The organism is Kocuria cellulosilytica (assembly GCF_040981245.1).
GTDB lineage: Bacteria > Actinomycetota > Actinomycetes > Actinomycetales > Micrococcaceae > Kocuria > Kocuria cellulosilytica.
The window spans coordinates 56,308-111,431 of sequence record NZ_JAVFWZ010000010.1; the positions used below are offsets into that span (position 1 = coordinate 56,308).

A 55,124-nucleotide genomic window follows, 5' to 3' on the forward strand; every position below is an offset into this window, starting at 1 on the left:
CCCATCCTCGTGGGCGTCCTGGGCGTCGCCGCTTTCGTCCTGCGGCAGCGGGCGCTCCAGCGCACCGACGACGCGTTGCTGGACGTGCGGATCTTCGCTGTCCGGGCGTTCACGGTGCCGCTGCTGGTGATGCTGGCCCTGACCATGACGGCCTTCGGCACGGGAGTCGTCTTCCCGCTGGTGCTGAGCAGTGTCAGCGGGTTGGGCACCTTGCAGATCGGGCTCTTCCTGGTGCCCGGCGGTGTCACGATCGCCGTGGTCTCGGCCATCGGCGGGCGACTCTACGACCGCCTCGGTCCCCGGCCCCTGGCGATCCCCGGAGCGCTCATCGTGGCCGCCTCCCTGTGGTTCCTCTCCCGGCTCGACTCCGGCACGGCCGTCTCGACGCTGCTCATCGCCTACATCACCATGATCGTCGGGCAGGCGCTGATGTGGAGCCCGCTGACCACGGCCGCGCTGTCGGCGCTGCCCGCTCACCTCTACCCCCACGGCAGCGCTGCCTTCGGCACCATCCAGCAACTGGGTGGCGCGGCAGGCACCGCGGTTCTCGTCTCCGCCTACACCCTCGGATCCACCGCACACGGCACCGGACCCCTGGATCTGGCCCAGTCCGTCGCCGCCGCACAAGCCGCCTTCACCGCCGCGGCCGTCATCGCCTCCGCCTCGGCCCTCGCCACCCTGTTCGTGCGCCGGCCCCGACCACTCGACCCGCACACCCCCGCAGAACCCACACCCGGTGCCTCGGCGGCAACGGCCTGACCCACAGCCCCTCGCTCCCATCGGGGCATCCACCTGCAGCACAAGGAGACAGACCATGAAGATCGGCATTCTGGGCACCGGGCACATCGGCACCACCCTGACCCAACGGTTGAGCGCAGCCGGACACGACGTCAAGGTCGCCAACTCGCGCGGCCCACAGACAATCGGGCCCGACGTGCTGGCCTCAGGCGGACGCGCGGTCCTGGCGGACGAAGCCGTGATCGATGTCGACGTCGTGATCCTCTCCGCTCCCCTGCACCGTCTTCCGCAGATCGCGCCGCTGCTCACCGGTGTGCCGTCCGGCACCGTGGTCATCGACACCTCGAACTACTATCCGCAGCGCGACGGCAGGATCGAGGCCATCGAGGCCGGCCAGGTCGAGAGCCTGTGGGTGGTTGAACAGCTGGGACGCCCGGTGGTCAAGGCGTGGAACGCGATCGGCTCCCATTCCTTCGCGGCCAAAAACAAGCCGGCGGATAGCCCGGACCGCATCGCCATCCCCGTGGCAGCCGATGACGACCAGGACCGGGCGGTGGGCATGGCCCTCGTCGAGGACACCGGCTTCGACGCCTTCGACGCGGGCCCACTGGCGCAATCGTGGCGCCAGCAGCCGGGCACCCCGTGCTACTGCACCGACCTCACCCTCGAAGAGATGCCGCAGCAGTGGGCGGCAGCAGACGCGAGGCGATCGCCGACGCGACGCGACCTGGCCGTCGCCGCCATCCAGGAACGAGTCGGGGACGCCACCACCAACCCCGACGCCGAATACGGCGTACGCCTCAACCGCGCCCTCTTCATCTGAACCCAGAGAACCCCTCGAGGCACTCCCTGGCAAACACGGCGAAAACCAACCCATACTGCAACGTCACCCTCGTAGGTCGTGACCGGTAGACGGCCATATGTAAAGCGACAGGGGCCGGAGCCCCCTCCTGACTTGGGACTGAGCTACCAGCACTGGCAGGCGAGGCGGCAGTGGTGACGGCTCCGGAGAGGCCCCGGCCGGTGGTGGTTTCTTCCGGAGGCATCCTTCAGGATGGATGAGTCAGCCCGTGGTGACCGTGATGAGTCATGGCGGCGGGGGATCAACGGAAGGAGTTTCCATGCCGGATCTTGGTGGAGCAGCCGATAAGGCCAAGGACTACGCCCAGGACAACCCTGAGAAGGTCGACCAGGGCAAGGACAAGGCCAAGGACGCCTTGGACGGGAAGAACGACGGCGACCAGCAGTAGTTTTATTCTTCGATCGACACGAGCCGGGCCGGCCCTATGGGGCCGGCCCGGCTTCGTCCTCTGCTGCCCGTACAGGGCACGTTAGAGAGGCCCTTGCCGGTCCGACTGTGGGTGATGGTGCGGGGGCGAGAAACCAGGCGTGGGTGATGCCCGTTCGCCCTGCTCGATGGGAATCCCATGCAGGTGTGCGACATACGCATCATGATGTCCACAGGAGATGACGGACTCAGATGATCGTCACCTGCGGCAGTTCCCGGATGCGCCGGTAGAGTGTGGCCCTGGACATGCCGAGGTCGCGGGCGACCTGGGTGGCAGGCTCCCCGGACTCGATTAGCCGCAGGGCGTTGCGGATCTGGGAGTCGGTGAAGGTCTGGCGCCGTCCACCGAGGTCCTTGCCGGCAGCCCGGCGTTTGGTCACCGAGTCGGTGATCCGCTCCCGCTTGATCTCCAGCTCCATCTGCGCCAGAGCAGCCATGACGGTGAACACCATCGAGCCCATCGGGGTCGCGGTGTCCACGTCTCCCCCACCGAGGTTGAGCACCCGCAGCCCGGCTCCTCTCCCCCGCAGTGCCTCAGCGAAGGCCAGCATGTTCTGCGTGGACCGCCCCAGACGGTCCAGCGTGGTGATGACCAACGTGTCGCCTTCCTCGAGGGCGGCCACGGCTTTGTCGAACTGCGGACGCGATGCACGCCCTCCAGACACTCCACTGTCCACATAGATGTCATCGCGCCGCACACCGGCATGCAGGAGGTCGGACACTTGACGGTCAGCGTCCTGTTGCCGCGTCGACACTCGGGCGTACCCGATCAGCTTCCCCACGTCCACCCCATCTGTCTCGCAACTAACGTTGAGTATCCAATTCTAGGGGTACGGATAAAGCACATAGCTGCGAGACAGGCCGAACCGCGGAAACATGCGGGCGCAAATTTCTCGGACGAGACGTCTCACATCCCCTGGCATGAGGAGCGGCCTGATGTCACATTGCTCAGCCTGCTTCTAGAATTATCGGCCCTGCGCCTACCCTGGTTAATCACCACAGGGCCCCCGGCCTGCCGGCACGGCCCTGCCCCAAGCCGGCGCCGCGAGACCCTCCCTCACCTGCGAACAGGAACAACACATGACGACCCCTGCCCCTGGAGCCCTGGCCGTCGAGCTGCACCCGGCCTCTCCCACCCAGTGGGTCGCCACCTACTACCCCATGGTGGTCACCCCCGCGGGCCGTTGGGCCGAGGTCACCTGGGACCTGCACCAGCGTCTGATGCCCACTACGTCCGCCCCACGGGAGCCAGCACGGTGGCTGGAGGCGTGCAGCTCCGATCCCGATCACCCCTGCTACGCCGGCCACCAGGAGTGGGCCACCGAACTGGCCGCCGGCTATGCAGCCGCACGCGCCGTCCACGACACCGAGCGCACCGAGGAACCCTTCTCGGACCAGGAGGCACAGTTGCTGCGCGAGGACACGCTCGTCGTCCCGGCCGGACAGCTCTCGGAGTGGGTGCTCGACGACCTCGAGGACGAGACCTCGAGCATCGGCGGCTGACCCTGCGCACGGGCCACTCCTTCCCGCCCCGCCCGGCCATCCCGACCCCTTCTATTCACAACCGCACATTGTTGTTTCAGGTTGTGAACGCGAACACACCGCCGACATTGCCGCACGGGGCGGGAGCGAGCATCCTGGCTTACCAGGGGGACAAGGGATCTGCATCAGACCATCCTCCAGCTTCGGCCGCGTCGACCGGGCGCACCGTGGTTCCGGGGGGATCCACGGAGCCAGCCAGATCATGGTCCGCGACGAAGCAGCGCAGGGGCGGGATGGCCGGGGGGCCACCCCGCCCCTGCCACACCTATCCACGATTTCGCAGCGGCGGTAGGCGGATCCGCCCTCGAGAAGACGTCGCTCAGCCCAGCCCTCGACTGAAGAGTCATCCCCTCGGTCGGGCGGCGCCCTTGTGAGCGACGTTGATCCCAGGGCAACCATCGTCATCGGCGCCGCCCCCTGGACTCAGTCGGTCATACGCGTCCACCACGGCACGAATCCTCTAGTCAGCGGCCCTCACGGTGTTTCACACTGGTGCTGTGGCGGAAGGCATCTCCCACACAGAAAGCCGGACACCATCCCATGTCCGGCTTTCTGCTTTCCCAGCACAGCGAGGGATTCTCCGCCCAGGAGCAGGACCCGGCTCTGCCCTTGGTCCATCAGCTCTCCCATCCGGTGGTCCTGCGTAGCACTGCCACCGCAGCACCGGCAGTCCAACGCGCTACTCACCCATGGTCCGAGGCGGTCGAGCAGCCAATGCAGAAGCTCGAGACGGACGTCGGGAACACCGGCGTCGGTGCGGAGGGGATCAGCGCCACTAACGCCCATGACCGTAGGCAGAGCCCAGCCAGCTGGGAATGCCCTTCCGGCTGAGCCCGGACAGTCAGGGGTGTGGTGAGGAGTCAGTCTGTCGGATCAGGGTCGGCTTCGGCGGCGGTGACCGGCCCGGCGGTCACCGACTCCGGAGGCCTCGGCGGCAGGTGACGGTAAAGGGTGGTGCGGGTGATCCCAGTCTTGGCCACGATCTCCGCCATGGTATGCCCGCTGGCGCGCAGATGGGCTGCGTAGGCCAGCTTGTCCGGATCCACCACCGAAGGCCGCCCGATCCGCCGCCCCTTGGCCGTGGCCACTGCCCGGGCATGGGCGGCGCGCTCGAGGGTGTAGGTGCGTTCCATCTGCCCGAACAGTGCCAGCAGCACCACCGCCAGTTGCGCCATCGGATCATTTGGGTTGGTGGAGTCCACCTTGATCGGGTCCGCCAGATTGCGCACCCCCACCCCTCGCTCGGCGAGGTCGTGGATCAGGTTCAGGGTGTCGCGCACGGTGCGTCCGAGCCGGTCCAGGGTGTGCACCACAATCACGTCACCCTGGCGGGCGTAGGCCAGAGCCGCGGTCAGTCCGGGGCGGTCAGTGGTGGCCCCGGACTTCTTGTCCACATAGATCCGCTCCGCCGCGATCCCGACCTGCCGGAGAGCATCGATCTGCCGGTCCAGGTCCTGTTTAGCCGTCGAGACCCGCGCGTAGCCCAATTCCATGCCGTTAGCGTACCGGAAGTCGTTACCGTACGTCTGAAACGGAACTTTTTTATGGGCCTAGCTTTTAGGACCTCACTGGCTATCCGTAATGCTCGTGGAGGGACCTCACCGCCGGCCGTCCCACTACCAAGGAAGTGGGACGGTCACTTTGAGCTCGACGAGACATCTTGCAACCCATGGGACACAGGACGCCGCTTCATCCGGACCCTTGGCGGACCAGGCACTGGCATCGCACCGTCGACCAGCTGTCCTGACGGGCCAGTTCCTCGACATGGTCCCCCAAGGAGCTCCTCAATCCTCGGATGCCCACCGCTCGGGCGCCGCGGCTCGTGGTCGAATGGTCGGGCGGCCCCGATCGGGGTTGTGGAGCCATCCTCGTCCCACGGAGTCATGATGACCACTGCACCCTCGGATCACGCCACTGACGTCCTCGTGATCGGCGGCGGCAATGCCGGGATCTCCCTGGCCGCACGACTGCGCCGCAGGGGCATCACGGACATCGTGATCGCGGAGCCGAAATCCACGCACCACTACCGGCCGATGCTCTCCTACGTGGGCGCCGGGCTGAAGACCGTGCGGCAGATGTCCCGGGCCCAGCACAGCGTGATGCCCCGCGGCGTGCGATGGATCCAGGACCGTGTCCAGGCACTGGATCCGGCGGCACGGACAGCCACGCTGTCCTCCGGCGAGCACATCGGCTACCGGGACGTCGTGATCTGCGCGGGCTCCTCCCCGGACTGGGACCGTGTCCCCGGCAGTGTCGAGGCGATGGCCGGCCCGCACGCCTCGACCAACTACACCGTGGAGCTGGCCCCCCGGACCTGGGAGCTGCTCCGCGGGCTGCGCCGCGGCCGGGCGCTGTTCACCATCCCGGACGGCCCGGCGCCCACTCCGCAGATCGGGCAGAAGATCCTCTACCTGGCCTGCGACTACTGGCAGCGCCAGGGTGTCCTGCAGGACATCGAGGTGACCCTGCTGACGCCCACCGCCACCGTGTTCGGCCAGCCGGACGTGGACCGGGTGCTGCAGCCCTGGGTCCGGCGCTACGGCATCACGGTCCTGACGAGCGCCCACGTGCAGTCGATCGACGCCGGCTCCCGCCGGCTGCGAGCCACGGTCGACGGGACGCCCCGGGACCTGCCCTACGACCTGCTGCACCACAGCCCCGTCCACCGGGCCCCGGCCTGGATCGCCGACGCGGGACTGGGCGTCGCGCCGGGCCCGGGCACCACTTGGGCCGGCTACGCGGACGTGGATGCACAGACCCTGCGGCACCGCCGCGTGCCCACCGTGTGGGCCTGCGGGGACGCGGCCGCGCTGGAGACCGCCTCGTCCGGCGGGGCACTGCGCCACCAGACGAAGATCCTCACCGAGAACCTCCTGGCCACCCGCGATGGTCGAGAGCCCACCGCCTTCTACGACGGGTACACCGTGACCCCCGTGACCGTGCAGCGGGGCCGGGCCGTGCTGGCCGAGTTCGACCGGGACAACGAACTGGCACCCAGCATCCCCGGCGTGCCGCTGCTGGCCCCGAACCGCGTCTCCTGGTTCTTCGACCTCGAGGTCCTCCCCCGGGACTACTGGAACGTGATCCTCCGGGGCTTCTAGTGGACCATGTGTGGACACATCCGTGGCGCCTCGTTCCCCTCTCCGATGGCACCTGATTGCCCGCGCCCCCAGTCGTCGCGGCACGAGCTGTGAGAAAGGAGGGTCGGAAATCGGGAGGCCCCGAGAAGCAAGACTCATGCATCTGCACAGGATTGTGCGCCGCGATATTACTGTCTGGTACTTCTCGGGCAGCACCGGCCCCCACGCCGGTGCAGCGACTCCCATGATCCGTTCCCCGGCGGTCGGGGGTCGCCTTCTGCGCCTCGGCGCGGCGAAGTGCTCCTGCCCTCTCCCGGGCAGGAGCACTTCGTGCCGAGGATCCGGGTCGGCGGCCGACCGCCGGACCGTCGAGCGGTGTGCCCCGACGGCTCGGCGGTCACCGGCGGTAGGAGGCCCCGCGGTGGTCATCGGCCAGCCGCGGACCGGCCCCGGTCAGCGCCTCGCGCAGCGTCCTGCCGGCGGGGAGGGCCCCGGGCTCCGGCAGCAGGCCCCGGCGCCGCAGCTCGGGCGACACCATCGTGGTGAACCGCTCCAGGTCCGCCGGCCGCACGGCCGCCGAGATGTTGAAGCCGTCGACTCCGGCCTCCTCGCGCCAGCGCTCCAGCTCGTCCGCCACGGTGCCGGGGGCGCCGGCGATGACGGGCCCGCGGCCGCCGATGGCCACGAACTCGGCCAGGTCCCGCACCGTCCAGGTCCGGTCGGGGGACAGCGAGGTGAACGCCGCGAGCGCGGACTGGTTGGCGTCGGTGGCCACGTACTCGAGCGGCGCCTCGGGGTCCGCCCCGGAGAGGTCGACCCCGGTCCAGCCGCCGAACAGGGACAGCGCCCCCTCGATGTCCACGTGCCGGCGGTACCCCGCCAGTCTGGCGTGGGCCTCCTCGTCGGTCTCGGCGACCACCACCGTGGCCATGGTGAAGGTCTTCACGGCGTCCTCGTCCCGCCCCCGCTCGGCGAGCTCGGCCCGGACGCCGTCGGTCCACCGGCGCACGAGCTGCGGGGTGTTGCCGATGAAGAAGATGGCCTCGGCGTGGTCGACGGCGAACTGCTGCCCGCGCTTCGAGGCGCCGGCCTGGAACAGCAGCGGAGTGCCCTGGGGCCCGGGGTGGGTCAGCGCGTGGCCGGGCACGGAGAACCAGGTGCCCTCGTGGCCGACGGGGTGCGAGAGGTCGGGGTCCACGAAGACCCCGGCGGCGGCGTCGGCCTTCACGGCCCCGGGCTCGAAGGATCCCTCGAGGAGCTTGTACATGACCTCCATGTACTCGTCGGCGCGGTCGTAGCGCTCGTCGTGCGGGATCTGCCGGTCCATGCCCAGGTTCCGGGCGGCGGAGTCCTGGTAGGAGGTGACCACGTTCCACGCCACCCGGCCGCGGGTGAAGTGGTCCAGGGTCGCGAAGGTGCGGGCCAGCAGGTAGGGGGCCTCGTAGGTGACCGAGGCGGTCACCCCGAAGCCGAGCCGCTCGGTCGCCGCGGCCATCGCCGGCACCGCGACGAGCGGGTCGAGCAGCGGGTACTGCACTCCCCCGCGGGCGGTGGCCTCGGTCCCGCCGCCGTACACGTCGTAGACGCCCGGGATGTCGGCCAGGAACAGCGAGGCGAAGCCGCCCTCCTCGAGGGTGCGGGCCAGGGACGTCCAGTACTCGAGCGTGTCGAACTGCGTGACCCCGGCCTCGGGGTGGCGCCACAGTCCCGGTGACTGGTGCACGGGCACCATCATGTCGAAGGCGTTCAGCAGCAGGGGGCGGGTCATACGGTGCTCCTCGCGGGGGTGGTCTCGGAGGTGGTCCCGGCGTCGGCGGATCGGATCGCGCCGAGCACGGTGCGGACGTCGTGCAGGTCGGTGAGCTCGGTGCCGCGCTGTTCGCGGGCGGGGTCCTTCGCGGCCAGGGCGGCGACGATCGAGAGCACGGCCAGCCCGGAGAGGTAGCCGGCGATCAGCCACGGGGTGCCCCCGCCGGCGGCGAACAGCAGGGCGGCGATCATCGGCATCAGCCCGCCGCCCAGGACGGTGCCGACCTGGTAGCCGAAGCTCACCCCCGAGTAGCGCACGTGCACCGGGAACTGCTCGGCGAACCAGGCCGCCTGCGGCCCGTAGATCGCGTCGTGGACGAGGTTGATGCCCAGGATCACCACGAGCGGCAGCAGGGCGAGCGGACCGGTGTCGAGGAAGGCGAACAGCACCCAGCCGAAGACGCCGATCGCCGCGTAGGCGGTCACCGAGACGACCTTGCGGCCCACCCGGTCGGAGAGCCAGCCCCAGAAAGGGGTGGAGAACAGGCCGATGGCCGAGGCGATCATCACCGCGGTCACGCCCGCGGCGCTGTCCCCGCGCACGTCCCGCAGGTAGGTCAGCATGTAGACCGTCACCAGGTAGTAGACGGCGTTCTGGGCCAGGCGCAGGCCGATCGTGACCAGCAGCGGGCGGCGGTGGTGGGTCAGCAGCTCCCGCAGGGGCGCGGTGGCCACGTTGCCGGAGGCCCGGTGCGCCAGGAACTCCGGGGCGTCGGCCACGCCGAGGCGGATCCACAGGCCGATCGCCACCAGCAGGGCCGAGAGCAGGAAGGGGATGCGCCAGCCGTAGGCGGCGAACTGCTCCTCGCTCATGACGTTCTGCACGATGAAGAACGCCCCGGTGGCCAGCAGCATGCCGGCCGAGGACCCGATCTGGGTGAAGGACCCGAAGAACCCGCGGTGCCGGGCCGGTGAGTGCTCCACGCTCAGCAGCGCGGAGCCGCCCCACTCGGCGCCGGCGGACAGGCCCTGGAGGATGCGCAGGACCACGAGCCCGACGACGGCCCACCAGCCGATCACCTCGTAGGTCGGCAGCAGCCCGATCAGGGTGGAGGCCACGCCCATGAGCATCAGGGAGGCCACCAGCAGGGCCTTGCGGCCGATCCGGTCGCCCAGGTGCCCGGCGACGATCCCGCCCAGGGGCCGGGCGATCACCCCGACCGCGAGCGTGGCGAAGGACGCGACGATGCCGCCGAGCTCGGTGGCCATGGGGAAGAACTGGACGTTGAAGACCAGCGCGGCGGCGGTGCCGTAGAGGTAGAAGTCGTACCACTCGATGGTGGTCCCGGCGAAGGCCGAGGCCAGGACGCGCTTCTTGCCGTGGACGATGCTGCTGCGTCCCGGGGCGGCCGTGGTCGTGGTGCTCATGGGTCAGGCTCCTGGGGTTCGGTCGGCGGGGGTCCTCGCGTCGCCGATGGCGTTCAGGCCCTCCGGCAGGGTGCCGTTGATGAGGTAGTCGCCGAGGGCGCGGGCACGGAAGGCGATCGGGTTGTGGGTGGCCACGGTCTGGGCGTTGCGCCAGTGCCGGTCCAGCCCCTTGGCCGTGGACGTGGCGGAGGCGCCCACGGTGAGGAACAGGTCCTGGGCCGCGCCGAGCGCCAGCTCCGGGACGGTGACCTGGGCGTGCTCCACGGCGATCTCGGACTCGTGCAGTGCCGCCGGGAGAGCCCCGGTGAACTCCGGCCGGTCGGCGCCGGCCGCTGCGGCGGCGGCGATCCCGGCGTCCAGGGCACGGGCGGCGTGCAGGACGGTGGCCTCGGCGGCGAAGGCCTTGGCGGAGATCCGGCCGGTGGCCTCCTGGATCAGCGGGTCGTCGCGGAACGGCAGGCCGAGCCCGGTGTTGAAGGTCCGCCGGCGGGCGGCGATGGTGTCCACGGCGTCCCGCCGGGCGGCCCGGGCGATGCCGGCCAGGACGGCCAGCAGCACGAGCTGGAAGAAGGCGGCCTCGTGGACGGCCTCCGCGCTGCCGGCGGTGCGGTCCAGCACGGCGTCGTCCGGGACGCGCACCCGGTCGAAGACCGCGGTGCCGGTGCCGGTGAGCTTCTGCCCGAAGCCGTCCCAGTCGTCCTCGAGCGTGACGCCCTCGGCGTCCGTGGGGACGACGGCGAAGCGGCGGCCGTCCCGGCCGTCCAGGGCGGCCGAGACGCGGGTGTAGTCGGAGAAGACCGAGCCGGTGGCGTAGTACTTCCGGCCGGTGAGCTCCCAGCCCGCGGCGCTCCGGCTCAGCACGGTGTTCAGGGTGCCGAGCGCGTTGCCGCCCTTCTCCGTGGAGGCGTTGCCCACGGTGGCCCCGGCCAGCACCCGCGGGTACCAGACCTCCTGGAGCTCAGAGGGCAGGAAGCGCAGGGACTCCACGAAGCCGGAGTGGGAGCGGTAGAGGTGGGCGATGTTGGAGTCGGCCTCGGCCAGGTCGACCAGCAGCCGGGTGAAGTCCTCGAGGCCGACCTCCGGACCGCCGTGGGCCGCCGGGACGCGCAGGGCGCCGAAGCCGGCCCGGTCCAGCCGGCGGACCTCCGCGTGGGGCAGCACGCGCTGGAGGTCCCGGTCCAGGGAGCCGGCGGCGATCTCCGCGAACAGGGGCCGGAAGTGCTCCTGGAGCCCGGCGTAGTCCCGGGGCAGGCCGGCGGCGGGGTTCGTGCCGGCGCGGGAACGGACAGCGGTCCTCTCGACCGTGGTGCGGGTCATGCGGTGGTCCTCTCGGTCGCACCGAGGAGGCCGGTCGCGCCAGGGCCGGCCCGGTGACGGCAGCGCCGGGCGCCGACGTCGGGGACCGGCTGCCGATCCGGGATCTCCATCGGTTCTGGCCTTAGCACCCTGACCCCGGAGGAGGGCGGGTTGCTGCGGCGTCGTCGAGCCAGATCTCTCAGCCGCTCTGAATGGGACGTCCGACATCGCACCAGACCAGCGGGGTCCGGGGCCAGCCGATGACCTGTGCGCGTCATCGGGTGTCACGACGACGTCACAGACGGTCATCTCGTCCGGAGTGGTGTACCGACCCGGTCGTTCGCCCAGGGAAGGAGGAGAGCGCGGCGGACCGCCTCAGTAGACCGGCTGGTCCGGGGCCACCTGCTCCACCCAGGCGAGCACCCCGCCCTCGAGGTGACGGACCCGCTCCTCCCGCCCGGCGTAGAAGGGCCGCAGCGCGGCGAGCGCGGTCGCGGAGCGGGCCCCGGCCTTGCAGTGCAGCACGAGGTCCGCGCCGCGGGCCTCCGAGGGCAGGGCGTCCGCGCCGCGGTCCAGGATCTCCTGCAGGGGCACGGGCACGGCGCCGTCGATGGCCACGAGCTCCCGCTCCCAGTCCTCGCGCACGTCCACCAGGGCGAAGGACGCCTCGCCGCGGGAGCGGCGCTCGAGCAGCCGGGCCAGCTCGGCCGCCCCGACGGTCTCGGCGGGGTCCGCCCCGGGCAGTGCGCAGCCGGCGGCGGGCCGGGCCACCGCGGTGACCGGGGCGGCGTCCGGGTCCGGGGCCAGCCGCATCTCGCGCCAGGTCATGGCGAGCGCGTCGTGCAGCAGCACCCGCCCGAGCAGGGGCTCCCCGGTGCCGGTGATCAGCTTGACGGCCTCGGTGACCATGACCGAGCCGATGGTCGCGGGGAGCATGCCGAAGACCCCGCCCTCGGCGCAGCTGGGCACCTCGCCGTCCGGCGGGGCCTCGGGGTAGAGGTCCCGGTAGGTGGGCCCGTGCCCGGCCCAGAAGACGCTGACCTGACCCTCGAAGCGCAGGATGGAGCCCCACACGCAGGGGGTGCCGGTCAGGGCGGCGGCGTCGCTGACCACGTAGCGGGTCGTGAAGTTGTCGGCGCCGTCAAGGACGAGGTCGTACCCGCGGACGATGTCCACGGCGTTGTCCGCGTCCAGCCGGACGGGATGGGTGCGGACCTCGACCAGCGGGTTGAGCGCTGTGACGGCCTCGGCGGCGGAGACGGCCTTGGGCCGGCCGACGTCGGCGGTGGTGTGCACCACCTGGCGCTGCAGGTTGGAGAGCGACACGACGTCGTCGTCGACGATCCCGATGGTCCCCACCCCCGCCGCCGCGAGGTACTGCAGGGCCGGGGCGCCCAGTCCCCCGGCGCCGACGACGAGCACGCGGGCGCGGCCCAGCCGCCGCTGGCCGAGCGGCCCGATCCCGGGCAGGGTCAGGTGCCGGGCGTAGCGCTCGAGCTCCTCGCGGGTCAGCTCGGGGCCGGGCGCCACGAGCGGGGGCAGCGGGCTCACGGCCGCTCCCCCACGGGCGCCCAGTCACCGCGCGGGACGTCGGCCGGGCCGGCGGCGGGCCCGTCGTCGGGGGCGTCCGTGCCGACCCGCCCGGCCATGGGCGAGGACGCGTGGGCGTGGCGGCGGGCGGGGATGCGCCCGGCCCCGGCGGCGAGCCGGCCGGCGAGCACGGCGTGGCGCATCGCGGTGGCCATCGCCACCGGGTCCTGGGCGCGGGTGACGGCGCTGGCGAGCAGCACGGCGTCGCAGCCCAGCTCCATGGCCAGGGCGGCCTCGGAGGCGGTGCCGATCCCGGCGTCGAGCACCACGGGCACCGATGCTCGGGAGGCGATGAGCTCGATGTTGTGCGGGTTGAGGATGCCCAGGCCCGTGCCGATGGGGGCGCCCAGGGGCATCACCGCCGCCGCGCCCAGGTCCTCGAGGCGCCGGGCCACGGCGGGGTCGTCCGAGGTGTAGGCGAAGACCTCGAAGCCGCGGGCCACGAGCTGCTCGGTGGCGTCGAGGAGTTCCACCACGTCGGGCAGCAGTGTGTCCTCGTCGGCGATGACCTCGAGCTTGACCCAGTCGGTCTCGAGCGCCTCCCGCCCGAGCTCCGCGGTCAGCAGCGCGTCCCGGGCGGTGTAGCAGCCGGCGGTGTTGGGCAGGATCCGGATGTCGTTGCGCTCGAGCATCGCGAACAGCGAGTCCCCCTGGCCGGGGGCGTAGCGGCGCAGGGCCACGGTGGTCAGCTCGGTGCCGGAGGCCAGCAGCGCCTGCTCGAGGGTGTGCAGCGAGCTGAGGCCTCCGGTGCCCATGATCAGCCGGGAGGACAGTTCCGTGCCGTCGAGCACCAGCGGGTCGTGCACGGGGTGGGGGTGCGGGTGGGTCACGTCAGCCTCCTTGGACGGCGGTGATGATCTCGACGGCCTGGCCCTCGGCCACGGGCGTGCGGGCCCAGCGGCTGCGGGGGACGACCGCGGCGTCCACGGCCACGGCGACGCCGAGGCGGCCGCCGTCCCGCGGGGCGCCGTCCGGGCCCAGGGCGCGGCCGACGGTCTCGGCGACGAGGTCGACGACGGTGGCGTCCTCCGCCGCCGTGTGCGGCCGGCCGTTGAGGGTGATGGCGGTCATCGGGTGCTCCTGTTCCCGGGGCCGGGCCCGGCGGCGGCCGGGGCGGGGTCCCCTCGACGGGCCTCGACGGGGCGGTCGAAGCGGTGCGGGTCGGTGGTGGCGAGGTGCTCGGCGTCGGCGCCGGGATCCGGTCCGGCGCCGCCGACGACGAGCTGCGCGGCGAGCCGGGCGGCCAGCGGGGCCAGCAGGACGCCGTGGCGGAAGTAGCCGGTGGAGACCACGAGCCCCGGCACGGGCGAGCCGTCCGGGTCGCGGACCCGCCCCAGGTACGGGATGTCGTCCGGGGTGCCGGGCCGCGCGCGGGCCAGCACCTCGACGAGCTCGAGGTCGGCGACACCGGGCACCAGCGCCTGGGCGTCGCGCAGCAGCCGGAACACGCCGCCGGCGCTGGGGCCGGCGAGGTCGTCCTCGCGGGAGGTCGCCCCGATCACCACGGTCCCGTCGGTGCGGGGCACCAGGTAGACGGGCGTCCCGTGCACCAGGCTGCGGACGGTGCGCTCGAGCAGCTCGGGCGCACCGGCGGGGACCCGGGCGCGCAGGATGTCCCCGTGCACCGGGCGCAGGGGAGGGTGCCAGCCCTCCGGCAGCTCCTCGAGGTCGCCGAGGCCGGTCCCCGGGGCGAGCACGGTCCAGGCCGCCGAGACCATCCCGCCGTCGGCCAGGCGGACGCCGGTCACGGCGCCCTCGGCGCTGCGGCGCAGCCCCGTGGCGCGGCCGTGGACGAGCCGGGCCGGCCCGCCGTCGCGCCCGCCCGGGAAGCCGGCGGGCCCGGCGCCCTCCGGGGACCGCGGGGACTCGGGGGGTTCCGCCGGGCCCGGGAACCGCGACCGCCCAGGGGATGCCGGGGGCTCCGGTGGCTGAGCGGACCCGGGAGGCTCCGAGGGCTCCGGGGCGGTGAGGGCGGCGAGCAGTCCGGCCACGAGGCCGCGCGGGTCCACCTGGTGGTCGTCGGGGATCCGGAACGCGGCGGACAGCCGGGGGCTCAGGGCCGGCTCGAGGGCCCGGGCGGCCCGCAGGCTCAGCTGCTCCACGGTCATGCCGTGCCGGGCCTGCAGCTCGCGGAGGTCCGCCAGGGCCTGCCGGTCGGCGGCGTCCACGCCGCAGACCAGGGTCTCGGTGGCCCGGTGGCCCACCGTCCCGCCGGCGGCCTGCTCGAGGGCGGCCACGAACGCCGGGTACTCGGCCGCCGAGGCGGTCATGAGGGGGTAGAGGGGCTCCTGCTGGTACTGCACCTCGCTCACCGGGGCCAGCATCCCGGCCGCGGCGCGGCTGGCGCCGGAGCCCGGCTCGGGGTCCACCACGGCGACGGAGCGGCCGCGGCGGCGCAGCTCCCAGGCGGTGGCCAGGCCGATCACCCCCGCGCCGACCACGACGACGTCGGCCCGGACGTGCACGGGCTGCTCGACCAGCGGATGGGGCGCGGTCGCCGGGACGGGGTGCGCAGACGTCACTCGGGCTGTCCTTTCCTACGGCGGCATGACCCGCATCAGGTGTGGCGGTCGGCGCTGGACGCCCTCTCAGCCCCCGGTGGGGCTCCCGCAGAACCGCTGACCTATCATCAGCGTGTGACCCAGCATACCCGTGCCGCCTCCGTCCCCGCCGACTCCGTCCCCACTGACTCCTCCCTGCACGATCCCCGGGCGGCCGCGCTCCACGCCGCCCGGCTGTACGTGTGCACGGACGCCCGCCGGGACCGGGGCGACCTCGAGGAGTTCCTGCACGCGGCGTACGCCGGGGGCGCGGACATCGTCCAGCTGCGGGACAAGAGCATCGACGCGGACGAGGAGATCGCCGCGCTGCGGCTGCTGGGCCGGGTCGCCGCCGAGTACGACGCCCTGTTCGCCGTCAACGACCGCGCCGACATCGCCGCCCTCGTGGGTGCCGACGTCTTCCACGTGGGCCAGCACGACCTCTCCCCCGCGCAGGCCCGGCAGCTGCTGGGCCCCGACGTGCTGATCGGGCGCTCCACCCACGACCTCGGCCAGGCCCGGGAGGCACTCGAGGACCCGGACGTCGACTACTTCTGCACGGGCCCCGTCTGGGCCACCCCCACCAAGCCGGGGCGCCCCGCCACCGGCCTGGAGTTCGTCCGCGCGGTCGCCGACCTCACGGAGGCCCGGCTCGCGGCGGGCCCAGAGGTCCTGCCCGTGCCGTGGTTCGCGATCGGCGGCATCGACGAGCCGCGGCTCCCGCAGGTGCTGGCGGCCGGGGCGCGCGGCGTCGTCGTCGTCCGCGCCGTCACCGAGGCCCCCGATCCCCGGGTCGCCGCGGGGCAGCTGCGCAGCCTGCTCCCCGCCTGATCCCTTCCCGGCTCCCCGCCTGCGCTCAGCACGTTCTGAGAGCATGGACCCACGGACGACGACGGAGGAGTGGCCCATGGACCCCGAGCTCGATCCCCAGGTGCGGCACGCGGTGGAGCGTCCCGCGGAGACCGCCCGCGGCCCGGAGGACGTGCAGCTGCGCGTCCGGCTGGCCGGTGAGCCCGCCCGCCGCGCGCTCGGCACCCACTGGGAGCAGGGCGCCCCGGAGGACGCCGCGCCGGGCGACGACCGGCTCGCCGCCGCCGTGCTGCTCGCCACCCTCTTCGGCGACACCTTCTGGCTGGAGCGCGCGGCCCGGCTGCCCAGCGACGTGCCGGGGTGCCCGTCCGCCCCGCCGAGCGGGCTGCTGGAGCTGACCCGGGTGCCGGGCGCCCGGGCGGCGCTGTCCTCCGTGCTCGAGCGCCCGCTGCTGACCGGGCTCCTGGAGTGGGGCACGAACCCCCTGCCGGAGCAGCCCCCGCTCGCCGTGGCGCGGGCCGCCCGGGACCTGGGCGTTCCCGACGACGGGCGCGTCTACAAGGTGGTCCGCCGCCGCGCCGAGCGCTTCCTGGCGCGGGAGCACGACGGCTCGGAGCCGCTCGAGCAGTTCGTGACCCTGCTGACCGAGGCGGAGAAGGGCCACCGCGAGGACGGCCCCGTGCTCTCGGGCGAGGCCCTGCCGGCGCCGGGCCCGGTCGCGGGACCGCCGCCCGCCCCGGCACCGCCCGCGACCGGCGGTCCCGGCGCAGGGTCGCCGCCGCCGGAGGCCCCGCCCGCGGACCCGCCCGAGGCGCCGCGGTGGGGCGTGAGCCCCGCGACGCCGGCTCCCCCGCCGCCCGGGCAGTACCCCGGCCAGGGGGCTCCCGGTCCGGGCGCACCGGGATACGGCGGACCCGGCTACGGCGCCCCTCAGTACGGCACTCCCGGGCACGGCGCCGAGCAGGGGGCGCCCGCAGGACCGGGAGCGGGTGGGCAGGGACCCTCCGGACCGGTGTTCGGCCCCGGTCCGGGCGGCTGGCCGCCGCGCCCGGCCGAGCCCGAGGAGGACGACTCCGACAACCTCAAGGCCTGGGGCATTGTCTTCCTGGTGATCCTGGGCGTCATCGCCGCCCTGATCTTCGTCCTCTGACCGGCCCTCCGGCCACGGGTCCGCCACGCGGGTCTGCCACGGCTCGGGCCGCGGCGAGCGCGGGCGGCGCGGCGGCCCGGTCACGGCGCCCGCGCCCGTGACCGGGGGCCGCCGGGAGTCCCACCGACCATTTACTTGCTTCGGAAAGCTTCTCGGGCTAGTATTGGGGACACATCAACCAATGCGCCGCCCACGCCGACGGAGAACCCCGAGATGCCGATCTTTCCCCAGAACCCCGCCCCCGAGAGCCTGACGAGGCGCCCCGCCGAGGACCTGCTGTCCGCCGGCACCCGCATGGGCGCCGTGGAGCTGCTGGTCTCCGACCTGGACACGATGGTCGCCTACTACTCGGATGCCATCACCCTCGACGTGCTCGCCCACTCCGGGGACACCGCGGTGCTGGGCCGGGACGGCCGGACGGTGGTGCGGCTGCGCCAGGTCAGGGAGCTCCCGCCGGCCCGCCGCGGGCAGGCCGGGCTGTTCCACACCGCGGTCGTCTTCGAGGACGAGCCCGCCCTGGCCGCGGCACTGGCGTCCGTGGCGACCGTGGCGCCCCGCTCCTTCACCGGCAGCGCCGACCACCTCTACAGCCAGGCCTTCTACTTCGACGACCCCGAGGGCAACGGCGTGGAGCTCTACACCGACCGCCCCCGCGACACGTGGCGGCGGGAGGCCAACGGTCTCCTGACACTGGCCTCCAACCCGCTGGACCCGAACGGCTTCCTGCAGGAGCACCTGGTCCCGCAGGACGGGCAGCGCCCGGCGGCGCCGCCCGCCACCCTGGGCCACGTCCACCTGCAGGTGGGCGACATCCCGCTGGGCCGGCAGTTCTACGTGGACGTCCTCGGCTTCGAGGTGATGAGCGACATCGGCTCCGCGCTGTTCATCGCCGCCGGCGGCTACCACCACCACATCGCGCTCAACACCTGGCAGAGCGCCGGGGCGGGCCCGCGCGCGGCCTCGCTCGGGCTGGGCCAGGTCAACATCGACCTGCCGGGCGCGGACGACGTCGCGGCCCTCGAGGCCCGGCTCGCGGACCACCGGGTCCCCACCCGGCACGACGGCGCCGTGCTGCGCTTCGAGGACCCCTGGAACACCCTGATCCAGGTGGGCGTCGCCGCCTGAGCCCTCTCCGCGTACGGATGTGCCCCCGGTCCTGGCAGGACCGGGGGCACATCCGTACGCGGAGGCCGGTGGCTCAGCCGCCGGTGAGGAGCACCAGGGCGAAGTAGAAGACCGAGGGCACCAGCAGCACGCCCATCCCCGTGAAGAACGTCGCGGTCATGGCGCCGTACGGCACGAGCCGCTCGTCCGTGGCGGCCAGCCCGCCGGCCACTCCGGAGGTGGTGCCCATCAGCCCGCCGAACGCCATGGCCGACTTGTAGTTGTCGAGCTTGATCAGCGGGGCGATGAACGGCGTGCCGATCATCACGACCACGGACTTGACCAGGCCGGCGGCCACACTGAGCGCGATGACCTCGCTGCTCGCGCCCAGCGCCGTCCCGGTGACCGGGCCGACGATGTAGGTGGCCGCGCCGCCGCCGATCGTCGCCATGCTGACCGGGTCGGTGTACCCGAACCCGGCGGCGATCGCCGCGCCGACGACGGCCGAGACGAAGACGCCCAGCAGCACGGCGAGCACCCCGGTGACGCCGGCCTTCTTGATCACGTCCAGGTCCACCCCGTAGGCGGTCGAGACGATGGCGAAGTCCCGCAGCATGGAGCCGCCCATGAGGCCGAGCCCGGCGAAGACCGCGATGTCCGCGAGCCCGCGCTCACCACCGGTGTGCAGGCCGCCGAAGTACGCGAGGACGAGGCCGACGGTGATGGCGATGGCCGAGCCCTGGAGCCGGCCGCGGGTCAGCCGCCGGGAGAAGTAGTTCGAGACCAGGATGAGCACCCCGACCACGAGGAACGCGAAGACGAGCCCGTTGGACTCCAGCAGTTCTGCGACGACGTCCATCAGGAGACCTCCTCCATCGCCTTGTCCTGCTCCCGAGGAGGCAGCGGGTCCGCCTGGCCCCCGATCCGGGCGAGCACCGGGACCAGTGCGGCCCCAGCGATGAGCGCCGCGAGCCCGACCAGCAGCGCCATGGGGCCGCCGCTCACGGCGGAGACCACGTTCTGGGTGGCCGCCATGGCCACCACGATCGGGATGTACATCGCGCTCCAGAAGAACACCCCGTGCTCGGTCGCCGAGGGCAGCATGCCCGCCCGGCGCATCCGGTGGGTGACGAGCACGAGCAGGACCATGGCGAAGCCGACACCGCCCACGTTGGCGTCGACCCCCAACAACAGCCCCAGGAATTCGCCGATGAGCATTCCCGTCAGGAAGCACCCGGCCAGTACTGCTACGCCTGTGATGATCATGTCCGCCCCTCAGCCCTTCGGTCCGGTCGGTGCCTGCTGGAACAGCGCCGCGTGCTCCTGGCGCAGCGCCGCCTTCTGGATCTTGCCCATGACGTTCCGGGGCAGTTCGCCGGCGAACTCGACCCGCCGGGGCTGCTTGAACCGCGCCAGCCGCGGCCGGATGGTCTCGAGGATCTCCTCCGCGTCGGCCGGAGCGCCGCCCTGGGGCACGACGACGGCGACGGGCACCTCCCCGAGGTCGGGGTGCGGCACGCCGACGACCGCGGACTCCCGCACGGCGGGGTGCTCGTCGATGAGCTCCTCGATCTCCTTGGGGTAGATGTTGTAGCCGCCCGAGATGATGAGGTCCTTGTCCCGCCCCACGATGGCGAGGTAGCCGTCGTCGTCGACCACGCCCAGGTCCCCGGTGACGAAGAACCCGTCGTCGGTGAACTCCTCGGCGGTCTTCTCCGGCTGGTTCCAGTACTCCCGGAACACGTTGGGGCCCGCGACCTGGATCGAGCCGACCTCCCCGGCCGGGAGCTCGGCGCTGCTCCCGCGCTCGGCCACGCGGATGCTGATGCCCGGCAGCGGCGGGCCGACGGTTCCGGCCCTGCGCTCACCGGCGTACGGGTTGGAGCACATCATGCCGGTCTCGGTCATGCCGTAGCGCTCGAGGATGGCGTGGCCGGTGCGGTCCTGCCACTCGTGGTGCGTCTCGGCGGTCAGGGGCGCCGACCCGCTGACGAACAGCCGCACGGTCCGCGCGCGCTCGGCCGTCAGGTCCGGGTGCCGGAGCAGGCGGGTGTAGAACGTGGGCACCCCCATGAGCACCGTGGCCTCGGGCATCAGGTCGAGGACGGCCTGCGGGTCGAACTTCGGCAGGAAGTGCATGGTGGCCCCGGTGGTCACCGACATGTTGACAGCCACGAAGAGCCCGTGGATGTGGAAGATCGGCAGCGCGTGGACGAGCACGTCGTCGTGCGTGTACTGCCACGCCTCGGTCAGGGTGGCGCAGTTGCTGGCGAGGTTGCGGTGGGTCAGCACGGCGCCCTTGGAGCGCCCGGTGGTGCCCGAGGTGTAGAGGATGGCGGCCGGCGCGTCGAGGTCCACGGCGGCCGGGGGCCCCGGGCGGGCACTCCCCTGCGCGAAGAGCGTGCCGGTCCGGTGCGGGCCCATCGACAGGTAGCGGACGCCGTCCGGGCTGTCCCCGGCCAGTTCCTCCTCCTCGCCGGGGGTGCAGACGAACAGGGCCGGCCGGGCGTCCTCGACGAAGTACCGGAGCTCGCTGCCGGTGTACGCCGTGTTCAGCGGCAGGTAGATCGCGCCCACCCGCAGGGTGGCCAGGTAGAGCGCGACGACCTCGGGCAGCTTCTCGGTCTTGACCGCGACCCGGTCGCCGGGCCGCACGCCGAGCGCGGTCAGGGTCCCGGCCAGCTCCTCGGTCAGCGCGTGCACCGCGGCGTAGGTCAGCCGGCGCCCGTCCGGCTCGATGCTGAGCGCCTTCTCGCCGTGTCTCTCCACGGCGTCCTCGAACAGCTGGTGGATGGTCCTCATGTCGTCTCCTCGGTGGTGGTCGGTCGGTGGGCCGCTGCCGCGGCGCGGGACGCCGGGACGGCGACCCGTTCGGTTTCGTCCCTCGCGCGCTCGTCGCTGCCGCTCGGTGCGTCGTAGAGGTAATTGACCATGAGCCCGACGGACTGGTCGAGAACGTGCGGCTCGGTGCTCGCCGGCCAGTTGATGCGGTCCACCACGGCGCCGTTGCGCAGGTGGAACCGTGCCACGCGGTCCAGGGGTCTGCCGCGGCCGTCGGTGCTCTCCAGGAGGTAGCTGCGGGCCGCGGCCACGATCGCCGGCCGGACGGCCTCGACGGCGCCGGCCGGGGCCCCGGGGCGCAGGGCGGCGTCCGCCTCCGCGGCCAGGCGCCTCCCCCCGGTCCCGCCGGCCGGGCGGGTCTCGAGCCACCGGCGGAACCCCGGCACCGGCGAGAGCGTCACGAACGTGGTGACCTCCGGGTCGTGCCGCCGCACGTGGGCGAGCACCTGCTTGATGAGGTGGTTGCCGAACGGGATGCCGCGCAGTCCCGGGAACGTGTTGTTGATCGAGTACAGCGTCGTCACCGTCCTGCCGGAGCCCTGCCCCGCCCGGTCGAGGTCGGTGATGAAGTCCGTGGAGGAGGGGATCTCCTCGGTCGCGGCCACCTCCACGAAGATCAGCGGGCGGTCCCCCATGGAGGGGTGCAGGAAGGCGAAGCACTGGCGGTCCACCGGCTGGAGCCGGGACCGCAGGTCCGCCCAGCCGCCGAGCGGATGCACGGACTCGTACTCGAGGACGTGCTCCACGAGCGAGCTCGGCGAGTCCCAGGAGAGCTCGTGCAGCTTGAGGAAGCCGGCGTTGAACCAGGACCGGAACAGGTGCAGGAAGTCCTGGTCCACCGGCTCGAGCTCCGGGTGCTCGGCCAGCACCTCCAGGAAGCGCGAGCGCATGGAGACGAGACGGAAGGTGCCGTCCTCCGCGAGGTTGAGCGCGCGCAGCAGCGCTTGGCGCGGCGACTCGCTGGCCGCGTGCAGCCGCTGGGCCGACTGCTGGGAGGGCGCGTCCCGCCACCGGGCGATGGCGTCGTCCACGGCGGCGGGGGCCGCCCCCAGGTCGCCGTGGAGGTGGCGGAAGAACGCGAGCTGTCCCTCGGGGGCGAGCCCCTCGAACCCGTCCAGCACGGCGGAGGCCAGGGTCGGCTTGAAGTGGCCGTCGCCGACGTCGAGCAGCGCGGCGCACTGCTCGGTCAGCCGCCTCGGCAGATGGGGTGACGCGTCCATGGTCAGCTCCTGACGGGAATGATGTGTACATCTCGAGCGCTGTTGTATATATCACTGCACTGTAGAGCATTCGTGTGAGCTGCACCACAGTTCGGCTGGGATAGATTTGGACCACTCGTCGAAGGAGCAACGATGACCGAAGCCGTGCGCGTGCGGCGGGGCCTGGAGGAGGCCATCGTCGCCGGCCGCTACCGACCGGGCGACAAGCTGGACCTGACCAGCATCTCCGCCGAGTACGGGTGCTCCCGGACCCCGGTCCGCGACGCGCTCCAGCACCTCAGCAACTCGGGGATGGTGCAGATCCGGCCCAAGCACGGGACCTTCGTCTCCCGCCTGGGCGTGCGCGAGCTCGCGGAGCGGTTCGAGGTCATGGCGGACCTGGAGGGCCTCTGCGCCGAGCTGGCCGCCCGCAGGATGCCCCCCGGGACGGCCGCGGAGATGACCGCCGCGCTCGAGGCGTGCCGGCGCTTCGTGCAGGAGGGCGACCCGGACGGCTACTACGACGCCAACAGCCGCTTCCACCGGGCGATCTACGCGGGCTCCGGCAACGAGTTCCTGCGCGCGGAGGCGGAGAAGCTGCAGGGCGTCCTGGAGGTCTACCGCCGCCTCCAGCTGCGCGTGGGCGACCGGATGGCCAGGAGCCTGGACGAGCACCGGGCGATCGCGGAGGCCGTCCTGGCGCACGACCCGGAGACGGCCCGGGCGCAGGCGCGCGCGCACGTGCAGATCCAAGCAGACGAGTACACCGAACTGGTCCTGAGGAGCGAGCCATGAGCAGCGGCGACGACACCACCGGCAAGGACTTCGACGAGGCCGTCAACATGGCCGCCGGGCAGCTGTCGGACTGGCTGGAGACCGAGGAGTCCGCCTCGGTGGGCCAGGACGACGGCGGGGAGTCGGTGGGCCACCGCTCCGGGCGGCGCATCGTGGAGATCCTCCGGACGCCGGAGGGCGAGCGCACGGACGCCGACCACGAGCACATGCGCAAGGTCGTCGGCTACGTCCACCGCCACCTGGCCCAGCGGCCCGACGGGGACGTGCGGGAGACCCGGTGGCGCTACTCCCTCATGAACTGGGGGCACGACCCGCTCGAGGACTGAGCCGTCCGGCCCCACCCGCACGGGCGAGCGGGGGGCCCACAATATTGCAGTTGTGCAAAAAGTGCAGAAGTGCAAGAATATGGGCATGCCCACCGATCCTGCCCCCACCCTGCGCGCCCGCAAGAAGGCCGAGACCTGGTCCGCGATCCACGAGGCGGCCGCCGCCCTCGCGGTCGAGCACGGGGTCGAGGGCACCACGGTGGAGGCCGTGGCCGCCGCGGCCGGCGTCTCCCCGCGCACCTTCTTCAACTACTTCCCCGCCAAGGAGGACGCCGTCCTGGGCATGCGGGCCCCCTCGCTGGACCCGGAGCTCCTGGAGGGCTTCTCCCTCGAGCACGACCTGCTGGGCCAGGTCTCCCGCCTGCTGCTGGCCGTGTCCCGCAGCGCCTACGCGGGCCCGGACGCCGAGCGGCGCCGGAAGCTCCTGCAGGACCATCCGAGCCTGGGCCGCCGCCGGCACGAGCTGATGCTCGAGGCCGAGGCCCTGGTGCGCCACACCCTCGCGGAGCTGCTCGCCCGTGAGCCGGAGTGGTCCCCCGGGATCGGGGAGCACCCCGTGGACGAGGTCGCCCGGATGCTGGTGCTCCTCGCCGGGGTCCCCCTGCGCTTCGCCATCACCGCCGAGGGCTACTCCCCGGCACGCGGGCTGCCGACCGAGGACCACGAGTCGGCGCTCGTCCTCTTCCACCGTCTCCAGGAGAAGCTCTCATGACCCGCACCCCCTCCCGCCGGACCGAGCAGGCCACCGGCTCCCGGCACCTCGTGCTGCTCTTCGTGGGCCTCATGCTCTCCATGCTGCTGGCCGCGCTCAACCAGACCGTGCTCAGCACCGCGCTGCCCACGATCGTGGGCGAGCTCAACGGGGTCGACGAGATGCTGTGGGTGATCACCGCCTACATCCTGGCCTCGACCATCATGATGCCCGTCTACGGCAAGCTCGGGGACCTGATGGGCCGCAAGCCCCTGCTCCTGGGCGCGATCCTGGTGTTCATGGCCGGCTCCGTGATCGGCGCGCTCGCGGGCAGCATCGAGGTCCTCATCGCCGCCCGCGCCGTCCAGGGCCTCGGCGGCGGCGGGCTGATCATCCTCTCCCAGGCCGCCATCGCCGACGTGGTCCCCGCCCGGGAGCGCGGCAGGTACATGGGCGTCATGGGCGGCGTCTTCGCCCTCGCCTCGGTGGCCGGCCCGCTGCTGGGCGGGTTCTTCACCGAAGGCCCCGGCTGGCGCTGGGTCTTCTGGATCAACATCCCGCTCGGGCTCCTGGCGCTGGCCGGGGCCGTCCTGTTCCTCAAGCTCCCCCGGCACAGCGGCCGGCCGCGCCTGGACATCGGCGGCATGGCGCTGCTGGCCGTGGCCACGACCTGCCTGGTGCTGTTCGCCACCTGGGGCGGCGGCAAGTACGCCTGGACCGACCCCGTGATCCTCGGCCTGATCGCCGGGACGCTCGTGACCTCCGCGGCCTTCGTGGCCGTGGAACGGCGCACCGCCGAGCCGATCATCCCGATGCACCTGTTCCGCGAGCGCAACTTCGTCCTCACCACTCTCGCCGGGCTGCTCACCGGCGTGGCGATGTTCGGGGCCCTCGGCTACCTGCCGACCTACCTGCAGATGGTCTTCGGCATCGACGCCACCCGCTCCGGGCTGCTGATGGTGCCGATGATGGGCACCATGCTCCTGACCTCGGTGCTCGCCGGGCGGGCGGTGAGCCGGACGGGCCGCTACAAGTGGCTGCCGGTGGCCGGGAGCGTGCTCGTGGCCGTGGCCATGGGTCTGCTCGCGACCCTGACCTCCGAGCAGGGCGTGTGGCACGTGTGCCTCTACATCGCGGTCCTGGGCCTCGGCCTGGGCCTGTCCATGCAGGTGCTGGTGCTGATCGTGCAGAACACCTTCCCGCTGCGGCAGGTCGGCACCGCCACCGCGGCGAACAACTTCTTCCGCCAGATCGGCGCCACCCTGGGCTCGGGCGTGGTCGGCAGCGTCTTCGCGGGCCGGCTGGCCGACCTGCTGGCCGAGCGCCTGCCGGCGGCCGCGCTCGAGGGCGGCGCGGGCGGGACCAACTCGCTCACCCCTGCCGTGGTCGCCTCGCTCCCCCAGGCGCTGCAGGACCCCATCGTGACCTCCTACAACGACGCCCTGACCCCCATCTTCCTGTGGATCATGCCCCTGGGGCTGCTCGCGGCCGCCCTGCTGTGCTTCGTGACCGAGAAGCCGCTGGCCACGACGATCGAGCAGGACGTCGAGCCCGAGGCGCTCGCCGAGGACCGCCTCGTGGGCACCGCGGGCCGGCCGGCCGACCGGCGGACCGGCGACGAGGACCGGGACACCGGAGGACGCGGTGCCGGCGCGTCGCGCGAGGGCCCGGCAGAACGCGAACCCGCCACCTCCGCCCGGTAGCCGGGGCGCGGCGGCGGCCCGGCCGGCGTGACCCGCCCGCGTCCTGCGCCCGCGGACGCTCGCCAGGGCCCCGATCCGTCGGTAGGTTGGGCCCCACACCCGGGAGTGCCCGGCCGCCGAGGGCGTGCCGCGGCGACCGGGACCGGCGCGAGAGTGCACGGACACCGGCGCGGACGAGCACGGGAGAAGGAGCAGCTGATGGGTCTGAGCAAGGGCACCAAGGTCACGTGGAACACCCCGCAGGGCACCACCGAGGGCACCGTGGTCGAGAAGAGGACCGAGGACTTCGAGTTCGACGGCCGCACGTACCGCGCGAGCACGGACGACCCGCACTACATCGTGGAGTCCGCCGACACCGGGGCCCGTGCGACCCACAAGGCGGACGCCCTGACCGAGGCCTGACGCCGCGGGCCGGGCACGGCGCTCAGTCGCGGACGCCGGGCGTGCCCCAGACGAACGGGCCGAAGGACGGGCCGACCGGTTCGAGGTACTCGACGTCGGCCGCCGGGATCAGGGCGCCCGGGGTGTAGCCGTCGACCTCGCAGCGCACCAGCACGACCATCCCGAGCTCGACCGGCTCGTAGGGGGCGCACAGCACCGCCTCACCGGCGCGGAGGTCCAGGCCGGCACGGTCGGTGCGCATGCGGTACCGGGCGACGTGGGAGACGGTGATGGACGCGACCGGGTCGACGGCCGGACCCACGCCGATGCCCGGGAGGACGTCGAGGGGACCGGTGTCGTCGGGAACAGGGCTCAGTGCGGAAAGGCTCATGGCGGGGATCTCCAGTCGTGGGAGCGCACGGGGACCTGCTGAGGTGCCCGTGCCGGGCGGGGTGCTCGACCACGCTGTCTCTGTCCATGATAGAGATCCACGTCACACGGGGGAAGAGTCCTTCGCATCGGTCCACGGGCCGCGACCCGTGGTGCACGGACGTTCAGGCAGCCGCGCCCGGGATCCGCTCAGCGGATCCCGGCGAGGCGGCCCGCCTGCTCCGCTCCGAGGTGGGCCTGGCGGCCGGCGCCGACGATGCCGGCGGCGTTGCGCAGCTGCGCGGGGGCCACGCGGGCGCGCAGCCGCAGGTGGGGCAGGAACTCCTGGTGCCGCTCGCTGATGCCCCCGCCGAGGACGATCAGGTCCGGCGAGATCAGGCGCTCGAGGTGGGACAGGTAGCGCTGGAGCCGGTCCGTGTAGGTCGGCCAGTCCAGGGCCTCCACCGTCCGGGCGGAGGCGCCGGCCCAGCCGTCCACGTCGCGGCCGTCCAGCCAGACGTGGCCGAACTCGCTGTTGGGGATCAGCTCCCCGTCCAGGAACAGCGCCGAGCCGATCCCGGTGCCCAGCGTGATCACCAGCACCGTGCCGCGGGCGTCCCGGGCGGCGCCGAAGCGCACCTCGGCCAGCCCGGCGGCGTCGGCGTCGTTGAGCACCGCGACCTGCCGCCCCAGCCCGGTGGCGAGCAGCTCCCGGGCGTCCGCGCCGATCCAGGAGTCGTCGAGGTGGGCGGCCGAGCGGGCGATGCCGTGGTCGATGATGGCCGGGACGCCCACGCCGACCCCGGCCAGGGGCCGGTCCAGCTCCGGCGCGTCCTCCAGCCCCGCCAGGACCCCGCGGAGGGCGGCCACCACTGCCGCCGGGGTCGCCGGCGCGGGCGTGGGCACCCGGCGGACGGGGCCGACGGTGGTGCCGCGGACCGGGTCCACGACCGCGTACTTGATGGTCGTCCCGCCGATGTCCACGCCGAGGCAGCGGGCGTCGTCGTCGCCCCCGCCGGGAACGGGCGGGGGGACGGTCGGGGGCGTCCGGAAGGACGGCAGGGCACAGGTCATCTCACGGTCCTGGATTGAGGCGGGAGCGGCGCGCCCTCGCACGGGCGGCGCCTGGTCGACTGTACAACCGGGCGGGGACGGCAATTATTCGCGCCGGGTCCGGCTGCCTGCCGTCCCGGCCCACCCGGCCCCGCCGTTGCCTAGAATCGAGTGGTCCCGGTCACCCCGGCGAGCGCCCCGGCCCCGGCCGGTGCCCGGGCGTCCCGCCACCTCTCGAAGGATGACTCCGCATGACCAGCTCCACCCGCACCGCGTGGCCCGTCCCGCAGAAGACCACCAACCGGGTGCTGCTCGCCTGCTGGCTCGCGATCCTGGCCGAGGGCTACGACGTCGGAGTGTTCGGCGCCGTCCTGCCGGCCCTCGCGGAGCACCGCGCGTGGGACCTCACGCCCCTGGAGCTCGGCGGGCTCGGCTCCTACGCCCTGGTCGGCATGCTCGTCGGCGCCATGGTGATCGGCACGCTCTCGGACCGGGTGGGCCGGAAGAAGATGCTGCTGGTCTCGATGGCCGTCTTCACCACCATGCAGCTGGGTGCCGCGCTGGCCCCCACCCCGGAGGTCTTCGGGCTCTTCCGCCTGCTCGGCGGCCTGGGCATGGGCGGGATCATCCCCGTGGCCGCCGCCCTGACCATCGAGTACTCGGCGCCGCGGCGCCGGTCCTTCAACTACGGCGTGATGTACTCCGGCTACTCCCTCGGCATCCTGGCCGCCGCGCTCGTGGCGATCGCGCTGCTGCCCGTGCTGGGCTGGCGGTGGGTGGTCGGCGTCGGGTTCCTCCCCGTGGTCCTGCTGCCCCTCGTCGCCAAGCTCGTGCCGGAGTCCCTCGAGCACCTGATGAGCAAGGGTCGCCGTGAGGAGGCCGCTCGCCTGGCGGAGCAGCTGCACGTGGCCCCGTTCGTCGAGAGCGACTGGACCCCGGTGCTCTCCGAGGAGGCCCGGGCACGGTCCGTGAGCTGGAAGCAGTCCCTGACGGCCATGTTCTCCGGCGGGTACCTGACCGCCACCGTGTTCTTCTGGGTCTCCCTGTTCTGCGGGATGGTCCTGGTCTACGGCCTCAACACGTGGCTGCCCTCGATCATGCGCTCCGCCGGCTACGAGCTCGGCCCGGCACTGACGTTCCTGGTGGTCTTCAGCCTGGCCTCGGCCGTCGGCGGCATCGCCCTGGGGCGCGCGGCGGACGCCTACGGCAAGAAGCTGATCCTGGTGGTCTTCTACCTGCTGGGCGGGGTGGGCATCCTGCTGCTGATGTTCCCCAACTCCCTGGTGGTCAACTACGCGTTCGTGGCCCTGGCCGGCATCGGCTCGATCTCCACCTCGCTGGTGCTCACCGGCTGGGTGGCCGAGTACTACCCCGCCCACTCTCGCGCCACCGCCACCGGCTGGGCCCTGTCCTTCGCCCGCGTGGGCGCGATCTCGGGCCCGCTCATCGGGGGCTGGATCGGCTCGATGGACCTGCCGTTCCAGTGGAACTTCATCGTCTTCGCCGCCGTGGCGCTGGTCGCCGCCGGGGCCGTGGCACTGATCCCGCAGGTCCCCGGCGCGGCCGGACCGCCGGCGCGACGCGGGCCGGCGGGGCGCGCCGCGACGGTGCCGGCGGCGCCGGGCTCCTGAGCCGGCCGGTCCACCGTCTGCGCTCCCGGCCCCGGCGCGGGGTCCCTCGTCACCCGGCCGGGTCATGATCGGCCCCGCCGGGCTCCGGGTGCCCGGCCGGGGCCTGCCCCGGGCCCGGCCCGGCCGGACCGTCCGCGCGCAGATGGGCGCGCTCGCCGTCGTGGTCCAGCACGGTGAGGATCTCCACCGGCCCGCCCTGCGCCACGATGGCGTGCGGGACCATCGTGGAGAACTGCGCCGCCTGACCCACCTCGACCACGATCACCCGCTCCCCCAGGTGCAGGCGGGCGGTCCCGGAGAGCACGGTGAACCAGTCCCGGCCGGGGTGCACCGCGAGCCGCTCCGGGGCGGGCGGGCGGCCCGGCAGGATGCGCATCTTGGCCACGGTCATCCCGTGCAGCGCCCGCTCGGTGGACAGCAACCACGTGGTCAGCCCCGGCGTGCTGCTGGGCTGCGGGCGGATCACGACGTCCTCGTCCTCGGGGGACTCGACGAGCTGGTCCAGCGAGGTGTCGAGCGCCCGGGCGATGGGCACCAGCTGGTCCAGGGCGATCCGGCGGTGCCCGGTCTCGAGCCGGCTCAGCGTGGACGGGCTGAGCCGGCACCGGGCCGCGAGCGCGTCCAGGGACCAGCCGCGCGCCAGCCGGAGGCCGCGGATGCGCCGGCGGATCACGGCGTCCAGGTCCAGTTCTTGCGTCATGAGCAAGATGCTATGTCTTGTGCGCACAGTGCGTCTACCGTGGTGCTGTGGCCGGGAGTTCCCGGCCGGACGAGAGCGCAGGAAAGCCTGAGGTGTGCCATGAGCCCGGAACCGACTCATGACGTGGTGGTCGTCGGCGGCGGTGCCGCCGGCCTGAGTGCCGCCGTGGCCCTGGCGCGCTCGCGGCGCTCGGTGGTCGTGGTGGACGCCGGCGAACCGCGCAACGCCCCGGCCGCCGGCGCGCACAACCTCCTCGGCCGCGAGGGGATCCCGCCGCTGGAGCTGCTGGCCGCCGGCCGGCGCGAGGCGGAGCAGTACGGGGCGCGGATCGTGGCCGGCCGGGCCGTGACCGCCCGGGCCGGGGCGGACGGGTTCACGCTCGGCCTCGCGGGCGGCAGCGTGCTGCGGGCGCGGCGGCTGCTGCTCGCCACCGGGCTGGTCGACGAGCTCCCCGACGTGCCCGGGGTGGCCGAGCTGTGGGGGCGCAGCGTGCTGCACTGCCCCTACTGCCACGGCTGGGAGGTCCGTGGCCGGCGCATCGGGGTGCTCGGCGCGGTGCCCATGAGCATCCACCAGACGCTGCTGTTCCGGCAGCTCAGCGAGGACGTCACCTTCTTCCCGCACCGGATGCCGGATCCCGGCGCCGAGGCGTGGGAACAGCTCGACGCCCTGGGGGTCCGGGTGGTCGAGGGGCCCGTCCGGCGGCTGCGCCTCGAGGAGGGCGCGCTGCGCGCGGTGGTCCTCGACGACGGCCGGGAGGTCCCGGTGGACGCCGTGGTCGTGGCGCCCCGGTTCGTGGCCCGGGCGGAGCTCTACGAGCAGCTCGGCGGCACCCTGACGGACCACCCCGCCGGGACGCTGATCGCCACGGGCCCGATGGGCGCCACCGAGGTCCCCGGGGTGTGGGCGGCCGGCAACGCCGGTGATCTCTCGGCCATGGTCTCCTCCGCCGCGGGAGCGGGGCTCGGCGCGGCCGCGGCGATCAACGCGGACCTCGTGGCCGCGGACGCGGCCGCCGCCGTGCGGGCCCGGGCGGCCGTGTGATGTCGGCGGGGTCCGGCCGGACGCACCGGCCGGACCCCGCCGCACCGTGGGACGGGATCAGCCCGCGAAGACCTCGGTGCGGAAGGACATCTGCGGTCGCTCCTCGACGACCTCGAAGGTCAGCCACTCGGTGCTCTCGCGTCCGTGGCGGTCCGTGGCCGTCACCTCCGCGGTGTGCACGCCGGGCTCCAGGTCGGCCGGGAGCTCGAGCTGCCAGAGATGGGTCGTGCTCCGGGCGACGTGGTAGCCCGGCCGCGGGGCCGCCGGGCCGGCCTGGATGCCGTAGAAGGCCTGGAACCCTTGGGCGTCCTCGTTTCCGGAGGTGGACTCGAAGGCGTGGCGGGCGATCATCAGCTGGCGGGTGGCCGCGTAGGGGTCCGCCACCTCGGCGCCCTGGGCCTTCTCCTCGCCGGCGCCGGGCTGGGTGTGGGCGGCCTCCAGCGGCTCCCCGCCGTCGACGGACATGGTCACGCGGGTCTCCCGGGTGCCGTTCCACACGTTGGCGGACAGCCGGGTGCCGCCCCGCAGATCCTCGGCCGTGACCATGCCGGGGTCCCCGAGGTCGTTGACGTTCACCGGGGGCACGGCGTCCCAGTTGCCCAGGTTGGCCTCGCCCCACGCGGCGAGGGTGTTGTACCAGTCCCGCCAGTACGGGGAGTTCACGGCCAGTCCCATCCGGTCCCCGTCGCGGCCGATCGCGTGGAAGTTCTCCCGGTAGCCGGTGCCCTGCACGTCGAGCGAGAACCAGCCCGGCGGGGCCCCGTCCCGCTGCAGTGCCATGGGCACGCCGTCGACGTCGAGGTCGCCGATGTACCAGTCGCCGCTCGGGGCGCCGGCCACGATGTGGTGGAAGGGCAGCTCCTGGACGCCCGTCGACTCCAGCCACCCGGCCACAGCGGTGCCGGCCGACATGTTCTCGACCGAGTGGGTGTGCCCGGAGAAGGAGATCGCCTCGCGGCCCTCGAGCAGGGCGTAGAGCTCGGTGACGTCGTCGGTCTGGTGCATGGTGCTGGAGGAGTCGGCGTAGGAGACCAGCGGCACGTGCGTGGCGACGACCACGAGCTTGTCCTCCGGCACCGTGGCGAGGTCCGCCTCGATCCAGGCCAGGGTCTCCTCGCCCAGGACACCGTTGTACTGCGGGTCGTTCTCCGGGTCGGCGCACTGGCCGTGCCTGCCGTCGGCGTTCTCCTCGGGCCGGCACGGGTAGGAGAGGTTGTTCAGTCCGACGACGTGCATCTCGCCCACGTCGTAGGAGAAGTTCTCCGGGCCGACGTGCTGCTTGAAGGTGTCGAAGGACTCCTCGGGGTCCGTGGAGTCGATGTCGTAGTCGTGGTTGCCCGGCACCGCGCGGATCGGGGCTCCGGCGCCGGAGAGGGTCTCCTTCAGCCGCGGGTACAGCCCCAGGTCGCCACCGGCCAGGTCGCCCAGCAGGAGCAGGCCGCAGTCCTCCAGGTCCTGGCGCGCGGCGAGGTCCCGCACCAGCCCGGTGCGGGCGAAGCCGATCTCCTGGTGGGAGTAGGTCTGCACGTCGCCCAGGAACCCGCAGGTCTGGTCCCGGCGAGCGCTGTCCTCGTTGCGCGCCAGGGGGAAGTTCAGGGCGTCGGGGGCCTCCCCCGTGGCGGCCAGACCGCCGAACCGCAGGTCCTGGGCGGTGCCCTCGGGCTCGTGGTGGTAGTGGAACCGGGCGAAGTTCGTCTCGTCGACCGGGGTGTCCCAGCCGGCGGGCTTGGTGACGAACACGGTCTGCCCCTCGGCCAACGGCAGCTCCCAGTACCCCTGGTGGTCGGTGCGCACCACGTCCCGGCCGTTGGACACGGCGACGCCCTCCAGGCCCTCCTCGTGCTCCTGCCGGACGCTGTCCCTGTTGCTGTCGTCGAACACGTGGCCGCTGATCCGCCCGGCGGAACCGTCGGCGTCCGCACCGTCGCGCAGCACCTCGGGTCCGCCCACGTAGGAGGTGGGGTCGACGTCGTCGGCCTGCCCCTGGGGCCCCTCCCGTCCGTGGCCCACCCCCGGGGACGGGTGCTCCGCGACCGCAGGAACCGGATCGGCGGGGAGCCGGGGAAGGACCGTCGCGGCCGCCGGTGCCAGCACGACCACGACGGCGGTGCCGGACAGCAGAAGTCGGCGCAGGGCGATGGCTGGCATGGTGCCGCCTCCGGGATCGGTCGGTCGCGTGCGTTCCAGACTAGAAGAGATCGCGCAGAACATGCCCGGAACGACATCAACCCACGTCAACATGACGCGACGGCCGTTCGCCCCGTGCTGGAGCGCCGCACCGGCCAGGCCCGGCGGCGGACGGGCCGACGGCCGCCGTCCGGAACACCCGTGGGAAGAGGGGCCCTAGAGTGGGAGCACCGCCCCTGAGGAACCGAGGACCTGCATGCCCGAGCCCACCACGAAGCCCCCCGCGAAGAGCACTGCGAAGAGCACTGCGAAGAGCACCGCCACCCGGCAGCGTTTCGTGGACGAGGCGCTGCACCTGTTCCGGGAGCGGGGCTACGAGCAGACGTCCATGGCGCAGATCGCCGCCGCCGCCGGATCCAGCCGCGCCAACCTGTACCTGTACTTCCACAGCAAGCCCCAGATCATCATGGCCCGGATGCGTGAGATCGAGGCGGAGATCGCCGAGCTCTACGGGCTCCTGGACCAAATGCCGGAGCACACCGCGAGCGCGATGCGGGGATGGCTCGAGACCGCCCGGCAGATGTGGTTCCGCTACGCCACCGAGTTCGAGGCGATCGCCCAGGCCATGGCCACGGACCCGGAGGTGCTCGACGAGTGGCTGGGCATGGTGCAGCGAGTGTCCTCGGCCCAGACGGTGCTCTACCGGGGATGCCGCTCGGAGGACGAGCGGCTGGACCGCGAGGTGCACATGGTCACCCTCATGATGAGCCTGGAGCGCAACTTCTACTTCCTGTACCTGCGCGGCCACCGCCAGCGGGAGGACCGGGTCATCGCCTCGCTGGCCCGGCAGTGGGCGCAGCTGTTCGGCGAGTGACCCGGTCCGCCCGGCCGACGGTCGAGGCCCAGCGGTCAGGGCTCAGCGGTCGAGCACCAGCCGCGGACTCCCGGCCGCCGCGCGGGAGACGCAGATCATCATGGTCTCGTCCGCCTCCTGCTCCGAGGCCGTGAGGATCGAGTCCCGGTGGTCGGCGCGGCCGGCCAGCAGGGGCGTCTCGCAGGTGCCGCACGTGCCGGTCTTGCACGAGGAGATCACCGGGAGGCCGGCCTGCTCGGCGGCGTCGAGGATCGTCTGCTCCGCCCCGACCCGGACGACCGTCCCGGACTCGGCGAACTCCACCTCGAAGGCGGTGTCCGGCACGGTGCGCTCCACGGCCTTGGGGGCGAAGCGCTCCAGGCGCAGGGAGTCCTTGGGCCAGTGCGCGGTGCTCTCCTCGGCGGCGCGCAGCAGCGGCTCGGGCCCGCACGCGTAGACCAGGGTGTCCTCGCGGACCTGCCGGAACAGCCCGGGCAGGTCGATCAGCCCGCGCTCGTCCTGCGGGACCACCTCGACCCGGTCGCCGCGGACCGCCAGCTCGGACAGGAACGCCATCGACGACCGGGTGCGCCCGCCGTAGACGAGCTCCCACTCGGCCCCGGCGCGCTCGGCCTCCCGGACCATGGCGAGGATCGGGGTGATGCCGATCCCGCCCGCCACGAACAGGTACTTCGGCGAGGGGGCGAGCCGGAAGTTGTTGCGCGGCCAGGAGACGGTGACGCGGGAGCCGGGCACCAGGGCCTCGTGCACGGCCGCGGAGCCGCCGCGCCCGGAGACCTCCTTGAGCACGCCGATCCGGTAGGTGGTGCGCTCCGCGGGGTCGGAGGACAGCGAGTACTGCCGCACGAACGGCCCGAGCTCGCCGTTGGGGACGTGGACGTCCACGTGCGCCCCGGCCTTCCAGCGCGGGAGCTCCCCGCCGTCGGGGTGGCCCAGGGTCAGGGCGACGACGCCGTCCGAGGCCTCGGTCCGCGCCAGCACCTCGAGGCTGAGCGTGCGCACGGTCCGCTCCTTGGAGCGCTCGACGTCCGCCACGTCCCAGGACACCTGCAGCGATCGCCGCACGGGCAGCAGGGCCATGCGCAGGAAGTCCAGCTCCTCGGTGTCGTCCGGGCGCAGGGAGGGCAGCCGCTCGAAGAGCACCCGCAGGCCGGTGGCCCCCTGGACGCGGGCCAGCGGGTTGCCGAGGCACGTGTGGCGCCCCGCGGTGAAGGCCAGGTGGTCGGCCGGGTCCGGGCGGTGGATGTCGAACTCGAAGGGCCGCTCCACGTGCTCCGGGTCGGTGTTGGCCGAGGCCAGAGCGATCCAGATCATCTCCCCCGCCGCGATCCGCACCCCGGAGAGCTCGACGTCGCGCGTGGCCCGCCGGGAGGTGAACGTGGAGGAGGGACGGCGGCGCACGGTCTCCTCGAAGACCCGGGGCCACAGCTCGGGCTCGTCGATCGCGTCCTGGAGCGCCTCGGGGTGCTGGGCCAGGAAGATCACGGCGTTGGTCATGGCCTGGGCGGTGGTGTCCGTGCCGGCGGCCGCGAACTCGGAGACGTGCAGCGCGATCTGCGGGGTGGGCAGGGCGTACGAGCCGTCCTCCGCCCGGGCGGAGGCCATCACGGAGATGATGTCGTCCGCGTCGGAGTCGCGGCGGGAGTCGATGATGTCCCGCAGCACGAGGTTGGCGGCGACGAACCGGTCCCACACCTCGGAGCGCCTCGGCTCGGGGAGCGGCTCGTGGGCGGAGGAGAGCACGGCGAAGAGGTCGTCGCGCAGCTGGCGCATCATGGCCTCGTGCTCGTAGCCCAGGCCCAGCAGCGCCATGATCGTCTGCGTGGTGAGCTCGAGCGAGTACTTCTCGAGCAGGTTCGCGGAGCCGTTGTTCTCGAAGCGGTCGATGATCCGGTGGGCGCGGGCCTCGATCTCGGGCTGGAGCCGGTCCATCCGCTCCTTGACGAAGCCCCGCTGGGCCACGGAGCGGGCCTCGGTGTGGCCGGGCGGGTCCTGGCCCACGATCATCTTCGCCACGAGCTCCGGCGGGTAGACCTCCCGGTACTTCTCGGGGACGTCGGCGGCGGAGTTGGCGGCGGAGGAGTAGGTCTGCCAGTCGGAGAGCACCGCGAGGCAGTCCTCCCGCTTCGTGACGATCCAGGCGTTGAGGTACGGGTAGAAGAACACCGGTGTCGCGTCGCGGACCTCGGCGAAGTGGCGCGCGGGGTCGCGGTAGTAGTCGTCCCCCATGGCGTCGAAGCCGTGGGCGATCGGGCAGCGGCCGGTGGGGCGGGCGTCGTCGTGCACAGCGGTCATGGCAGGGTCCTCACTCGCTGATCACGGCGGAGGCCGCGATCGTGGACAGTTTCTGGAAGCGCGCGACGTTGTCGCCCTCGTCCATCACCCCGGAGGAGAGGAAGCAGAAGGACACGCCGGAGACGGGGTCCACCCACAGCAGGGAGGAGCCGGCGCCGTAGGAGCCGAAGGTGCGCGGGGAGACGAACGGCCCGAAGAAGCGGGCGTGCGTGCCGGTGCCGGCGAGCGCGGGACCGAGCCCCATGTTCCCGGGCGGCAGGTCCCACTTCCGGGCGGTGGCGACCATGCCGTAGAGGTCGTTGATCTGCTCGCCGGTCTGGTTGGTGGTGGCGAAGTCCAGCACGGACTCCCCGATCAGCTGCTCGCCCGCGGCGGTGCGCCCCTTGTTGCGCAGCATCTCGGTGAACGCGAAGACGTCGTCGATCGTGGAGACCGCGCCGACCCACGGCATCTCGGCGTCGGGACGGTCGATGACGTCGTTGAGGCACTCGATGTCCTCCGGCTTGAGCCAGGAGTCGTTGGCCACGATGACCTTGAGCGGCACGGCGCGGTCCTGCCACTCGTCCGGCATGCCGAACCGGGTGTGCTCCATGCCGATCGGCCCGAAGACCTTCTCCTGCATCAGGGCCCGGAAGGAGGCGGCGCCGTAGGCGCGGCGGGCCATCTCGCCCATGAGCGCGTGGTTGATGGCCGCGGAGTAGTTGAGGTTCGTGCCGGGCTCGTGCACCACGTCCACGCCGCCCAGCGCCGCGATGACGTCGGCCAGCACCGCGAAGCCCTCGGGACCCAGCCCCGGGTTGGGGGTGGCCGGCATGCCGGCGCGGTGGGTGAGCAGGTGGCCGAGGTTGATCCGGTCCTTGCGCGCGGCGCGGAACGGCTCCGTGCCGAGGAACTCGGGGATGAGGTCGACGACGCGCGTGGAGAGCATGAGCTTGCCCTCGCTCAGCGCCCGGTGGATCAGGGCGTTGGTGAAGCCCTTGGACATCGACAGGATGCGGTAGACGTCGTCGGGCCGGGTGGGCCGGCCGGCGTCGAGGTCGGCGAGGCCGTAGCTGCCCCGCAGGGCGATCTCGCCGTGGCGGGCGACGACGACGTTGGCGCCGTGGTACTCACCGCGCTCGATGTCCTCGCGGACGGTCTCGTCGAGGAGCTCGAGGAAACGCCCCTCGAGGCCGGGGACGTCGGTGATGGTGGTCTCCTGGACCGCGGTGTGCTGCACGGGTGCTCTCCGTTCGAAGGTGCTGGGTGGGTCTCAGAGCATGAGGGCGCCGCCGGAGGGCGACATCGTCTGACCGGTGTAGTGGCCGGCCGCGTCGGAGGCGAGGAACAGGACGGTCCGCCCGATCTCCTCCGGCTCGGCCACGCGCTTGAGGGGCTGCAGGGCGAGCAGGGCGGCGACGTGGTCCTCGCCGGAGGCGGTGAACATCGGGGTGTTGATCCCGGCCGGGGCCAGGGCGTTGACGCGGATGTCGAACGGCGCGAGCTCCGCGGCCACCGCCTTGGTCAGGCCCACGACCGCGGCCTTGGACGCGGGGTAGTAGGCGGGCATCGGCAGACCGATGAGCCCGGCCACGGAGGCGAAGTTGATGATCGAGCCGCGGCCGGCCTTCTTCAGCAGGGGGACGGCGGCGCGGATGGTGTAGAAGGTGCCGTTGAGGTTGATCGCGACGACGCGGTCGAAGTCCTCGTCGGTGATGCCGCCCAGGAACTCGGGGTGGTAGGGCTCGCCGGTCCTGAAGGACTCGATCATCCGGTTGTTGATCTCGTCGACCCACGCCTGCTTCTCCCGGTTCGGCGTGGAGACCCCGGCGGCGTTGACGAGGACGTCCAGCCGGCCGTGGTCGGCCTCGACCTGGGCGAAGACCTGGTCCACGGCGAGCGAGCCGGAGACGTCCACGGCGAATCCGCGGGCGCGCTCCAGGCCGGTGAACTCGCGGTCGAGGGCCTCCTGGCGGAGGTCGATGCCGTAAACGGTGGCGCCCGCCCCGGTCAGTGCCCTGGCTGCGGCCAGGCCCATGCCCGAGGCCGCGCCGGTGACGACCGCGATCCTGCCGTCGAGTTCCATGCGTCGCTCCTGTCGTGGTGGAGGCCCGCCGCCCCGCGTCGATGCGGTGTGCGCTGCCTCACAGTGGTGGTGTGCGGTCAGCCTGGCAGAAAACTAGACACCTGTCTAGATCCGAGGGGAAGTGTTTCTCCCGCAAGAGCCTGCGCGCCCCGGCCGCGGGCCTACCATGGAGCGATCGCACCGACACGCGGCCCGGCGAGGAGCCCCATGCACCGCATTCCCGACGCAGTCGACACCCCGGACGTCCTGATCGACCGGGACGTGCTCCAGCACAACATCGAGCGGATGGCCGCGGCCGTGCGCGAACGGGGGCTGCGCCTGCGCCCGCACGCCAAGACGCACAAGGTCCCGCAGATCGCGGCGCTGCAGCTCGCCGCGGGCGCGGCCGGGCTGACCGTGGCCACGCTCGGGGAGGCCGAGGTCTTCGCCGCGCACGGGGCCGACGACCTGTTCGTGGCGTACCCGCTGTGGGTCGGCCCGCGCCAGGCGGATCGCCTGCGCCGGCTGAGCGCCACCGCCCGGATCAGCGTGGGGACGGACTCGGCCGAGGCGGCCGCCGTCATGGGCGAGCAGCTGGGGGACGCCGCGGGGGACGTCGCCGTGCTCGTGGAGGTCGACAGCGGCCACCACCGCAGCGGGGTCCACCCGGACGCCGCCGCGGACGTCGCCCGCGCCGCGGCCCGGGCCGGGCTGCGCGTCGAGGGTGTCTTCACCTTCCCCGGCCACAGCTACGCCCCGGGCATGCCGGTCGAGGCCGCCGCGCAGGAGCAGCGGGCCCTGGACCGGGCGGCCGGGCAGCTGGAGGCCGCGGGGTTCGAGGTGCTGCGCCGCAGCGGCGGGTCCACGCCCAGCGCGCTGCTGACCGACAGCACCGCCGCCACGGAGGTGCGGCCGGGGGTCTACGTCTTCGGCGACGCCCAGCAGCTGGAGCTCGGCCGGTGCGCCCCGGAGGACATCGCCCTGACCGTGGCCGCGACCGTGGTCAGCCGGCACGAGGGCGGCACCGCGAGCAGCGCCGGGGGCGGCGGCGAGAACGAGGTGCCGCGGCGGGTCGTCCTCGACGCCGGCAGCAAGGTCCTCGGCAGCGACCGCCCGGCCTGGGCCACCGGGTACGGGCGGCTGACGGACCACCCGGACGCCCGGATCACGGCCCTGTCCGAGCACCACGCCACCGTCGTCTGGCCCGAGGACGCCCCGCTGCCCGCCCTCGGCGAGCGCCTGCGGGTGATCCCCAACCACGTGTGCCTCACCATGAACCTCGTCGACGACGTGGCCGTGGTGCGCGGCGGGGCGGTGCTGGAGCGCTGGACCGTGGCGGCGCGGGGCCGCAACTCCTGACCCCGGAGGCGCGTCGAGCGGTCACCCGGCGGGCGGCCGCTCGACGGCCCGGGACCGTCGGATCAGCGCGGGGGCGGCGGCGGAGCGGGCGCGCCCTGCGGCGGGGCGATCTTCGGGAACGTGCGGGAGGCGCCCGCCGCCGGCTCCGCGGCGGCCTCCTGACCGCCCGCGGTCCCGGGCCAGGCGCGGCCAGGGGACGGGTCCCACCGGGCGTCGACGACCTTGCGCTGGACGACGATCGCCAGCGCCAGGACCGCCACCCCGATCAGCGCGATGAGCACGATGCCGCCGACGGACCCGATCTTGGCGGCGGAGCCCACGGCGATGCCGAACCACCCGAAGTCGGCGTCCCCGAAGGTGGTGTTCTCGGAGCCGAAGGTCCCCAGCACCGAGAGCAGGAACGCCGGCAGGAACGTGATGATCAGGCCGTTGACGAAACCGCCGGCGAGGGCGCCGCGGCGCCCGCCGGTCGCGTTGCCGTAGACCCCGGCGGCACCGCCCGTGAAGAAGTGGGGCACGAGCCCCGGCAGGATCAGCGCGATGCCGATGGCGGGGTTGAGCCAGACGGAGAGGACGAACAGCCCGACCAGGCCGCCCACGAAGCTGGAGATGAAGCCCAGCAGCACCGCGTTCTGGGCGTAGGGGAAGACGATCGGCGCGTCCAGGGCCGGGATGGCGCCGGGGACGACCTTCGCGGCGATGCCCTGGAACGCGGGGACGAGCTCACCGAGGATGGTGCGCACGCCGAAGAGGATGACGGCCACGGCCACGCCGAACTGCAGGCCCTGGGTGATGGACATCATGATGTAGTTGCCCACGCCGGTGGCGCCGCCGTCGAACGCGGTGAAGGCCTCCGCGGTCCCGGCCCGGACCAGGAAGAGCACGGCGAGGACCACGTACATCAGCGCCATGGACAGGGCGGTGGCCACCATGGAGTCGCGGAGGAAGCGCAGTCCCTCCGGCAGCTTCGTGTCCTCGGTGGACCGGCTCTTCTTGCCCACGAGCTGTCCCACCGTTCCGGCGGCGATGTATCCGGCGGTGCCGAAGTGCCCGATGGCCACGCTGTCGTCGCCGGTGATCCGGCGGGTCCACGGATGGGCGAGCGCCGGGAGGGACACCATCAGGATGCCGAGCAGCAGGGCGCCGAGCAGGACGGTCACCCACGCGTCGTAGCCGGCGGTGGCCAGGATGATGGTCAGCATCGTGGCCATGAACAGGACGTGGTGCCCGGTCAGGAAGACGTAGCTCAGGGGGGTGAAGCGGGCGAGCAGGAGGCTGACGGCGAAGCCGAGGATCATCAGCCACGCGACCTGGGCCCCGTACTCGGCCTGGGCGATCCCGGCGATGGCCTCGTTGGTGGGGATCACGCCCTGGGCGCCGGTGGCGCCCAGGATCATGGCGCCCAGCGGCTCCAGGGAGGCGACGACGAGGGTGGCCCCGGCGCCGATCAGCAGGAAGCCCAGCGTGGCCTTGATGGCACCGCCGATGATCTGACCGGTGCTCTTGCGCAGGGCGGCCAGACCGACGGCGGTGATGATGCCGATGAGGAACGCCGGGACGGCGAGGATCTCGCTGACCAGGAACTCGGGGATGCTGACGAGCCAGTTCACGGGAGGCCTGCTTTCACACGTCGTAGAGCTCGCGCAGGGCGGCGTCGAGCTCGGTGGTGCTGGTGAAGTTCTCGACCACCTTCACGGGAACGCCGACATCGCCCAGGGTGCGGGCGATCTCCCCGGAGGTGAGGATCAGGTCGGCCTCCTTGGCCTTGCCGCGGGCGGAGATCGTGTCGGTGGCCTCGACCGTGAGGTACCGGCTCCAGCCCCAGTGGTCGAGCACCTTCTCCAGGGTGTTCTTGAGGAACAGGCTGGTGCCGAGGCCGTTGCCGCAGACGGTCAGGATCTTGTTGCGGCTGTCCGCGGCCTGCTCCGTCGACGTCGTGGCGGCCGGTTCGGCGGGCGCGGCCTGCTCCGTCGTCGCCGGTCCCGCGGGTGACGCCGGGGCGTCCTCCGTCAGCACGGCGAGCACCTCCTCGGGGGTGCTCGCGGTGTCCAGGGCGGTCCGGGTCTCCGGCGAGCCCAGCAGCGTGGCCAGCGTGCGCATGGCCTGCAGGTGCTCCTTCTTGTCCTTCGCGGAGAGGGCGACGACGAGGGTCACGGGGTCGTTCGCCGCGTGCCCGAACTCCACGGGCCGGGCGAGCCGGACCCAGGACATCGCCGTGCGGTGCACGGCCTCCGAGGGCCGGGCGTGGGCGAAGGCGAAACCCGGCGCCACCACGATGTACGGGCCGTTCTCCTCCACGCTGGTGATCATGGCCTGCGTGTACTCGCCGCTGGTCGCCCCCGCGCGCTCGAGCAGCTCACCCGCCAGCGCGACGGCGGCACGCCAGTCCCTCGCCGGTTCGTCCAGGCAGATCGACTCCAGGTCCAGCAACCGGCTGAGATGAGACATACCTGACATGGTATCCCATGAGCGCCCCGAAATATGATCTGGATCACATTCATTTTATGCTGGTCCGGCCGGCGCCGGAGGGGCCGCCCCGGGGCCGGGCACGGATCTGGCAAGCTGACGGAAGCCTCTGTCCCTCGGCGGGGGACCACTGCACCTCCGGAAGGACCGAGATGAGCCAGCGTCCCGTACCCGCGCGCGCCCTGCCGTGGGTCGTCGTCGGCATCGTGCTCGTTGCACTGAGCCTGCGCGGGCCGATCATCGCCCCGACGCCGGTGATCACGCAGATCCAGTCCGAGCTCGGGCTCTCGGCGGCGACCGCGGGCCTGCTCACGGGCCTGCCGGTGCTGCTCTTCGCCCTGGTCACCCCGCTGGCCTCCAAGCTGATCGGACGCTTCGGGCCCGAGGCGGCCGTCCTGGCGTGCCTGAGCGGCGTGCTGGCCGGGACCGTCATCCGCTCGGCGGGCCCCACCGCGGTGGTCCTGGCCGGCACCGTGGTCATCGGCGCCGCGATCGCCGTGGGCAACATCGTGGTCCCGGTGATCATCCGCCGCGACGTCTCCTGGCGCCGGATCCCCACGGTGACCGCCGCCTACACCGCCGCCCTCAACGTCGGGTCGATGATCACCGCCCTGGGCACCGCGCCGCTGGCCGCGGCGGTCGGGTGGCGCTGGGCCCTGGTCGCCTGGGGCGCGCTGACCGTGGTGGCCCTCGTCTTCTGGCTGGTCGTGGCGCGCCGCCGGACCGGCACACCACCCGCGGCCTCCACCCCCGCCGAGCCCAGCACTGCCACCGGTGCGCTGAGACAGGCCCGGGGCGCCGCGCAGATCCGGCGCGTCGGCTGGTGGCTGACGTTCGCCTTCTGCGGGCAGGCCTTCTCCTACTACTCCATCACCGCCTGGCTGCCCACCCTGCTGGCCGACACCCGGGGGCTGAGCCTGGCCGCCTCCGGAGCCGGCGCCTCCCTGTTCCAGGTCGCCGCCATCGCCGGCGCCCTGGGCGTGCCCCTGCTGGCCGACCGGGCCCCGGCGTGGACGCCGGTGGTCCTCGTCGGAGGGCTGTGGATCGCCCTGCCCGTCGGGCTGCTGCTCGCCCCCGAGGGCTATCTCCTGTGGTCGGCCATCGGCGGCATCGCCCAGGGCGGGGGCTTCACCACGATCTTCTCCATCGTCGCGCGCATCGTGCGCTCCGACGCCGAGGCCGCGGGGACCTCCGCCCGCATCCAGGGCAGCGGGTACCTGGCCGCGACCGTCGGTCCACCCCTGATCGGCGCACTGAACTCCGGCACCGGGGGCTGGACCGTTCCCCTGCTGGTCGTCCTCGGTGCCACGGTGGTGTTCCTGGCCGGTGGCCTGCTGGCCGTCCGGGAGTCCCAGGACCGTTCCGGGTAGGGGTTTTGTGCGTCCCATCGCCGGGCTGCTCGACGGGGCGCGCGGAGCCGCAGGGCCCGCCGGCAGGGCCCGTGAGCGGAACGGCCGCCGCACCGAGCCCGCCGGCCGGTGCGCGCTGACGCAGGAATTAGGGCAGGAATCTGTCAGCTAATCCGGGGCGACCTGCTACAGTTCCCCCCACCACCAGGTAAGGCTCACCTCACCTGCCCGATCCGCCCGACCGAAGGCCCCGCGCATGACCCGTGGCACGACGCCTCCCGCCGTGGCGCTCGACCTCCTCCCCCCGGAGACCGCACCGGCTGCGGGCCTCGACAGCGACCTCGTGCTCGCGGGGCGCCGCGGGACTCTCTTCGCGCGGCGGGACCGGACGCTGCCCGCCGCCCCGATCACCGGCGGCGGCGTCGGGGCGGCGCTGGCCCGCCTGGACGAGGCCACCCGCGAGGCGTTCGACTCCGGCGCCCGCCGCGCCACGGGACCGGTGCTGTGCGGAACCGTCCCCTTCGACCCGGGCGAGCCGGCCGACCTGTTCCTCGCCGAGCGGCCCGTCTGGGCACCCCGCCCGGCACCGAGAGCCTCGGTGCCCCTGGCCCGGCAGCTCGTGCCCTCCGCCCCGGCGCCGGACGCGGACCACCGCGAGGCGCTCGCCGAGGTCCTCGACCGGATCGGCCGCGGCGCCGCGGAGCACCTGGTGCTGGCCCGCGCCCTGGACCTGGAGCTGCCCGCCCCCGTGGACCTGGACCGGCTGTGGGACGAGCTGGTGGCCCGCGCCGCGGGCGGCCACGCCTTCCTGGTGCGGCCCCGGGACGGCGGCGCCGTCCTCGGCGCGGGTCCGGAGCTCACGGCCGAGGTGCGCCCGACCGGCTTCGCCGCCCACCCCCACACCGGTTGCGCCGCGCGCCATCCCACGGTCGCGGGCGACGCGGCCGCCCAGCAGTCCCTGCTGCGCTCCCCTGCCGCGCGCCGGCGGCACCAGCACGTCGTCGAGCAGCTGGCCCGCAGCCTGGCACCGCTCGCCGCGTCGCTGCACGTGCCCGCGCAGCCCAGCGTGCTCAGCACCGACGCCGCCTGGCATCTCGCGACCCGCCTCACCGGCCGGCTGCCCCGGGGCACCAGCGCGCTGCACGCCGCGGTGGCGCTGCACCGTGCCGCCGCCGGCGGCACCCCGGGCCGGGAGGCCATGTCCCTGATCCGTGAGCTCGAGCCGCGCCCCCGCGGCGCCTTCGCGGGGCTCGTGGGCTGGACCGACGCCGCGGGGCACGGCCAGTGGGTGCCGGTGCTGCGCAGCGTCCACCTGCACGGCACGCTGGCCCGGCTGCACGCCGCCGCGGAGCTGGACGCGACCTCCACCGTGGACGGTGCCGTGGCCGAGACGGCCGCGAACTTCGGCACCGTGCGCGCGGCCCTCGCGGCCGCCGGCGCCCTGGAACGGACGGACCCGTGCTCCGTGGTCCCGGACGCCGCCTGACCGGTCGCGCCCGCGACGCAGCACAGCTCGTCCGACCGGGGCCTGAGCTCAGTCGAGCTCCACCACGGTGACGGGCAGGGGCAGGGACTCCGCGGTGAACGTGGTCTGCTCGGAGAACGGCACGCCCGCCTCGTCCCGCCCGAAGCACAGGGCCAGCACCTCCCCCGCGTCGGCGCCGGCCATCAGGGTCCAGTGCTGGCCGACGGCGTCCACGGCGTGGGCCTGGTGGTCGAGGTCCGCCTCCCCCTCGACGTCGGTGAAGCGGGCGCGGTAGGCCTCGAGCTCCTCGGGGGTCTGCAGCACTCCGGCGGAGACGACCGCCTCCTCGTCGCCGGTGACGGAAGGAGCCACGGGGTAGGCGATGCGGAACGGCGGCTCGAGCACCTCCAGCAGCTCCCGGGCGGGGGTGGCGTCGTCGCCGCGGAGCCAGAGCCGGCCCGTCCCGTCGGCGAAACCCGCGTACTCCTCGTCGTTGGGGTAGAAGCAGAGGAAGCCCGAGCCCGGGATCCGCGAGGCCAGCCCGCTGAGGTCCGCGGCGTGCTCCACGGTCAGGAAGCGGGTGAGGGGCTCCAGCGGCAGGGGTTCCACGGGCGTTGTCTCCTAGCGGTGCGGCGGGTCGGCCCGGGAACGGCCTGGTGACCGCTCCCGGACGCTCTACGCTACGCCGCCGCCGCCCGGCCGCTGACCGGGCACGCCAGGCCGGGCACGCCGGGCCGGGCACGCCGGGCCGCGTCAGGCGGCCTGGTAGGTGAGGCAGTCGGCCTCGTCGGCGCCCGCACCGATCTTCACGTCGTGGGCGGTGCACATCAGGTGCTCGTTGTGCACGCACTCCCCGCGCTGGCAGGCGCCCACCTCAGCGTGCACGGTGGGCAGGCCCCCGTCGGGGCCCAGCGAGATGAACGTGCCGCAGTGCGCGTGGCCGGCGCTGCCGGTGACGGTGATCGCGTGGGCGGTGCACTCGTGGTCGTGGTTGAACGAGCACTGGCCCACGGTGCAGTCGGAGACGGGAGCGAACTCGGTGGTGGCCATGACTTCTCCTCCAGGAGGATCTCCGGGCCGGTGCCTGTTGCCCCGACCAGGTCGGACCCTTCCAGGATGCGCCTCACCTGGGGCAATGGATAGCGAATTTTTCTGTGCCGCAATTGCCGTGGACGCGCCGGTGGTCAGTCCGCGGCGATCCGGGTCAGCGGGATGACGTGCGGGCGGCCGCTGACCGGCTCGGGAACGACCTGCGCCCGCAGGCCGAAGACCTCGGCGAGCAGCTCCGCCGTCACGACCTCCTCGGGCGTGCCCTGGGCGACGACGCGCCCGCCGGCCATGGCCACGATGTGGTCGGAGAAGCGGGCGGCCAGGGAGATGTCGTGCAGCACCATGACCACGGTCCGGCCCAGGTCCCGGTTGAGCCGGTGGACGAGCTCGAGGATCTCGACCTGGTGGGCCAGGTCCAGGTACGTGGTGGGCTCGTCCAGGAGCACGATCTCGGTGTCCTGCACGAGCGTCATCGAGATCCAGGCGCGCTGGCGCTGTCCGCCGGAGAGCTCGTCGACCGGGGTCCCGGCGAGCTCGGCGATGCCGGTGGCCTCCAGCGCCCGGTGCACGGCGTCCTCGTCGGCGTGCGAGAACTGCTGGTACCAGCGCTGCCGCGGGTGGCGTCCGCGGGAGACGAGGTCGGCCACGGTGAGCCCCTCCGGGGCCGTGGGTCCCTGGGGCAGGACGGCCAGCCGCTGGGCGATCCGCCGGGTGGAGAGCCGGTCGAGCGGTTCGCGGTCGAGGGTCACGGTGCCGCCGAGCGGGCGCAGCAGGCGCGCCATCCCCCGCAGCAGGGTGGACTTGCCGCACCCGTTGGGGCCGATGACCGTGGTGACGCGGCCCTCCGGGACGGCCAGGGACAGGTGCTCGACGACGGGCCTCCCGTCGTAGCCCAGCGTCAGGTCGCGGGCCTCCAGCCGGGCGGTGGCGGGCAGGGGGCTCATGGGGTCCTCCGTTGGGATCGCAGGACGAGGTGGATGAGGTACGGGGCACCCAGCACGGCCGTGGCGACGCCGACCGGCAGGGGCACGGCCAGCAGGTGGGCGGCGGCGGTGTCGGCGACCAGCACGAACAGCGCCCCGACCAGGACCGAGACGGCCACGGGCGGCACCGGGGCCCGCGTGAGCAGACGGGCGATCTGCGGTGAGGCCAGCGCCACGAACACCAGCGGGCCGCCGACCACGGTGGCGACCGAGGCCAGCAGCACGGCCAGGCTCAGGGCCACCACCCGGACCCGCCCCAGCCGCAGCCCCAGGCCCACCGCGGTGTCCTCGTGCAGGGACGAGAGGAGCAGCCACCGGCCGGACAGCACCGCCGCGCCGACCAGGGCGGCCGCGACGACCGCCATGGGCCGCACCAGGGACCAGTCCTTGCCGTTGAGCGAGCCCGTCATCCAGGTCAGGGCCTGGGCGGCGCTGGTGACGTCGCCCAGGGTGAGCATCCAGGTGGTCAGCGCGGTGGTGAACCCGGAGATTCCCAGGCCCACCAGGATCAGCCGGTAGCTGTCGACCCCGTGCCGGTAGGCCAGCAGGTAGACGGCCACGCCGCTGGCCGTGCCGGCCGCGAAGGCCGCGGCCGGCATGCCCACGGTCGCGGCCGCGCCGCTGAGTCCGGCCGCCCCGCCCTGCCCGAGGATCAGCACCGCGACCGCGCCCGCCGAGGCCCCGGAGGTCACACCGAGGATGTCGGGGCTGGCCAGCGGGTTGCGGGCGACCGTCTGGGTGATGGCGCCCGCCGCGGCCAGGCATGCGCCCACGAGCACGGCGGCCACCGTGCGGGGGGCGCGGAACTCGACCACCGCCAGCTGGACGGCGGCGTCCGGCGCCCGGCCGGCGAGCGCGGCGAGGACCTGCGGGTACGGGATGGGGGTGCCGCCCACGGCCACGTGGAGGGCCGCGCCCGCGGCCACCAGGACCATCAGCACGGCCGAGACCGCCAGCGCCCGGGGGTGCACCCGCACGGAGACGGGCCCGGCGCGCAGCGCCCGGACGGACCGGAACGGTCCCGGCGGCGGAACCCCCGGGGCGGCGGACGGCGTGCGCGCCCGGGGCGGGGCGGCGGGGGACGAGGTCATGCGGTGGCCGGCTTCCGGCGGCGGGCGAGATGGACGAAGAACGGTGCGCCGACGGCGGCCAGCACCACCCCGACCGACAGCTCCCCCGGCCGGGCGACCACCCGGCCGGCGGTGTCGGCCAGCAGCAGCACGGCCGCCCCGGCCAGCGCGCCGGCGGGGACGAGCCACCGGTAGTCCGTGCCCATCACGGCACGGGCCATGTGCGGGACCACGAGCCCGGCGAAGGCGATCGGCCCGGCCAGGGTCACGGCCGCACCCGCGAGCAGCGTGATCGCCGCGATCCCGGTGATCCGGGCCCGCAGCACGGAGACCCCGAGGCCGCGGGCGACGTCCTCGCCCAGGGAGAGGCTGTTCAGCGCGCCGACGTTGGCCGCGGTCAGGGCGAGCCCCAGGGCCAGGAAGGGCCAGAGCACCTCGAGGGAGCCGTTGCGGACCGCGACGGAGCCCACCTGCCAGAAGCGCAGGGTGTCCAGGGCCTGGTCGTCCAGCAGGACGATGGCCGAGACCAGCCCGGTGCACAGCGCGGAGACGGCCGCCCCGGCCAGCACCAGGGTGATGGGCGTGGCCCCGTGCCGGGCGGCGGAGCCGATGAGGAAGACCACCACCACGGCCGCCAGGGCCCCGCCGAAGGCCAGCAGCGCCTGGGTCAGCGGGGCCACGGTGCCGGCCGCGGCGGTCACGCCGACAATCGCCAGGGCGGCGCCCTGGTTGATGCCCAGCAGGCCGGGGTCGGCGATCGGATTGCGCGTGTGGCCCTGCACCAGCACCCCCGCCAGGCCGAGACAGGTCCCCACCACCACGGCGGTGACGGTGCGCGGCCAGCGCAGCTCGCGGATGGTCACGTCCATGACGGTGCCCGTGGGGGTGAGCACGGCGTGCCAGGCCTCGGCCGGGGTGGAGGGCCGCCCGCCCACGCACACGCTCAGCACCACGGCGCCCAGAGCCACCGCGAGCAGCACGGCCAGCCACTGCCCCCGGCGCAGCACCGGGGCACGTGGGGGCCGGGTTGCCAGGGACAGGGCCATGCCACCTCGATTACGTCAGGGATGTGTGAGCTAATGCCGAGCGGACTGCTACAGTCTGCCACAGTGAGGTGAGCCTCACCTCACCTGCCACCCGATCCGCCCGACCGAAGGCCTTCCCCATGACCCCTGGAAAGACCCTCCCCGCCGCCGTTCTCGGCCTGTCCCTGCTCGCCCTCACGGCCTGCGGCGGCACCGAGCCGGCCGCCGGCCCCGCGACCGGGTCCCCGGCGCCGGATTCGACCGCGACCGGCGCCACGGCCGCCGGGTATCCGCTGACGATGACCCACGCGATGGGCGAGACCGTCATCGAGGAGCAGCCCCAGCGCGTGGTCGCGCTGGATCCCAGCTACGTCGACGCGGCGCTGCTGCTCGACGCGGAGCTGGTCGGCTACGCCGAGTACCGGCAGGACCCGGAGGACCCGTTCGCCGACTACCTGGGGGACGTCTCGGCGGAGACGGCCGAAGCGGTGAACGTCGGCACGATCGCCGAGCCGGACCTGGAGCAGATCGCGGGGCTCGACCCGGACCTCATCGTCTCGGCCAAGGTCCGCCAGGAGGCCCTGTACCCGCAGCTGGAGAAGATCGCCCCCACGGTCTTCTCCGAGTCCACCGGGCCGACGTGGAAGGAGAACGTGGTCCTGCTCGGGGAGGCCCTGGGCAAGCAGGAGCAGGCCGAGCAGGAGGTCGCCGGCTACGAGGCGCGCGCCGCCGCGGTGGGCGAGGCGATCCTGGCGCAGGACCCCGACGCCACGTACTCGCTGCTGCGCTTCGCGGGCGAGGACACCGCGCGCCTGTACTCCTCGGACTCCTTCATCGGCGAGATCATGGCCGACATGGGCATCCCCCGCCCCGAGGGGGCGCCCGACACGACCGAGAGCATCTTCGTGCCCCTGTCCCAGGAGCAGATCCTCGAGGCGGACGCGGACCTGGTCATGGTGAGCACCTGGGCGCCGGACGGTGCCGAGGGCGAGGCCTCCCGGGAGCAGGAGGAGCGCTTCACCACCAACCCGCTCTGGGAGCGGCTCGAGGGCGAGGTCCTGCCGGTCGACGACGAGACCTTCGTGGCCTCCGTGAGCATCCAGGGCGCCCATGCCGTGATCACGCAGCTGGCCGAGCACTACGGAGTGGACCCGCAGCTGCCCTGACCCGCGCGACGGGGCCGTGGCCTTCCTCCGGGATCACGACGACGCGGCCCCGTCGCGCGGGTGAGGTCCGCTCCCGGCCGGCCGCGCCCCGGCGCCTCGTGACCCCGGGCCGCCGGAGGCGGCCGCGTCGCTCTACGCGCAGTCCAGCGCGGTGCGCAACGCCTCGAGGTTGGCGCGCATGACCTGCTGGTAGTCGGCGCTCTCGTCGACCTGGCCCTCGACCGGGTCCAGCACCGCCGTCTCGATCCCGTGCTCGGCCGCCAGGGTCTCGGCGACCTTCGGGTTGACCGTGGACTCCGAGAACACCGTGGTGACGCCCTCGGCCTCGACGACCTCGCCGATCTCGGCCAGGCGGGCCGGGGAGGGCTCGGTGTCGGGCTCGAAGCCGGCCACGGACACCTGCTCGAGATCGTACTTGTCGGCCAGGTAGCCGTAGGCGTCGTGGGAAACCACGATGGTGTCCCGCTCACAGGTGGCCAGACCCTCGGTGAACTCCTGGTCCAGGGCGGCCAGCTCCGCGGTCAGCTTCTCGGCGTTGGACTCGTAGGCCGCCGCGTGGTCCGGGTCGACCTCGGCCAGCTCGTGGGCGACCTCCGTGGCCACCGCGGCCAGCCGCTCGGGGTCCAGCCAGAAGTGCGGGTCCTCCCCCGCGTGGCCGTGCCCGTCGTCGCCGGCGGCCTCCTCGGCGGCGCCCTGTGCCGACTGCTCCCCGGCGGGGGCATCGTCGCCGTGGGCCTCTCCGCTGTGGGACGACCCGGCCTCCTCGTGCTCCTCGGCCGAGTGCGCCTCCTCGCCCTCCACGCCGGCGTGCACGGCGTCGAGGACGTGCTCGGGGGCGGCCTGGGCCACGGCGTCGTCGACCGCCGGCTGGAACCCGGAGAGGTACACCACCGCGTCCGCGGTGCGCAGTCCGTCGACCGCCGCCGGGGAGAGCTCGAGGTCGTGCGGCTCGGCCCCGGCGGGGGTCAGCGACTCCACCTGCACGTGCTCCCCGCCGACGCGCTCGGTGACGTACTGCAGCGGATAGAAGGAGGCCTGCACGTCCAGCGTCCCGTCCGACCCCTCGGCCGTGGCAGCGGGATCAGCCGAGCCGGTGGCGCAGGAGGACAGCGCGAGAGCGGCGATCAGGGACAACGGGACGGCGAGGCCGCGCGAGAGGTTCATGAGAACAATTCTCAGACAAATCGAGAATCGTTGTCAAAACGGTCCGGTTCGGGCGGCTCAGGAGCCGCTCCTGCAGGTGTCGCAGATGCCGTGGAGCTCGATCTCGTGGGAGACCTCCGAGAAGCCGTGCCGGCGGGCGGTCTGGGCGGCCCACCGCTCGACCGACGTCTCGGCGACCTCCACGGTGTGCCCGCAGCGGCGGCACACCAGGTGGTGGTGGTGCTCGGTGCGCACGCACCGGCGGTACCTGCTCTCGCCGCCCTCGGTGGCGAGCACGTCCACCTCCCCGTTCTCGGCGAGGGCGTTGAGGTTGCGGTAGACGGTGGCGAGGGAGACGGGCTCCCCCTCCTCCCCCAGCATCGCGTGGATCTGCTGGGCGGAGCGGAACTCCGGGGTCCGCGCGAGCAGCTCGGCCAGGGCGGAGCGCTGCCGGGTGGTCCGGGACATGGTCATGCTCCTCGGAGTTGCAGGTCGTCCTCGGCGCCGTGCAGGCGGTCCGCGTCGTGGGCACCGCGGCGCCGGGTGCCGCCCACGAGGGGGCTGACGATCAGGGTCAGCGCGTAGCAGGCGATGGCCAGCATCACGATCGTCGCCCCGGGGGACAACGGGTAGAAGTAGGTGATGGACAGGCCGGTCACACAGACCCCGGCCCCCACGGCCATGGCCACTCCCATGGTGCCGGCGAAGGACCGGGTGACCAGCTGGGCGACGGCCACCGGGACGATCATCACGGCCGAGACCAGGAGGACGCCGACCACGCGCATCGACACGGAGACGGTCAGGGCCGCCATGACGGCCACCAGGATGTTCAGGCCCCGCACCGGCAGCCCGGTGGCGAGGGCGAACTCCTCGTCGTGGCACAGGGAGAACAGGGCCGGGCGCAGGCCGAGCCCCACACCGAGGACGACCGCCGCCAGCCCGGCGGTGAGCCACACGTCCAGGGGCGTGACGGTGGCGATGGACCCGAAGAGGTAGCCGGTGAGATTGGCCGAGGTGCCGCCGGCGATCCCGATCAGCAGCACGCCGCCGGCGATGCCGCCGTAGAACAGCAGGGCCAGGGCCACGTCCCCGCTGGTGCGCCCCTTGGAGCGCATCACCTCGATGAGCACCGCGCCGACGACGGCCGCGACGACCGCCCCGGGAACGGCCAGCGCGTCGCGCGAGGTCAGCCCGGCCGCGGCGCCGGCCAGCCAGCCCATGGCCACGCCGGTCAGGGCGACGTGGCCGATGCCGTCACCGAGCAGGGCCAGGCGCCGCTGCACGAGGTAGGTGCCGATCACCGGCGCGGAGATCCCCACCAGGGCGGCGATCAGCAGACCGCGCTGCATCAGTGGACTGGCCAGCATGGCGGTGAGGGTGTCGATCATGGTCACTGCGGCTTTCCGTGGAGGTCCGGGGCTGCCGGGACGGCGGCGGGCGCGTCCCCGTGGGGGTGCAGGTGCTCGTGGTCGGGGGCGTCGTGCCCCGGAGCCGGCAGCGGGGGGATGCCGTCGTGCACGATGCGCCCGTGGCGCAGCACCACGGCGCGGTCCAGCAGGGGGGACAGCTCGCCCAGCTCGTGCAGCACGACCAGCAGCGTGGTGCCACCGGCCTGGAGCTGCGCCAGGATGCGGGCGATGGCCTCCTTGGAGACCTGGTCCACCCCGGACAGGGGCTCGTCCAGCAGCAGCAGCCGGGGCTGCCGCACCAGGGCCCGGGCGATCAGCACCCGCTGCTGCTGGCCGCCGGAGAAGATGGCCACGCTCTCGCGGGCCCGGTCGGCCAGCCCGACCTGCTCGAGGGCGTCGAGGCACACGCGCCGGGCACCGGCGCCCAGGCGCAGCCGGCGGTGCCCCGTCAGCCCCGAGGCGACGACCTCGAGCGCGGTGGCCGGCACCCCGGCGCCGACGCCGACGCGCTGGGGGACGTACCCGATGCGCGACCACGGCACGTGCCGGCGGGCACCGGTGACGTCGGCGCCGAAGAGCCGGGCCTCGCCGGAGGCGACGGGCACGATGCCGAGCAGGGCCTTGATGAGGGTCGACTTGCCGGAGCCGTTGCCGCCCATCAGGGCCACGGCCTCGCCGTCGGCCACGGTCAGGTCCACCCCGCGCAGCACGGGAGCGGCGCCGAGGACCACCGCGAGGTCCGCCGTGCGGATCGCCGCAGGGTCCGCCGGGGCGGCGGCCGGCGGGGTGGAGGAACGTTTCATGAGACCCATTCTCAATCTAATGAGAACGGTGGTCAATTCCGCGTGCGGCACGAGGCCGGAGCCGGCACGGGGTCCGCGGTGGCGACCCCGGGACGGGACGCCGGCCGCGCTCCGTCGGCGCCGGCGAGGGAGACGGCCAGGACGGAGGCGAGCACCAGGGCGCCGGCGGGACCGAGCACCGCCCACGGGGCGCGCTCGACGTAGCCGATCCCCTCGGCCAGCAGCAGCCCCCACTCCGGGGCCGGCGGCTGCTGCCCCAGGCCCAGGAACCCGAGGCCGGCGATGGCCAGGGCGGTGCCGGGCAGGCGCAGGACCGCGTGCCGGGCCACCTCCGGCAGCAGGGCGGGCAGGACGGTCCCGGCCAGGATGCGGGCGCGGCCCGCCCCGAGCAGGGGCAGCACCCGGACGTAGGGCCGGGCGGAGATCTCGGCGGCGAGGGCGGCGGTGTGGGCGGCCAGCGGCGCCCAGCTCACCAGGGTGACGGCCAGGGCGGCCCCGGCCGCCGAGGGCCCGGCCACCGCCACGACGAGGATGCCGGCGATGATCGGCGGTGCCGCGTTGGTGACCTCCACGGGGCCGGTGGACCACGTCCCGGTCATCCCGACGGCCAGCCCGATGACCAGGCACGCGGCGACCACGACCAGGGCCAGACCCAGGGTGTCCAGGGCGCCGTGGCCCACGCGCGCCAGGACGTCGCGCCCGGACGCGTCGGCCCCCAGCGGCAGCGTCCAGGAGGGGGCCTCGAGCCGGGCGTGGGCGGAGGCGTAGGGGTTCCGGAGCAGCCCGGCGACGACCAGCCCCAGCAGCAGGGCCCCCGAGACGCCCGGCACCGCCCACCACGTCCGGTGCCGCCCCGCCGGGGGTCCGGGGACGGGCAGGTCGCCGGAACGGGCGGCCGGGCCCAGCAGTGCCCGGCGGGCCAGGGCGGCCAGGGCCCCGCACAGCGCGGCGAGCACGAGCAGGAGGAGGACCCCGGCCTGCAGCGCGGGGATGTCCTGGGCCGCGGCGGCCCCGAGCAGGGCCCGGCCCAGGCCGGGGACCGCGAAGACCTCCTCGACCGGCACCGCCCCGCCGGTGAGCCCGACGACGACGAGGGCGATCTGCCCGATCACCCCGGGCAGGGCCCGGTGCAGCGCCGCGAGAGCGATCCGGGGCCGGGAGTGCCCGGCCACGGCCCAGGTGTGCACCCAGCGCTCGGCGAAGGCGCCGGCCAGCGCGGTGGAGAGCAGCCGGCCGAGCAGCCCGCCCCCGGGCAGGCCGAGCGCCAGGGCGGGGAGCACCACGTGCCCGGGTCCGCGCCATCCGTAGGGCGGGAACCAGCCCGCCCACACCGCCAGGACGACCAGCAGCGCCGCCGCGAGCAGGAACTCCGGCAGCGCGGTCAGCGCGGCCGCCGCCGCCCCGGCCCCGCGGGCGGGGCGCCCGGCGAGCCCGCTGCGGACGGTGGG

Annotated in this window: 52 protein-coding genes and 2 riboswitches (2 of these 54 only partly in view); of the genes, 20 read left to right on the forward strand and 32 right to left on the reverse strand. The window is 73.4% G+C overall.

The window, feature by feature from the left end:
- From RCG67_RS14050 to RCG67_RS14060, 3 genes are all read left to right on the forward strand, one after another.
- Window positions 1-759, forward strand: partial view of a DHA2 family efflux MFS transporter permease subunit gene (locus RCG67_RS14050; RefSeq protein WP_368827147.1) — the end only. 777 nt of this gene lie to the left of the window's left edge; only the last 759 of its 1,536 coding nucleotides appear in the window; its start codon lies beyond the left edge, outside the window; the stop codon is at window positions 757-759.
- On the forward strand, window positions 737-1,561 hold the full coding sequence (locus RCG67_RS14055) for an NADPH-dependent F420 reductase (RefSeq protein ID WP_368827149.1): 825 nt from the start codon (window positions 737-739) through the stop codon (window positions 1,559-1,561). Before RCG67_RS14050 ends, RCG67_RS14055 begins: the two co-directional genes overlap by 23 nt.
- Window positions 1,562-1,859: 298 nt before the next feature.
- Entirely contained in the window at window positions 1,860-1,988 is a 129-nt protein-coding gene (locus RCG67_RS14060) for an Rv0909 family putative TA system antitoxin (RefSeq protein WP_336650675.1), read from the forward strand.
- 226 nt (window positions 1,989-2,214) lie between these two features.
- Here the strand turns inward: RCG67_RS14060 and RCG67_RS14065 are convergent, their stop codons facing one another.
- Window positions 2,215-2,808, reverse strand: a complete 594-nt coding sequence (locus RCG67_RS14065) for a recombinase family protein (RefSeq protein ID WP_368827150.1) — start codon at window positions 2,806-2,808, stop codon at window positions 2,215-2,217.
- A 298-nt stretch (window positions 2,809-3,106) separates the two neighbouring features.
- On the opposite strand from RCG67_RS14065, the gene RCG67_RS14070 reads away from it, so the two are divergent.
- On the forward strand, window positions 3,107-3,529 hold the full coding sequence (locus tag RCG67_RS14070) for a hypothetical protein (RefSeq protein WP_368827151.1): 423 nt from the start codon (window positions 3,107-3,109) through the stop codon (window positions 3,527-3,529).
- Between the two features lie 899 nt (window positions 3,530-4,428).
- Here RCG67_RS14070 and RCG67_RS14075 read toward each other — a convergent pair.
- The gene (locus tag RCG67_RS14075; protein WP_368827152.1) at window positions 4,429-5,061 is read right to left on the reverse strand and encodes a recombinase family protein; all 633 of its coding nucleotides are present in this window, start codon (window positions 5,059-5,061) and stop codon (window positions 4,429-4,431) included.
- A 393-nt stretch (window positions 5,062-5,454) separates the two neighbouring features.
- Here RCG67_RS14075 and RCG67_RS14080 point away from each other — a divergent pair, with 393 nt between their 5' ends.
- On the forward strand, window positions 5,455-6,669 hold the full coding sequence (locus RCG67_RS14080; protein ID WP_368827153.1) for an NAD(P)/FAD-dependent oxidoreductase: 1,215 nt from the start codon (window positions 5,455-5,457) through the stop codon (window positions 6,667-6,669).
- 376 nt (window positions 6,670-7,045) lie between these two features.
- Here RCG67_RS14080 and RCG67_RS14085 read toward each other — a convergent pair whose 3' ends face one another.
- The 7 genes from RCG67_RS14085 to RCG67_RS14115 all read right to left on the reverse strand — a co-directional run bounded on the left by RCG67_RS14085 (window position 7,046) and on the right by RCG67_RS14115 (window position 15,233).
- A complete protein-coding gene (locus RCG67_RS14085) occupies window positions 7,046-8,416 on the reverse strand; it encodes an LLM class flavin-dependent oxidoreductase (protein WP_368827155.1) in 1,371 nt (456 codons plus the stop codon).
- Entirely contained in the window at window positions 8,413-9,825 is a 1,413-nt protein-coding gene (locus RCG67_RS14090) for an MFS transporter (RefSeq protein WP_368827156.1), read from the reverse strand. The genes RCG67_RS14085 and RCG67_RS14090 overlap by 4 nt, the downstream gene beginning before the upstream one ends.
- 3 nt (window positions 9,826-9,828) lie before the next feature.
- Complete coding sequence (locus tag RCG67_RS14095; RefSeq protein ID WP_368827158.1) at window positions 9,829-11,142, reverse strand: acyl-CoA dehydrogenase family protein; 1,314 nt, start codon at window positions 11,140-11,142, stop codon at window positions 9,829-9,831.
- A 103-nt stretch (window positions 11,143-11,245) separates the two neighbouring features.
- Window positions 11,246-11,340, reverse strand: a riboswitch (SAM riboswitch).
- Window positions 11,341-11,496: 156 nt separating this feature from the next.
- Window positions 11,497-12,672, reverse strand: a complete 1,176-nt coding sequence (moeB, locus tag RCG67_RS14100) for a molybdopterin-synthase adenylyltransferase MoeB (protein ID WP_368827160.1) — start codon at window positions 12,670-12,672, stop codon at window positions 11,497-11,499.
- The gene (locus RCG67_RS14105; RefSeq protein WP_368827162.1) at window positions 12,669-13,541 is read right to left on the reverse strand and encodes a thiazole synthase; all 873 of its coding nucleotides are present in this window, start codon (window positions 13,539-13,541) and stop codon (window positions 12,669-12,671) included. The genes moeB and RCG67_RS14105 overlap by 4 nt, the downstream gene beginning before the upstream one ends.
- Window position 13,542: 1 nt before the next feature.
- Window positions 13,543-13,782: a sulfur carrier protein ThiS gene (thiS, locus tag RCG67_RS14110; protein WP_368827163.1), complete on the reverse strand. Its 240-nt coding sequence runs from the start codon at window positions 13,780-13,782 to the stop codon at window positions 13,543-13,545.
- Complete coding sequence (locus tag RCG67_RS14115) at window positions 13,779-15,233, reverse strand: FAD-dependent oxidoreductase (protein WP_368827165.1); 1,455 nt, start codon at window positions 15,231-15,233, stop codon at window positions 13,779-13,781. Before RCG67_RS14115 ends, thiS begins: the two co-directional genes overlap by 4 nt.
- Window positions 15,229-15,332: riboswitch (TPP riboswitch) on the reverse strand. Its footprint overlaps the gene before it by 5 nt.
- A gap of 75 nt (window positions 15,333-15,407) precedes the next feature.
- On the opposite strand from RCG67_RS14115, the gene thiE reads away from it, so the two are divergent.
- The 3 genes from thiE to RCG67_RS14130 all read left to right on the forward strand — a co-directional run bounded on the left by thiE (window position 15,408) and on the right by RCG67_RS14130 (window position 18,336).
- On the forward strand, window positions 15,408-16,082 hold the full coding sequence (gene thiE, locus RCG67_RS14120) for a thiamine phosphate synthase (RefSeq protein WP_438612678.1): 675 nt from the start codon (window positions 15,408-15,410) through the stop codon (window positions 16,080-16,082).
- A 76-nt stretch (window positions 16,083-16,158) separates the two neighbouring features.
- Window positions 16,159-17,211, forward strand: a complete 1,053-nt coding sequence (locus RCG67_RS14125) for a hypothetical protein (RefSeq protein WP_368827167.1) — start codon at window positions 16,159-16,161, stop codon at window positions 17,209-17,211.
- Window positions 17,212-17,424: 213 nt separating this feature from the next.
- Window positions 17,425-18,336 (forward strand): VOC family protein, encoded by a 912-nt coding sequence (locus RCG67_RS14130; protein ID WP_368827168.1) that lies wholly within the window; start codon window positions 17,425-17,427, stop codon window positions 18,334-18,336.
- A gap of 73 nt (window positions 18,337-18,409) precedes the next feature.
- On the opposite strand, the gene madM is transcribed toward RCG67_RS14130, so the two are convergent.
- The 4 genes from madM to RCG67_RS14150 are packed head-to-tail and all read right to left on the reverse strand — an operon-like array spanning window position 18,410 to window position 22,376.
- Window positions 18,410-19,174 carry a malonate transporter subunit MadM gene (gene madM / locus RCG67_RS14135; protein ID WP_368827170.1) on the reverse strand — a complete coding sequence of 255 codons (765 nt, stop codon included), beginning with the start codon at window positions 19,172-19,174 and terminating at the stop codon, window positions 18,410-18,412.
- On the reverse strand, window positions 19,174-19,581 hold the full coding sequence (gene madL, locus RCG67_RS14140; RefSeq protein ID WP_368827173.1) for a malonate transporter subunit MadL: 408 nt from the start codon (window positions 19,579-19,581) through the stop codon (window positions 19,174-19,176). Before madL ends, madM begins: the two co-directional genes overlap by 1 nt.
- A 9-nt stretch (window positions 19,582-19,590) precedes the next feature.
- Window positions 19,591-21,117, reverse strand: coding sequence for an AMP-binding protein (locus tag RCG67_RS14145; RefSeq protein ID WP_368827175.1), 1,527 nt, complete (start codon window positions 21,115-21,117; stop codon window positions 19,591-19,593).
- Window positions 21,114-22,376, reverse strand: coding sequence for a malonyl-CoA decarboxylase domain-containing protein (locus tag RCG67_RS14150; RefSeq protein WP_368827177.1), 1,263 nt, complete (start codon window positions 22,374-22,376; stop codon window positions 21,114-21,116). The genes RCG67_RS14145 and RCG67_RS14150 overlap by 4 nt, the downstream gene beginning before the upstream one ends.
- A gap of 132 nt (window positions 22,377-22,508) precedes the next feature.
- On the opposite strand from RCG67_RS14150, the gene RCG67_RS14155 reads away from it, so the two are divergent.
- The 5 genes from RCG67_RS14155 to RCG67_RS14175 all read left to right on the forward strand — a co-directional run bounded on the left by RCG67_RS14155 (window position 22,509) and on the right by RCG67_RS14175 (window position 26,272).
- Window positions 22,509-23,150 carry a GntR family transcriptional regulator gene (locus RCG67_RS14155; protein WP_368827178.1) on the forward strand — a complete coding sequence of 214 codons (642 nt, stop codon included), beginning with the start codon at window positions 22,509-22,511 and terminating at the stop codon, window positions 23,148-23,150.
- Window positions 23,147-23,476 carry a DUF3140 domain-containing protein gene (locus tag RCG67_RS14160; protein ID WP_368827179.1) on the forward strand — a complete coding sequence of 110 codons (330 nt, stop codon included), beginning with the start codon at window positions 23,147-23,149 and terminating at the stop codon, window positions 23,474-23,476. Before RCG67_RS14155 ends, RCG67_RS14160 begins: the two co-directional genes overlap by 4 nt.
- Window positions 23,477-23,561: 85 nt before the next feature.
- Entirely contained in the window at window positions 23,562-24,188 is a 627-nt protein-coding gene (locus RCG67_RS14165) for a TetR family transcriptional regulator (RefSeq protein WP_368827181.1), read from the forward strand.
- On the forward strand, window positions 24,185-25,870 hold the full coding sequence (locus RCG67_RS14170) for an MDR family MFS transporter (RefSeq protein WP_368827183.1): 1,686 nt from the start codon (window positions 24,185-24,187) through the stop codon (window positions 25,868-25,870). The genes RCG67_RS14165 and RCG67_RS14170 overlap by 4 nt, the downstream gene beginning before the upstream one ends.
- Window positions 25,871-26,068: 198 nt before the next feature.
- Window positions 26,069-26,272, forward strand: a complete 204-nt coding sequence (locus tag RCG67_RS14175) for a hypervirulence associated TUDOR domain-containing protein (protein ID WP_058874229.1) — start codon at window positions 26,069-26,071, stop codon at window positions 26,270-26,272.
- 22 nt (window positions 26,273-26,294) lie between these two features.
- Here the strand turns inward: RCG67_RS14175 and RCG67_RS14180 are convergent, their stop codons facing one another.
- Window positions 26,295-26,642, reverse strand: coding sequence for a hypothetical protein (locus RCG67_RS14180; RefSeq protein WP_368827185.1), 348 nt, complete (start codon window positions 26,640-26,642; stop codon window positions 26,295-26,297).
- Between the two features lie 188 nt (window positions 26,643-26,830).
- The gene (gene ppgK / locus RCG67_RS14185) at window positions 26,831-27,694 is read right to left on the reverse strand and encodes a polyphosphate--glucose phosphotransferase (RefSeq protein WP_368827186.1); all 864 of its coding nucleotides are present in this window, start codon (window positions 27,692-27,694) and stop codon (window positions 26,831-26,833) included.
- A 230-nt stretch (window positions 27,695-27,924) separates the two neighbouring features.
- On the opposite strand from ppgK, the gene RCG67_RS14190 reads away from it, so the two are divergent.
- Entirely contained in the window at window positions 27,925-29,304 is a 1,380-nt protein-coding gene (locus RCG67_RS14190) for an MFS transporter (RefSeq protein WP_368827188.1), read from the forward strand.
- Window positions 29,305-29,353: 49 nt separating this feature from the next.
- On the opposite strand, the gene RCG67_RS14195 is transcribed toward RCG67_RS14190, so the two are convergent.
- A complete protein-coding gene (locus tag RCG67_RS14195; RefSeq protein ID WP_368827190.1) occupies window positions 29,354-30,004 on the reverse strand; it encodes a helix-turn-helix domain-containing protein in 651 nt (216 codons plus the stop codon).
- A 99-nt stretch (window positions 30,005-30,103) separates the two neighbouring features.
- On the opposite strand from RCG67_RS14195, the gene RCG67_RS14200 reads away from it, so the two are divergent.
- On the forward strand, window positions 30,104-31,048 hold the full coding sequence (locus tag RCG67_RS14200) for an NAD(P)/FAD-dependent oxidoreductase (RefSeq protein WP_368827192.1): 945 nt from the start codon (window positions 30,104-30,106) through the stop codon (window positions 31,046-31,048).
- A gap of 57 nt (window positions 31,049-31,105) precedes the next feature.
- Here RCG67_RS14200 and RCG67_RS14205 read toward each other — a convergent pair whose 3' ends face one another.
- Window positions 31,106-33,196 carry a calcineurin-like phosphoesterase C-terminal domain-containing protein gene (locus RCG67_RS14205; protein WP_368827193.1) on the reverse strand — a complete coding sequence of 697 codons (2,091 nt, stop codon included), beginning with the start codon at window positions 33,194-33,196 and terminating at the stop codon, window positions 31,106-31,108.
- 235 nt (window positions 33,197-33,431) lie between these two features.
- Here RCG67_RS14205 and RCG67_RS14210 point away from each other — a divergent pair, with 235 nt between their 5' ends.
- Window positions 33,432-34,049, forward strand: a complete 618-nt coding sequence (locus tag RCG67_RS14210; protein WP_368827195.1) for a TetR/AcrR family transcriptional regulator — start codon at window positions 33,432-33,434, stop codon at window positions 34,047-34,049.
- A gap of 42 nt (window positions 34,050-34,091) precedes the next feature.
- On the opposite strand, the gene RCG67_RS14215 is transcribed toward RCG67_RS14210, so the two are convergent.
- The 3 genes from RCG67_RS14215 to RCG67_RS14225 are packed head-to-tail and all read right to left on the reverse strand — an operon-like array spanning window position 34,092 to window position 38,409.
- Window positions 34,092-36,344, reverse strand: a complete 2,253-nt coding sequence (locus tag RCG67_RS14215; protein ID WP_368827197.1) for a cytochrome P450 — start codon at window positions 36,342-36,344, stop codon at window positions 34,092-34,094.
- A gap of 10 nt (window positions 36,345-36,354) precedes the next feature.
- Complete coding sequence (locus tag RCG67_RS14220) at window positions 36,355-37,563, reverse strand: serine hydrolase domain-containing protein (protein ID WP_368827199.1); 1,209 nt, start codon at window positions 37,561-37,563, stop codon at window positions 36,355-36,357.
- Window positions 37,564-37,596: 33 nt separating this feature from the next.
- The gene (locus tag RCG67_RS14225) at window positions 37,597-38,409 is read right to left on the reverse strand and encodes an SDR family NAD(P)-dependent oxidoreductase (RefSeq protein WP_368827200.1); all 813 of its coding nucleotides are present in this window, start codon (window positions 38,407-38,409) and stop codon (window positions 37,597-37,599) included.
- A 207-nt stretch (window positions 38,410-38,616) separates the two neighbouring features.
- On the opposite strand from RCG67_RS14225, the gene RCG67_RS14230 reads away from it, so the two are divergent.
- On the forward strand, window positions 38,617-39,747 hold the full coding sequence (locus RCG67_RS14230) for an alanine racemase (RefSeq protein WP_368827202.1): 1,131 nt from the start codon (window positions 38,617-38,619) through the stop codon (window positions 39,745-39,747).
- Window positions 39,748-39,809: 62 nt separating this feature from the next.
- Here the strand turns inward: RCG67_RS14230 and ulaA are convergent, their stop codons facing one another.
- Complete coding sequence (ulaA, locus tag RCG67_RS14235; RefSeq protein WP_368827204.1) at window positions 39,810-41,357, reverse strand: PTS ascorbate transporter subunit IIC; 1,548 nt, start codon at window positions 41,355-41,357, stop codon at window positions 39,810-39,812.
- Between the two features lie 13 nt (window positions 41,358-41,370).
- On the reverse strand, window positions 41,371-42,195 hold the full coding sequence (locus tag RCG67_RS14240) for a PTS sugar transporter subunit IIAB (protein WP_368827206.1): 825 nt from the start codon (window positions 42,193-42,195) through the stop codon (window positions 41,371-41,373).
- A gap of 170 nt (window positions 42,196-42,365) precedes the next feature.
- Here RCG67_RS14240 and RCG67_RS14245 point away from each other — a divergent pair, with 170 nt between their 5' ends.
- Together RCG67_RS14245 and RCG67_RS14250 are read left to right on the forward strand one after the other, a co-directional pair.
- Window positions 42,366-43,583 carry an MFS transporter gene (locus RCG67_RS14245; RefSeq protein WP_368827208.1) on the forward strand — a complete coding sequence of 406 codons (1,218 nt, stop codon included), beginning with the start codon at window positions 42,366-42,368 and terminating at the stop codon, window positions 43,581-43,583.
- 235 nt (window positions 43,584-43,818) lie between these two features.
- Entirely contained in the window at window positions 43,819-45,048 is a 1,230-nt protein-coding gene (locus tag RCG67_RS14250) for a chorismate-binding protein (protein ID WP_368827210.1), read from the forward strand.
- Window positions 45,049-45,096: 48 nt separating this feature from the next.
- Here RCG67_RS14250 and RCG67_RS14255 read toward each other — a convergent pair whose 3' ends face one another.
- The 5 genes from RCG67_RS14255 to RCG67_RS14275 form a co-directional block, all read right to left on the reverse strand.
- A complete protein-coding gene (locus RCG67_RS14255) occupies window positions 45,097-45,636 on the reverse strand; it encodes a hypothetical protein (RefSeq protein WP_368827211.1) in 540 nt (179 codons plus the stop codon).
- A gap of 144 nt (window positions 45,637-45,780) precedes the next feature.
- Window positions 45,781-46,077 (reverse strand): DUF1540 domain-containing protein, encoded by a 297-nt coding sequence (locus RCG67_RS14260; RefSeq protein WP_058874219.1) that lies wholly within the window; start codon window positions 46,075-46,077, stop codon window positions 45,781-45,783.
- A gap of 134 nt (window positions 46,078-46,211) precedes the next feature.
- Entirely contained in the window at window positions 46,212-47,021 is an 810-nt protein-coding gene (locus tag RCG67_RS14265) for an ABC transporter ATP-binding protein (RefSeq protein WP_368827213.1), read from the reverse strand.
- Entirely contained in the window at window positions 47,018-48,151 is a 1,134-nt protein-coding gene (locus RCG67_RS14270) for a FecCD family ABC transporter permease (RefSeq protein WP_368827214.1), read from the reverse strand. Before RCG67_RS14270 ends, RCG67_RS14265 begins: the two co-directional genes overlap by 4 nt.
- Complete coding sequence (locus RCG67_RS14275) at window positions 48,148-49,176, reverse strand: FecCD family ABC transporter permease (RefSeq protein ID WP_368827216.1); 1,029 nt, start codon at window positions 49,174-49,176, stop codon at window positions 48,148-48,150. The genes RCG67_RS14270 and RCG67_RS14275 overlap by 4 nt, the downstream gene beginning before the upstream one ends.
- A gap of 119 nt (window positions 49,177-49,295) precedes the next feature.
- Here RCG67_RS14275 and RCG67_RS14280 point away from each other — a divergent pair, with 119 nt between their 5' ends.
- A complete protein-coding gene (locus RCG67_RS14280) occupies window positions 49,296-50,321 on the forward strand; it encodes an ABC transporter substrate-binding protein (protein WP_368827217.1) in 1,026 nt (341 codons plus the stop codon).
- 132 nt (window positions 50,322-50,453) lie between these two features.
- Here RCG67_RS14280 and RCG67_RS14285 read toward each other — a convergent pair whose 3' ends face one another.
- The 5 genes in view from RCG67_RS14285 to RCG67_RS14305 are tightly spaced (at most 57 nt apart) and all read right to left on the reverse strand, a layout consistent with a single transcriptional unit that may run on beyond the window.
- A complete protein-coding gene (locus tag RCG67_RS14285) occupies window positions 50,454-51,485 on the reverse strand; it encodes a metal ABC transporter substrate-binding protein (protein ID WP_368827219.1) in 1,032 nt (343 codons plus the stop codon).
- Between the two features lie 57 nt (window positions 51,486-51,542).
- Window positions 51,543-51,932, reverse strand: coding sequence for a Fur family transcriptional regulator (locus RCG67_RS14290; RefSeq protein ID WP_438612674.1), 390 nt, complete (start codon window positions 51,930-51,932; stop codon window positions 51,543-51,545).
- Window positions 51,933-51,934: 2 nt separating this feature from the next.
- Complete coding sequence (locus RCG67_RS14295) at window positions 51,935-52,852, reverse strand: metal ABC transporter permease (protein ID WP_368827295.1); 918 nt, start codon at window positions 52,850-52,852, stop codon at window positions 51,935-51,937.
- 2 nt (window positions 52,853-52,854) lie between these two features.
- Complete coding sequence (locus tag RCG67_RS14300; protein WP_368827222.1) at window positions 52,855-53,676, reverse strand: metal ABC transporter ATP-binding protein; 822 nt, start codon at window positions 53,674-53,676, stop codon at window positions 52,855-52,857.
- A 32-nt stretch (window positions 53,677-53,708) separates the two neighbouring features.
- Window positions 53,709-55,124, reverse strand: partial view of an ABC transporter permease subunit gene (locus RCG67_RS14305; RefSeq protein WP_368827223.1) — the 3' portion only. The gene runs 456 nt beyond the window's last position; the window shows 1,416 of its 1,872 coding nt (coding positions 457-1,872); its start codon lies beyond the right edge, outside the window; it ends in the stop codon at window positions 53,709-53,711.

Excerpts from the sequence above, each read along its gene's own strand:
- RCG67_RS14060 (WP_336650675.1), top strand. The coding sequence starts at position 1,860 with ATGCCGGATCTTGGTGGAGCAGCCGATAAGGCCAAGGACTACGCCCAG.
- RCG67_RS14070 (WP_368827151.1), top strand. The coding sequence starts at position 3,107 with ATGACGACCCCTGCCCCTGGAGCCCTGGCCGTCGAGCTGCACCCGGCC.
- RCG67_RS14075 (WP_368827152.1), bottom strand. The coding sequence starts at position 5,061 with ATGGAATTGGGCTACGCGCGGGTCTCGACGGCTAAACAGGACCTGGAC.
- RCG67_RS14080 (WP_368827153.1), top strand. The coding sequence starts at position 5,455 with ATGACCACTGCACCCTCGGATCACGCCACTGACGTCCTCGTGATCGGC.
- RCG67_RS14085 (WP_368827155.1), bottom strand. The coding sequence starts at position 8,416 with ATGACCCGCCCCCTGCTGCTGAACGCCTTCGACATGATGGTGCCCGTG.
- RCG67_RS14090 (WP_368827156.1), bottom strand. The coding sequence starts at position 9,825 with ATGAGCACCACGACCACGGCCGCCCCGGGACGCAGCAGCATCGTCCAC.
- RCG67_RS14095 (WP_368827158.1), bottom strand. The coding sequence starts at position 11,142 with ATGACCCGCACCACGGTCGAGAGGACCGCTGTCCGTTCCCGCGCCGGC.
- thiS (WP_368827163.1), bottom strand. The coding sequence starts at position 13,782 with ATGACCGCCATCACCCTCAACGGCCGGCCGCACACGGCGGCGGAGGAC.
- RCG67_RS14125 (WP_368827167.1), top strand. The coding sequence starts at position 16,159 with ATGGACCCCGAGCTCGATCCCCAGGTGCGGCACGCGGTGGAGCGTCCC.
- RCG67_RS14130 (WP_368827168.1), top strand. The coding sequence starts at position 17,425 with ATGCCGATCTTTCCCCAGAACCCCGCCCCCGAGAGCCTGACGAGGCGC.
- madM (WP_368827170.1), bottom strand. The coding sequence starts at position 19,174 with ATGGACGTCGTCGCAGAACTGCTGGAGTCCAACGGGCTCGTCTTCGCG.
- madL (WP_368827173.1), bottom strand. The coding sequence starts at position 19,581 with ATGATCATCACAGGCGTAGCAGTACTGGCCGGGTGCTTCCTGACGGGA.
- RCG67_RS14145 (WP_368827175.1), bottom strand. The coding sequence starts at position 21,117 with ATGAGGACCATCCACCAGCTGTTCGAGGACGCCGTGGAGAGACACGGC.
- RCG67_RS14150 (WP_368827177.1), bottom strand. The coding sequence starts at position 22,376 with ATGGACGCGTCACCCCATCTGCCGAGGCGGCTGACCGAGCAGTGCGCC.
- RCG67_RS14155 (WP_368827178.1), top strand. The coding sequence starts at position 22,509 with ATGACCGAAGCCGTGCGCGTGCGGCGGGGCCTGGAGGAGGCCATCGTC.
- RCG67_RS14160 (WP_368827179.1), top strand. The coding sequence starts at position 23,147 with ATGAGCAGCGGCGACGACACCACCGGCAAGGACTTCGACGAGGCCGTC.
- RCG67_RS14165 (WP_368827181.1), top strand. The coding sequence starts at position 23,562 with ATGCCCACCGATCCTGCCCCCACCCTGCGCGCCCGCAAGAAGGCCGAG.
- RCG67_RS14170 (WP_368827183.1), top strand. The coding sequence starts at position 24,185 with ATGACCCGCACCCCCTCCCGCCGGACCGAGCAGGCCACCGGCTCCCGG.
- RCG67_RS14175 (WP_058874229.1), top strand. The coding sequence starts at position 26,069 with ATGGGTCTGAGCAAGGGCACCAAGGTCACGTGGAACACCCCGCAGGGC.
- RCG67_RS14180 (WP_368827185.1), bottom strand. The coding sequence starts at position 26,642 with ATGAGCCTTTCCGCACTGAGCCCTGTTCCCGACGACACCGGTCCCCTC.
- ppgK (WP_368827186.1), bottom strand. The coding sequence starts at position 27,694 with ATGACCTGTGCCCTGCCGTCCTTCCGGACGCCCCCGACCGTCCCCCCG.
- RCG67_RS14190 (WP_368827188.1), top strand. The coding sequence starts at position 27,925 with ATGACCAGCTCCACCCGCACCGCGTGGCCCGTCCCGCAGAAGACCACC.
- RCG67_RS14195 (WP_368827190.1), bottom strand. The coding sequence starts at position 30,004 with ATGACGCAAGAACTGGACCTGGACGCCGTGATCCGCCGGCGCATCCGC.
- RCG67_RS14200 (WP_368827192.1), top strand. The coding sequence starts at position 30,104 with ATGAGCCCGGAACCGACTCATGACGTGGTGGTCGTCGGCGGCGGTGCC.
- RCG67_RS14205 (WP_368827193.1), bottom strand. The coding sequence starts at position 33,196 with ATGCCAGCCATCGCCCTGCGCCGACTTCTGCTGTCCGGCACCGCCGTC.
- RCG67_RS14210 (WP_368827195.1), top strand. The coding sequence starts at position 33,432 with ATGCCCGAGCCCACCACGAAGCCCCCCGCGAAGAGCACTGCGAAGAGC.
- RCG67_RS14215 (WP_368827197.1), bottom strand. The coding sequence starts at position 36,344 with ATGACCGCTGTGCACGACGACGCCCGCCCCACCGGCCGCTGCCCGATC.
- RCG67_RS14225 (WP_368827200.1), bottom strand. The coding sequence starts at position 38,409 with ATGGAACTCGACGGCAGGATCGCGGTCGTCACCGGCGCGGCCTCGGGC.
- RCG67_RS14230 (WP_368827202.1), top strand. The coding sequence starts at position 38,617 with ATGCACCGCATTCCCGACGCAGTCGACACCCCGGACGTCCTGATCGAC.
- RCG67_RS14240 (WP_368827206.1), bottom strand. The coding sequence starts at position 42,195 with ATGTCTCATCTCAGCCGGTTGCTGGACCTGGAGTCGATCTGCCTGGAC.
- RCG67_RS14245 (WP_368827208.1), top strand. The coding sequence starts at position 42,366 with ATGAGCCAGCGTCCCGTACCCGCGCGCGCCCTGCCGTGGGTCGTCGTC.
- RCG67_RS14250 (WP_368827210.1), top strand. The coding sequence starts at position 43,819 with ATGACCCGTGGCACGACGCCTCCCGCCGTGGCGCTCGACCTCCTCCCC.
- RCG67_RS14260 (WP_058874219.1), bottom strand. The coding sequence starts at position 46,077 with ATGGCCACCACCGAGTTCGCTCCCGTCTCCGACTGCACCGTGGGCCAG.
- RCG67_RS14265 (WP_368827213.1), bottom strand. The coding sequence starts at position 47,021 with ATGAGCCCCCTGCCCGCCACCGCCCGGCTGGAGGCCCGCGACCTGACG.
- RCG67_RS14270 (WP_368827214.1), bottom strand. The coding sequence starts at position 48,151 with ATGACCTCGTCCCCCGCCGCCCCGCCCCGGGCGCGCACGCCGTCCGCC.
- RCG67_RS14275 (WP_368827216.1), bottom strand. The coding sequence starts at position 49,176 with ATGGCCCTGTCCCTGGCAACCCGGCCCCCACGTGCCCCGGTGCTGCGC.
- RCG67_RS14280 (WP_368827217.1), top strand. The coding sequence starts at position 49,296 with ATGACCCCTGGAAAGACCCTCCCCGCCGCCGTTCTCGGCCTGTCCCTG.
- RCG67_RS14285 (WP_368827219.1), bottom strand. The coding sequence starts at position 51,485 with ATGAACCTCTCGCGCGGCCTCGCCGTCCCGTTGTCCCTGATCGCCGCT.
- RCG67_RS14290 (WP_438612674.1), bottom strand. The coding sequence starts at position 51,932 with ATGTCCCGGACCACCCGGCAGCGCTCCGCCCTGGCCGAGCTGCTCGCG.
- RCG67_RS14295 (WP_368827295.1), bottom strand. The coding sequence starts at position 52,852 with ATGATCGACACCCTCACCGCCATGCTGGCCAGTCCACTGATGCAGCGC.
- RCG67_RS14300 (WP_368827222.1), bottom strand. The coding sequence starts at position 53,676 with ATGAAACGTTCCTCCACCCCGCCGGCCGCCGCCCCGGCGGACCCTGCG.